Consider the following 44305-nt stretch of genomic DNA (forward strand, 5'->3'; position numbering starts at 1 on the left):
TAGCCGCCAAAGTAACCGGTTAAGCGGCTAAAGGGAATGGTTAAGCCGCTCAACCAACTACTTCTGCGGCCAACGTATTTGGTTAAGCGGTCAAAGTAATCGGTTAAGCGGCTAAAGGGAATGGTTAAGCCGCTCAACGAACTACTTCCGCGGTTAACGTATTTGGTTAAGCGGTCCACCTAACTGGTTAAGCGGCTAAAGGGAATGGTTTAACCGCTCAACCAACTACTTCCGGTGTCAAAGGGATTGCTTTAATGGCCATTTTCAGGGGCTTAACAGGGAAACATTTAGGGTTGTGAACGTCCCGGGCTTCGCAGCGCCGGTCTACTGGTAGTTGTGTTGTGGGAGAGGCTAAGTATGAAGCACGAAGTATGAAGTACGAAGCATGAAATAAGAAGCAGGAAATAAGAAGCAGGAAGTATGGTGTCGTTGAGTTAGTGTTATAGACGTCTTAAAAGAGATATGCTTTGTATTTATTGGTTTCCATCGTGAAATCTCAGGGCACAGGAAATTACAAAAGTTGGGATATAACCATGATTTGTGCCTGGCGAGACTCTTCTTTCCGCGAGTGGAACACTACTCCGGGCAGGTTCGTCTCAAAATCTGCGCGAGCCTTTTGTCTTATCCGTTATTCACGTTTAGTAATGACATTTATGTCCGGATATCCTGTTGAATGGTAAGCACTTTAAAGAGATAATATTTCGAATAAGTATATTTTCCGGTATCGTATATTTAAAAAAAATCACCGGGATTAATTTTATATATCCCGGTGACAATAATTTATTTGAACTTTCGCACGTTTATGATTTAGGTCCGGCCCCGTATTCCGGGTTTTCCAGATCGAACCATATCCTTTCCGAGTTTAAGGTGTTCGGATTATTTGTTCCCGTAGTAAAGCCCTGCTCTTGTGCGGCTTTGACCTGGTTTTCGTAGTTTTTATTGTCTTCCGTAGGGGTGCCGATGACAAAACGCCGGGGTACGGTAAGCTCGGCTCCCGATGAAAGGAAGGGATCTCTGGGTAAATAGGAACTGCCTGTTTTCGGTATTCCCGAACGGCGGACCAGTGCCCACAGATCTCCGGGGGTGCCTGCGAAATTAATATATTGCTGAATATATACTTTTTCAAGGGCATCCGTAGCCAGGTCGTATGCCGGTTGTTCCAGCAGATCGGCTATTTCTCCTTCTTTTAACCGGGTGGATGCCTCGGCTGCTTCTGTCTCATTGGTGTAAACCGGGTCTTTCTCATAATAAGGCATGCCGTTATTTTGGGACAAGGCATCCAGTCTTCTTACGGATAGCTCCACACCTCTATCGAAATATTCCTGTGCAGATTTCGGGAGGCTGGCCCCAAGTAACTTGAATTCGGCCAGATAAAGGTTGGTTTCCGCGGAAGATCCCAATATTACATTCAGTCCGGGGTAGTTGTCTCTTTGTTCAATGACTCTTCCCCCGGGTTTGGTCGGATAGGTATGATTGAACCCGGTACGGGTTATTCTTTCGGAATAGCTGGAGGTGGAGGTATACGTTTTTTCAACTCCATCCAAGCTTATTCTGTTTAATTCGTTTTGTTTGAAGTACGGATCGTTTGAAGACTCGAATACGGCATCCGGAGAAAGAGGGGCACCGAAATACCTTACCCAGGGTTCCCCGGGTGCCTTCCAGGAATTAAAATCACCATTTTCATCCTTTTCCACATATTGTTCGACATAAGGAGGAAGCTCTTTTCCCGTATCTATGAATGCCTGGACAACTTCCGCATTAAAATGGTTTTTGGTGAACAGAAAACGCACACGGGGATCTTTATTGGTCACCATGAAATCTATAATATTCTTTCCTGCGGTTCCCGGTTGGGTACCATTGCCGGTACCATAATATTGCACGCCACGTCTGTATATGAAGTCATCACTGAGATCGTCCATATAACCTGCAGGTGAGTTTACCACCTCTTCTGCTATCTGCAGCGCTTTCTCCCTGTCTTTGTTGATGAGCCTTGCTGCTATTTTTAATTTAAGCAGATTGCAGAATTTTGCCCATTTGATATAATTTCCCCCGTAAATGATATCCTGATCGTCCATATTATATTGATCGGAGGCCATGAGTTCCGGAATAGCATTATCCAGTTCTTCCAGCCAGATATCAAACAGGTGTTCCTGGTGGTCATAGACCGGTGTGAGCAGGCGGGGATTGGTATACCCGGCCAGTGCGGCTTCGGTGTAAATACGGGATCCCAAATTGTCGGTTTCTGTTAATGCCGGTTGTATGAGTATGGGATAAGTCATGGCTCTCATTGATCTTCTCACGGCTTTGTTCTCCGCGTCCATCGAATCGATCCTGGCCCGGATATCCCTTATATTCGGAAAAAGGGAGGCATAAATGTTATGCCCTCCGGAAGGCCCCATTTCTACGAATTGTTCCTCATTTCCAAGCCCTGCACCGGTGAGCTGGCTCCAGGGGAATACATAATCGAAGTTATTGTAAAACCATAGCGTATAGTCGTCCTGGTACATTTGCTCTATGGATTTGGTAATGGAAAAGCGGAGCTCAGGTTCTACAACGGTCGACGGGTCCGTGTTCAAATCGGCAAAGTCATCCTTGCTGCACCCTGCCATTGCTAGCAAAAACAGGGATAGTGATATATGCATTAATTTTTTCATTGTCATGTCTGTTTACAAATTAAAAATCGATAGCTATGGTCATGGTATACGAAGCGGTATAGGGTATAAAACCTCGTTCCCTGTAGGAATCACTACTGCTGGTACCCCTGAAACTCTCCGGGTTTAAATGGTTGGGCAAATTGTTATAGATATACCCGAGGTTCCTGGCATTTAGCGCGATATAAAAATTCCGGGCACCCAGTTTATCGGAAATTTTTTTGGGAAAATTATAACCCAGGGAAATATTTCGGAGTGCAATATATTTTACTTCGCTGAACCAGTCGTTATTGACCACCCCGTTACCCCAGGAATTTTTGAAGTAATGGTAAAAGCTGGCATGGGTAGGTTCTATGTATCCCTGGTCAAAGGCTTCCTGGTATGTCATTCCTCCGACATCCACGGAAGTCCCGTTGGGAGCTGTTACCATTTGTCCGGGAGCGAATACCCCTTCCGGAATGACACCGTCATTGAATTGCTGCCCTTGTGTGTCTCCGTACTGGGATGTCCAGCTTAAGCCCCCGTATTCCGGGCTTCGTCCTTTCAAAGAGGTCTCGAGCCAGCCATATGCCGTCCCGTAGCGATTGGAGTACGAAGCAATATGTCCTCCAAACCGGGCGTCCAGGAGTACGGACAGGGATATTCCCTTGTAGGTAAAAGAGTTGTTCAGGGAACCTTCGAAATCGGGTTGTATTTTACCTATCCGTTCGGGTTCATAACTTCTTTCATAAAGCGCTCCCCGGCGGGAATCATTCCAGATTAAAAGGTTCATGCCGTTTCTGGGATCGTTCGGGTCATCGGACTGCCATTTCTTAGGATTGCTGTCTGTCATCAAAACCCCGTATTCTCCTCCTTCAAAGGCTACGGAACCGATTCGGAAATTACCGTACGCCACATCACCTCCAAGGGCTTTATAGGCACCGTAGTCTTCGTGCAGGTCCTTTATCTTGGTCGTGTTCTTCCAGTAATTAAAAGTAGCATTCCATTCGAAATCTTTTGTTCTTACGGGGGTTCCGGTAAGGCTGATTTCCACACCGTAATTGCTTAGCGTACCGATATTGGTGAATAAAGAGTTGTATCCCGATTCCTGGGGGAGCGGAACTTCACCGATCTGATTTTTAATGGTTTCGTTATAATACGCTACGTCAAGTCCCAGCCTGCTATTGAAAAACCTTACATCGGCCCCTATCTCATAGGAATTTTTCCTTTCGGGCTGGATGCTTCTGTCTACAAGAGTGGTTGTGATATTGTTCAGATATACGAATTTGTCCCCATCCAGTTGATATCTTCCTATATCATATCCTTTATTAATGGCATAGGGATCAGTATCACTACCTACCTGTGCCCAGGATGCCCGGAGTTTTCCGAAGGTAAACCAGTTAGATGTATTCAATGTCTCGGAAAAGAGCCATGAAGTACTTACGGACGGGTAGAAATAAGAGTAATTGCCTTCTCCGCTCGAATATACGAGTGAAGAGGACCAGTCGTTCCTGCCGGTTATATCCAGGAAAAGCTGGTCTTTATATGCAAAGCTGGAAAGGAAGTACAGAGAGCTGATCTGTTTGGTACCGTAGACCTTTCCGCTGGATACAGGAACCCGTTTGGAGTTCTCGAGGAAGAACTGTCCCGGTACTATAAGCCCTCCGTCCGTGCGGATATCGGTTTCCGATTTTTCCTGTTTCCATAACTCTCCGCCCAGGAGCAGTTGTGCGGAAAGGTCGGGAGTCAGGTTTTTCCGGAAGTTAGCGGTGAGTTTACCTGTATAACTCTTGTCCGTATTATTTCTTAACTGGTATTCTCCCCCGTCGTTCAGGAATCCGCTTCCCAGGTTTTTCTTTTCGTATTTGGTGGTATAATAATTCATGTTCCCTTCGGCAGTAACCGTAACCCAGTCGGTGAGTTCCGCCGTTAGCCGGACTACGGGACGGGTTACCTGTTCGTCGTTTTCCGCGCTGTTCATATAATAGTCAAACCAGGTCCCGGGACTCGGAATAAAAGCGTATTCATCCCCGTAGGCATTGGAAGGGATACCGCCATGGGGGGCTTGCCAGTATTGCCGTTGTTTGTACTTTTCCGGATTATACCAGTTAGACCATCCTACTGTACTTATGAATAACTGGGAAATATCATTTCTCGCATTCCTGGCTTTGGAGGTTGTAAAGGAGATCGAGGCATCCGCTTTTAACCAGTTGGCGAGATTGTAAGATCCGGAGAACAGTAAGGCATCTCTTTTAAAACTGTTGTTAGGTAATGTTCCTGTTCTGTCATTATGAGAAAGGGACAGGTAAAAATTTCCCTTTTCGTTTCCTCCTGTAAGGGAAAGGGAAGTGTTGGTGTTCCATCCGGTGTCATAGGCCTTTAAAAGATTGTCCTTTACCGGGCTGTACGTTGTCATCTCTCCGTCATATCCGATAATTGGACGTCCGTCAAATCTGGGTCCGAAGCCCATATCTCCCCAGGGGTGGTTTATTTTGGTGGGGATACCCTCATCATTGGTATAGAATTGATTTGTGGAAAAGCGGTAGTAATTGCCGTTAGGATCTCTTTCTCCGTAATCCGTGTATCCTGCTAATGCCCCGGGACCAAATGCATATTGTATATCCGGCTGACGGTACACATGGTCGACCCCTACGGATTGTTTTACGGAAATTCCCAATCCTCTGGCCCTGGAACCATCCTTGGTTTTTATAAGGACTACACCGTTTAATCCTCTGGAACCATACAAGGCTGTGGCAGCGGCCCCCTTCAGTACAGAAACACTCTCATAGTCATCCGGATTCAGGTTTTTGAGGATATTACCATAGTCATTGGCATTTCCGTCCCAGTCGGCACTGGCGTTGGATACCTCATTTTCCAGGATCACACCGTCAATTACAAATATGGGCTGGTTATTTTTGGAGTTAAGTGCGGACACCCCTCTGATCTGTATTTTGGAGTTTCCGAAAAGCCCGCCGTCGGAAGTTCCGATACTAACCCCGGCAGCCTTTCCCTGTAGGGCCTGGATGGGGTTTACGGTATTTACTTTGGCCAGCTCATCTCCTTTTACCTCGGTCATGGCATAGCCCAGCTTTTTGGTTTCTCTTTTAATACCCAGAGCGGTAACGACTACTCCTTCCAGTTCCTGGGTGTCGGCAGATAATGATACGTTTATAACCGATTGTCCGGCAACCGGAATCTCCTGCGAGGTATAACCGATATTGGAAAAGACCAGTACGGCATTATCCGGTACGTCGATGGTATAATTGCCATCGAAATCTGTCGAGACCCCGATAGAGGTTCCCTTAATTACAATGTTTACTCCCGGCAGGGGTATACCATCGTCTGCATCGGTTACCACACCGGTAACGGACCTTTCCTGTGCCAATACAAATTGGCACCAGAAGAAAATTGCAGAAAGCACATAAGCTGATTTTCTTTTGTTCATCATAGTTTTCATTAGTTAGTTAATTAAATGGTTTTAACATTTGTGTTATCGAAAACATACAAATCGATAAAATCCCCTAAAACGTTTTAGAATTGCATGTAAATGTTATGAAAAAGTTAAAATTTAACAATTAAAATCGACGAATGACAATTCCAAAAAGCTAAATAACGTTTGTGTAGCGGTAGGGGATGTGAAAAATATAATATGGTCATTGTGACCTTTTTCTATTGTGTTTTTAACATTTCTTTTGCATCTTTACGCACTTAATTAATGCTATTATATGTCGGCAAAAAGGATTTTATGGGGGTTGCTGCTTTTGGTTATTGTATCTGCAGGGATAATAAGTTGTTCCGGTGATGACGGTAACGAAGGGATGGTCCCCAAGGAAACAGAGAAAGCTTTAAATCGCGAACAACCGGGAGATGCTGCACACGATTTGCTTTCGGCGCAGAATTATTCCAGGATTGTTTTAGAATTTATATACATAGAAGGATATGAGCCTTCTTCCCAGTCCGTAGAAAACCTTAAGTCTTTTATCGAAGCGCGGATGCACAAACCGGGCGGGATTGTTATCGAAGAAAGGTGGATAGACTCCCCGGGACTTTCCGAATACAGTGTGGATGCCGTGTTTGAACTGGAAAAGGAGGAGCGGATGCGATATACGGATAAGGAAGACGGAGAGATCACCGTTTTTGCATTTTTTGCAGATAAAGGATCGGACAAGAATGAAGGAAACCAGGTAGTCCTCGGAGCTGCGTACCTGAATACTTCTTTTGTGATCTATGAATCTACCATACGCGAAATATCAGGCAGGACAGGGGCTCCCAGCAGGGTAACTATGGAAAGTACCGTCTTGCAGCACGAATTCGGACATCTGCTCGGACTGGTTGACCTGGGAACGGAAATGCAGGAAGATCATCTCGATGAAGCAAACGGCCACCACTGTGATGTGGAAGAATGCCTGATGTTCCACCAGGCAGAATCGGGCGGAAACATTTCCGATCTCATAAGCGGGGGAGAAATACCCGGACTGGATGCACAATGCCTGGCTGATCTCAGGGCGAACGGTGGAAAATAAAGGTCCATATACATGATATTCCAATGATTTTGTGCTGAATAAGAGAGAATAGTGCCCGGTACATAGTACAAGTTTGTTCCGTAATTGATAATTTTGCCGGAGAATCACAATTCAGTATCTATGCACAAAGCAGGTTTTGTAAATATTATAGGGAATCCCAATGTCGGGAAGTCTACCCTGATGAATGCCCTTGTAGGCGAAAAACTATCTATTATTACATCCAAAGCGCAAACCACACGGCACCGGATATTCGGTATTGTGAACGGAGAGGATTTTCAGGTGGTTTTTTCGGATACTCCGGGCGTCATAAAGCCTGCGTATAAGTTGCAGGAATCCATGATGGACTTCGTAAAATCGGCTTTTGAAGATGCGGATGTACTTGTTTACATGGTAGAAATAGGCGAGAAGAAACTGAAAGACGAGGCCTTTTTTGCAAAACTCAGTAAAACAAAAATTCCCGTACTGCTATTGCTGAACAAGATAGATACTTCTTCACAAGAGGAGCTGGAAACACAGGTAACCTACTGGAAAGAAGAACTTCCCGGCGCTGAGATATATCCTATTTCGGCCTTGAAGAATTTTAATGTACGGGAAGTGTTCGAACGGATACTGGAATTGCTGCCGGAATCCCCCGCATTTTATCCCAAGGATATGATAACGGATAAACCGGAACGCTTTTTCGTCAACGAGGCCATTCGTGAAAAAATACTGCTTTTCTATAAAAAGGAGATCCCCTATTCGGTTGAAGTGGAGACTGAGGAATTCCTGGAAGAGGAAGAAATCATCCGGATACGTTCCGTGATCATGGTGGAACGGGATTCGCAGAAAGGGATTATCATAGGCCATAAGGGCAGCGCCCTGAAAAAAGTGGGGGTTGAGGCCCGTAAAGACCTCGAAGCCTTTTTTGGCAAGCAGGTACACCTGGAGCTCTTTGTGAAGGTAAACAAGGACTGGAGAAGCAATGACAGGCAGTTGCGCCGGTTCGGATACAATCAGAAGTAAGACCGGGAAACCGGGAATCAGTTCAGTAAACTGCGATTGTTCAGAAACTCATAATAACCGTAAATAAGGGTTTTTCCCTTCGATTTTTTTGACTTCCGGATGGTATATAATGTCCCCCAGCAGGTGAGCATCAGTATAGACAGTATCAGAAGAAGTGTATATCCCGCCCCGGTATACCAGTTCAGAAAAGTCCGGATAATTAACACCATGAAAGCTATACCCGTTGCAAGTTGCAGGTAGAGCAATATGTTCCATAAGGAAGACCTGGGAGCAAACCATCCGGAAAGGACACTCCGGGATTCATCGATCCTGTTTACTTCCAGATGCAGTTGCGGAGACCACCATTCCTCTTCCTCTTCGGACATAACGATAAGGGTATGTTCATTGGAACGGGTTACCCTGTAAAGTGGGTTGGAAGTCTGCAAAAAAGTAGAGACAATGAAGTTTTTGTTCTTTGGAAGTTCGACTGAAAACTGCGGATCAAGGGCAATTTTGTCACCTAGGCTTTTCATTACCTGTTTTTTAGAATGCTAAATGTAATTCTTTTTTAATAAAAAACATAATTTTTTATCTTGCTTCCGAAGTTTCGATCCACTCTTAAAAAAGGAAGTATTACCTTTGCCCCTTTAAAACTTTTTGCATGAGCAATATAGTAGCAATAGTAGGAAGGCCGAATGTAGGGAAATCAACGCTTTTTAACCGTTTGATCCAGCGCAGGGAGGCTATTGTAGACGCCGTTAGCGGGGTAACCAGGGACAGGCATTATGGAAAGGCGGACTGGAACGGAAAAGAATTTTCCCTGATAGATACCGGTGGTTATGTCATGGGAAGTGACGACATCTTTGAACAGGAGATCGACAAGCAGGTAGAACTTGCCATAGAGGAAGCGGATGCCATTATATTCGTAGTAGATGTGGAGACGGGAGTTACCGGCATGGACGAAGATGTGGCCCAGTTGCTCCGGCAAACCGACAAACCCGTATTGCTGGCTGTCAATAAAGTGGATAACGCCCAGCGCGAAGCAGATGCCGTAGAGTTTTATTCGCTGGGACTGGGAGCATATTTTACCATTTCCGGTATCAATGGAAGCGGAACAGGAGAATTACTGGATGCCCTGGTTGAGGTATTGCCCGAAAAAGAAGAAAAGGAAGAAGAAGAGTTGCCAAGGTTTGCCGTAGTAGGAAGGCCGAATGCGGGAAAATCTTCATTTATTAATGCCCTTATAGGAGAAGAAAGGTATATCGTCACCGATATAGCAGGTACGACCCGCGATAGCAGCGATACCCGCTATAACCGTTTCGGTTTTGAGTTCAGTCTTGTAGATACCGCAGGGATACGACGAAAGGCCAGGGTAAAGGAAGACCTGGAATTCTATTCGGTAATGCGCTCGGTCCGGGCCATAGAGTACAGCGATGTTTGTCTCCTGCTTATCGATGCTACCCGTGGTTTTGAAGGCCAGGACCAGAATATTTTCTGGCTGGCTGAACGCAATAAAAAAGGAATTGTTATCCTGGTGAATAAATGGGACCTGGTAGAGAAAGATACATCCACAACCAAAGAATTTGAGAAGCAAATACGCAAAACGATAGAACCGTTTACCGATGTGCCTATCATATTCATTTCAGCACTTACCAAACAGCGTATATTCAAAGCGATAGAAACTGCCGTAGAAGTATACCAAAACCGAAGCAAGAGGATACCTACGAGTAAACTCAACGAAGTTATGCTTCCTGTAATAGAGCATACCCCCCCGCCTTCAAATAAAGGGAAATACATAAAAGTCAAATTTTGCACCCAGCTTCCGACAGCGATGCCGCAGTTTGTTTTCTTCGCAAATCTGCCGCAATACATCAAGGACCCGTACCGTCGTTTTGTAGAAAACAAGCTCAGGGAAAATTTTGGTTTTCACGGTGTCCCCATAGATATATATTTCAGGAAAAAATAAATGCTAAGCCCCGTAGGTGCCTGTCCGTCTGGCGGACAGGTGTCGGGTATAAAAATTTTACCTTCCTTATCCGGAGATTTAAAATCCTGCTCCCGGACACCTGGATTTGCGGTTGCTCTTTATCTTGAGCGAAAAAATCCGAGGTATTCCCTTTCAATATATAATAAAGCAGTAATTTCAACAGGTTTTTATCAATACTTACCCCGGAACGAAATCGGCAGACTTTATTTTTGTCCGGTCTGTTTCCAGGTCCCGAAAAGGATGATCTGTTCCTTCAGTAACTACCGGCACTGCGGTTGTAAATAAACACCTCTTCCCGAAGATTATTTCTTAATATTTTTTGAGGTATGGATAAAAAATAATCATATTATTAATGAATTATCATTATATTGGGTGGTTTAATGAGATTATGTGATCTTTGCGGGGCTTAAAAATAAGTTAATATCAAATTAACAGAAGCTTAAACCCCGATTTTTTGCGTGTTTTGATTATTTCAATTCATTTGCTCATCCGGTATATCAATAAAAATGAATAGAAAAACCCCCGAACCATCTGACAGAGAATTATTGGCTGAACTCAAGAAAGGGAACAAGTCCGCATTTGAAGAAATATTCAACAGATACTGGAAGCGTTTGTTTTCTTATGCCTATAAAATCTATGAAGACGAGGTGGTATGTGAGGATATGGTACAGGAGATTTTTATACGCCTGTGGGAAAGATCGGCAGAGTTGTCGGTGAACAACCTGGAAGGCTATCTTTTCAGGGCTGTAAAATACAAACTTGCCAATTCCATACGGGATTTGAAATTTACCGTACAGCATACCGAGGCCCTTTCCGGTCTCCCTGTAATACCCCCGGCATACCGGCAACTGGAATACCAGGAACTCGAAAAGGAGGTCTTTGTTCTGGTAGACCGGCTTCCGCACCGTTGTAAACAGGTGTTTTGCCTGAGCAGGGTAGATAGCCTTACCAATTCGGAAATCGCAGAGAGGCTGGACATTTCCGTCCGTACCGTAGAGACCCATATCAGCAATGCCTTGAAATACCTGAAAATGAACCTCCATATAGCTCACTTACATCTTATCGCTGTTTTTTTCCTCTTTTGATTTCCAATTTCCCATACTTTAGTTTCTACACATTTTAGCCGCGAATACACGGATATATTTTAGTATATGACATCCGGATTTAGCTAGAAAATCAGGTTTACCCTGGGGAAGGATGGATAGGAGATCGGTCCGGCTACGCCGGAAGATTGTCCTTCGGCTTTAGTTTATACTGAGTTTATCGAAGTGCTCAGGAACCGGAGATTGAACCAGCCTTAAAATCAATCTTCCATCAATCTCCTGTTAATCTTTTTAATCCTGCTCAATCTCTTGAAAATACTTTCAAATTATATTTTGTCATATACTAAACAGATACATGGTAATAGTTACTTTGCAATGGAATATCTCTTGACGGGACGAACCGTGGCAAAACTGACTTTCGGCCTTTGAGTCCAAAACTAAAAAACGACCGGCGACAACCTCTTTGTATTTTCAGATTTTTCCGTGGGAGATGCCCTGTAAAAAACTTTGATCCGGCTTTGTGTTTTGTTATGGAAAACTCAGTGTTAGGAAAGTGTTAACCGCCCTTCTTCCTTATTACCAGAATGTTAAATACCTGTTTTTTTCCTTTTTACTTACGTGTCTGTTGCTGTTTTTGTGACTTGCAGTAAAAGTGGGTCTTGGAAAAACAGGAATTTATAAAACTGGCGGAAAAATATGCCGATGGCCGTTGTACCCCTGAAGAAAGGCATATAGTAGAAACGTTTTTCGATAAGTTTCAGGAGAAAAAAACGGAATGGGAATGGAGTGAGGATGAAGAAAGACGCCTCCGGATGCTGGCCCGGATACGAAACCGGATACACGGGGATGGTGACAACAGGAGAGTTGTCGGAAACAAGATGCGATGGTACAGGATTACGGGGATCGCAGCATCTCTTGTGCTCTTTATAGGAGTGGCCTTATACTATAATTCTAGCCTGGGAGAAACATACAGGGAAGAGATGGCTATGCGCGGAGAAAAGAAAGAAATTACACTGGAGGACGGAACTATAGTCTACCTGAATGCAGAGAGTTCTATCCGGTATCCCCGGCATTTCTCCGGTACAAGAGAGATCACTCTGAAAGGGGAGGCTTTTTTTGAAGTGGCAAAAGACCCGAAAAGGCCTTTTATAGTAAAATCCGGCGATGTGGAAACCCGGGTTTTGGGGACGTCTTTTAATATAAATGCATATTCCGGAAAACAGGTTCGGATTAGTGTAAACACAGGAAAAGTGCAGGTAACCGATACCAGGGCGGAAGGGAAAAAGGCTTTTCTGAAGAGAAACCAGCAGGTATTGTTCCGCGAAGGAACGGGGGAGTTGGAAGTCTCCGGTACGGATGCCGAGAAATACAGGGCCTGGACAGACAATGTCATAGTGATGGAAAACAATACCCTCAGGGAAGTTGCGGATATACTGGAAAGATGGTATGACGTGGAAATCGTTTTTGTGGATAAAGGTCTGGAAAACAAAATAATTACGGGTAAATATAAAACCAATGACATCCGCGAAGTACTGGAGAGTATCAAGTTTCTGAAACAGGTGGAGTACGATTTTACCGCTCCAGGAAAAATACAGATAAGAAATATGTCTAACCAACAAAAACCAAAGCCCATGTAACAGTTCCGACTGAAAACACAAAACCCATTCCTGTTACAGCAGAAATGGGTGTCCCCGACATTCGGTTGCAGCCGAAGAACGGAGATTGGACTAATCAAGTAATCACTCCTTAGATGAATTCTGTTTACAGACAGAATTCATAATGAAAACCCTTTTAGCCGAAAAATGAATACGAAACTACAAAAATTATTATTGAACGCGATAAATATCTGTATTTGCTCCCTGATATCTGTTTTATCCTGTGTTCAATTATATGCATTTGCTTCGGACACACAGAACCCGAAAGCGGTAAATGTTACCATAAAACTGGAGAACGCCACGCTAAAACAGCTGTTTTTCGAAATTGAGAACCAAACCGAATTCACTTTTGTCTATGATGAAAAAGTGTTGAACACTACCCGGAAATATACCTTTTTTTACCCGGATAAGAATGTGTCGGAAATACTGGAAGATCTGAAATCGAGAGAGGACCTCGCATTCAGGCAAATAAACAATACGATTACCGTTACGGTAATATCCGCCCAACAAAAAGGTATAGGCGGGGTCGTAAAAGATTCTGACGGAACACCTCTTCCCGGGGCCACCGTAGTGGTAAAGGGAACCACAAAAGGGACAATTTCCGACTTTGACGGTAACTTTCATGTCGATGTCCCGGATGGGGCCGAAAGTGTTTTTGTATCTTTTATCGGGTACAAAACGAAAGAAGTGCCTATCGGGGGACGTACATTTCTCGAAATAACACTGGAAGAAGATGTAAGTTCTCTGGATGAAGTAGTTGTTACCGCATTGGGAATTAAACGGGAAGAGAAGCAGCTGGGATATGCACAACAAACCGTCTCTTCCGATCAATTGACCGATGCCAGGCCGAATAACTGGTCTGAGGCCCTGAGAGGGAAAGTACCGGGATTGTCCATAAACGGATTGGGCGGCCCTATAAGTTCGCAGCAGATAAAACTCCGGGGGGATAATTCCCTGGACCCTAGTAATAACGGGGCACTTATTGTTATCGACGGAGTGGTTGTGCAAAACGAATTTCCCGGCTCCGGGGCGTCCAACGGATATATGGGGGGAGATGCCTCTAACGATACCCCGGTGGATTTCGGAAATGCCGTTTCCGATCTTAACCCCGAAGATATTGAAAGTATATCCGTACTGAAGGGGGCAGGTGCCGCCGCACTTTATGGGTATCAGGCAGCTAACGGTGCTATCATTATTACTACCAAATCCGGTAAAAAACAAAAAGGACTGGGAGTTACTATCAGTTCCAACACTAAATTTGATGTGATCACCCGCTGGCCGGACTGGCAATACGAATACGGACAGGGAAGCGGTAAAGGCGGATATGTAAAACCCGCTACGGATGAAAATGGTAATCCCGTGCCCTATAACGACCGCCTTTATTATACCTACGGGGCATCGGAAGACGGTAACAGTACTGCCGGGAGCAGCAGTGCCTTTGGTCCTCGTTTCGACGGACAGTATTATTATCAATATGATCCGGAAGTAGAAGGGCAATCCCCGGAACGACGGCTCTGGCGACCGTATAAAGACAACAGGAAAGCTTTCTGGCGGACAGGAGTTACCAATACACAGAATATCTCTATCCAGGGAGGTGGGGAAAAAGGCTCTATACGAAGTTCCATTACCCATACAAAGAACGAATGGATCATGCCCAATACCGGATTTGAGCAGTTGTCGCTTTCAGTCAATGCCAATTACCAGGTATCCGATCGCATAAAACTCAGCTCGGTGGTGAATTACAGAGATAAAGAAAGCGATAACCTGCCGGGACAGGGATATAATAACCATTCTATCGCCTATTTTATGATCTTCCAGAATCCCAATGTTGACCTGGACTGGTACCGCCCTATCTGGAAAGAAGGGCAGGAACAGGTAGATATGATCCGTCCCTACAGCAGTTATATCGATAACCCTTACGCTATGGCCTATGAGATGATCAATACCCTGGACCAGAATGCGGTGACGGGTAACCTGAGAATGGATATCGAGCTTTCCCCGAAACTCAACCTGATGCTTCGCGGGGGGCTCAATATGTACCACAAGCGCACAGAACAGCGGCGTCCGTATGATATCAATCGCTATAAAAAAGGGTATTACAGGAAAACCGGAATCTTTAAGAAAGAAACCAATCTCGATTTCCTGCTGACCTATACCGATACCTTCGGAGAAAACTTCGACATTAGTGTCAATGCCGGGGGAAACACCATGGACTACCAGTATAACCGTCAGGACGGATGGGCCGTGGGATTGGAAATCCCGGGTACCTATAACCTTGCCAACGGTTCGGAGACTTTTACCAGTGAATTCGACGGGTATAATAAGGCAAACAGTCTTTACGGAATGATGACACTGGGCTGGAAAGACAAAATATACCTCGATCTTACGGCGCGAAATGACTGGAACAGTGTGCTCCCCAAAAATAACTGGTCATTTTTCTATCCTTCGGCCAGTACAGGTATTATTCTCAGTGAAATATTCCGGATGCCCGAAGCCATCAGTTTTGCCAAGTTGAGGGCTTCTGTCGCAGATGTTGGGGGAGCCGGGCAGTATGGCAACCGGTACGGTACCAGAAAATATTACGGTAGAAGTGATTTCGGCGGATCGGCAGTGGCACCTACTTCCCTGTACAATATAGACCTTAAGCCAGAGCGTACCACCAGTATGGAAATCGGCCTGGACCTCAGGCTCTTTAAAAAACGCCTTTCGCTGGATGCAGCCGTTTACCAGACCAATAGCCGGAACCAGATCCTCGATATTCCGCTTCCCGAATCTTCGGGATACAGCAGTGCCACCATCAACGCGGGAGAAGTTCGCAACCAGGGAGTGGAACTGATGCTGAACGCTATTCCGGTGAAATCGTCGAACTGGGAGTGGAACACTACCCTCACCTGGTCCAAGAACGAAAGCAAAGTACTGTCCCTTCACGAAAAAATAGAAGGAGGAGAAATGCAGTTGCTGAGTTCTTCCGGTGCGCGGCTGATGGCCGTGAAAGGAGGACCGGTAGGGGCACTTTACGGAAGGGGATTCGAACGTTCACCTGACGGAGAGGTCATCTATGACGACAGCGGTTACCCCGTACTCACAGAAGGCCTCATATACATAGGGAATACCCAGCCCAAGTGGGTAGCCGGTTTTATGAACAGCGTCCGCTTCAAGAATTTCAGGCTCAGTGCTGTCATTGACGGTAAATACGGGGGAACCATCTATTCGCATACGCATCACAAACTTACCCAGCAGGGGAAACTTAAACACACCCTGAGAGGAAGGGAAGAAGGCGAACTCGTAGGGAAAGGGGTAGTGGATAACGGTAACGGAACATACTCTCCCAATACCAAGGCTATACCTATCGCAGAATATTACGACACCCATTACCTGCTGGCGAATACCGAAGCCAATTCCTTTGACGCTTCCTTCATAAAGTTGAGAGAAGTAACCGTGGAATACAACTTCCCGGCAAAGCTGCTGGAAGGGACATTTTTAAATAAGTTCAGCCTTTCCCTGTATGGCAGGAACCTGGCCGTGATCTCCGATTTTCCTATATACGATCCGGAAGTTGCCGGACTGGCCGGGGGTACCAATATGCATCCGGGAGTGGAAGTAGGACAAATGCCCGTACCCACCGAATTCGGAATGAACATTCAACTAGGATTTTAATTTGAAAAAAAATAGTATATGAAAATCTTTAAACCTTTTGCATTGCTAAGTCTGCTCTTCCTGTGGATGAGTTCCTGTACAGGGGATTTTGAAGAGACCAATACCCACCCCAATAACCTGGAGAGTATTACTGCCGGAAGTGTCCTGAACCCGGTATTGTATGAACTGGCCAGCCGGAATGGTGTACAGATGCGTAGTGTAGGTGCTCCCTTGACACAAATGTTCTGGGTAACGGACGATTATATCAATTCTCCCTTTTTGTACGATTTCGACGTTAACATAGGAGGAACCACCTGGCGGGACTACTATCGATGGCTGAATAATATCAAGGAAATGGAAACCGCTGCCATTCGCGATGAGATGCACAACTATGAAGCCATTGCTCTTACCCTGAAAGCGTATGCTTTTTCCATGCTTACCGATTGCTTTGGTGATGTACCCATGGAAGGGGCCTTACAGGCAGAAGAAGGTATATGGTATGCGGAATTTACTCCCCAGGAAAGGATATACGAAATCATACTGGATGATTTGGAAAGGGCCAATACACTCTACACACCGGATGAAGGGATGATCTATGTAAGCGATATCCTGTTTAATAATAATGTGGATAAATGGCGCAGGTTTACAAACTCATTGCACCTGAGGCTTTTGCTCAGGATCTCCGGTCGCGCGGAAACGGACGCTTTCACAAAAATGACTGCCATGATCAACAACCCGGCACAATACCCGGTATTTGAGAGCAATGAAGAGGGCGCTGTGCTGCATATAGAAGGTATCCCCCCGTTATTGTCACCCTGGGACCGTCCGCAGGATTTCGGTACGTTCCGGTATTATAGCGATTTCTTTATTGATAATCTCAATAATTTTAAAGATCCCCGTTTACCTCTCTATGCTTCCGAGGCCAAAAACCAGAATACCGGCAATATAGGGTTTATAGGACAACCGGTGGACTTTGAGTCGCCCCTGCCTGATAGTATAGCCACACCTTCCGGGGTGCGTAATGCCCTGGCTACCGAACCGCTGATCATTCCCTTTATGAGTTACGCGGAAGTAGAATTTATCAAGGCCGAACTGGCACAACGCGGGTATATATCCGGTGCTGAAGAGCATTATAAAAAAGGGGTGACTGCCGCCATAGAAATGTGGGGACTGGAGATGCCCGTAGAGCGCAACCAGGCAGGGGAGATTACCAGCACCGATGCTTATTTTGATAATGAACATACCAAATATGACGGTACCCTGGAGATTATTATGCTGCAAAAATACTATGCGCTGTTTTTTACAGACTACCAGGCATGGTTTGAACACCGCAGGACGGGGCTGCCCGTGCTGGGGGTGAACTCCCAGATGAGGAACGGCGGAGAAATGCCGTCCCGTTTGTATTACCCGCTGAATGAAATAGACAGGAACAACGAGAACTATAAAAAAGCAGTGGAACGAATGGGCGGTGATAAGATCAATGTGAAAGTTTGGTGGGATGTGGATTAAAGTATGAAGTTAGAAATAAGAGGTACGAAGTAAATGAGTTGATGAAATCATGTGCTAATTCGATAATGAGTTAAAGAATGAGATTTAAAAGATAACTTTCTCCCCTAAGGGGGACTACCGGAGACAGAGGGTGATCGCCCCTAAAAGCACTAATCACCAAACTACTGACAATAAAACATAAACAACATATCACAACCATGCAAAACAGAAGAGATTTTCTTAAAAAAGTGGGACTCGCCACAGGAGGGATTTCTGCTCTTGGTCTTTTTCCCGCGGGGGCATATGGCAACTTGCCGGACCTCGATCTTTACAGGCCGGTAAAGGTAAAAGGCAGGGTAGCTTCCGGGAGCAAAGGCCTGGCCCGTGTAACGGTAACCGATGGTCTCAATGTCGTACAGACCGATTCAGGAGGATATTTTGAATTTACGAGTAATAACGGCAGAAACTTTATATACATCAGCCTGCCCTCCGGTTATGTCATAGACCGGCTGGAAAACGGTTCGGCCGATTATTTTAAACCACTTGTAAAGAATAAGGATAACCAGGAATTCCATTTTCAGCTCCGGAAATCGGAGGTTTCGGACGAAAATCACCATTTCCTTGTTCTGGCCGATACCCAGATACAAAACGAATATGAAGCAGAACAGTTACTCACCGTAGCTACCCCCGACCTGGTAAAGACCGTAAAGGACATTAATGATCCCAACCTGTTCGGCATAGGCTGTGGCGACCTTGTTTTTGACAACCTGTCGTTGTTCAAGGACTATAATGCCATGGTAAAACAGACGGATATCCCTTTCTTCCAGGTGATCGGTAATCACGATATGGACCTGGGAGGGCGAAGTGACGAAAGCACAACCGGTACTTTTAACAGTCATTTCGGGCCAACCTATTATTCGTTCAACCGTGGAGAAATTCACTATGTGGTGCTGGATGATGTGTTTTTCATAGGCAGGAACAAAAAATATATCGGTTATATCACCGAAGAACAACTGGCCTGGCTCGAAAAAGATCTGAGTTTTATAGAGCCCGGAACAACTGTGGTAGTATCGCTGCACATACCTACCTACACAGGTTCGGTAAAGCGTTACCCGGACCAGGATCACATAGGTGGTATAGTGAACAACAGAAAACACCTCTACAAGATCCTGGAGCCGTTTACGGCGCATATTATGTCCGGGCATACCCATTTCAACGATAATATGAAACTCGCCGATAACCTTTACGAACACTGTCACGGAACCGTATGCGGAGCCTGGTGGAGCGGACCGATATGCCATGACGGTACACCGAGCGGATACGGAGTATATCAGGTAAAAGGTTCCGGTCTGTCCTGGCACTATAAATCGACAGGGATGGAGAAAGATCATCAGTTCCGGGTATATAAGAAAGGAGAACATCCCGATCATCCGCAAAAATGCGCTGCCAATGTATGGAACTGGGATGAAGACTGGAAGGTGGTCTGGTATGAAGACGGAATGCGAAAGGGTGAACCGGAAAGGGTGGTGGCCAGAGACCCGCTTAGCATCAGACTTCACGAAGGGCCGGATTTGCCGGAAAGAAGAAAATGGGTGGAGCCCCAACTCAATGACCACATGTTTTTCTTTGAACCCGGTGCCTCGGCCTCGAATGTGGTCGTTGAGGTAACGGACCGGTTCGGAAATGTATTTAAAGAAACTGTAAGATAATAAACAAATCAAAAAAAAGATACATGAAACCTACTTATCTTATTTCCGCCTTTTTTGCCCTTTCATGCTTATCCTGTTCCGACCATGATATTACGGAAACGGAAGAAGCTCCCTTAAACGAGGTCTTTTCTGTCAGTGTACCTACTGATGATGTTACGTTTTCCCATACGGATGAAAGCAGTTTCGTCTCCGGACTGTCCTCTTACGGTTTTAAAACACCGGTACAGCTGAATCTCAACCGGACGGCAACCAAAAGCGGTTACAATTCTGTATATGGATTTAACATTCCCGCAGACCGCCAGGTAACAGGCTTTAAGTGGAACAGCGGAGACCAGCAGACCGAAGACTGGAGGCCGCAAGGCATTACCGGTTTTCAGTGGGGCGGGAGAAGATTCCTGTTGACCACCTGGTACGGGGTAGGGCCGTCGCAAATACCCGGTGTGGAGAACCAGCATAAAGGTGCCCGGGTGTCGCTGGTGGATATTACGGATATGAACAATATTACATACCGGCATATCCTATTGGTGCAGGATAAAAACAACCGGTTTTATAAAGAATCTGATAAATATACTCAGCTAGGTGAATTCGGTCCGGTGCGTATCCACGCCGGGGGAGTGGCTTACCACAACCAGAAGATCTATGTTGCTTCCAGTGGTCTGGGAATTCGTGTCTTCGATCTTAACAAGATCATCCAGGTGTCCGGCGATGCTTCAAAAAGCAGATTGGGCAAAGAGACGGATGGCACTCTCAGAGCCTTTAATTACGGATATGTTTTGCCGCAAACCGGGTTTTATGATATCGATGGTGCCTCTCCGTATTCCTGCATCGCACTGGGAGAAGGTACTTCTTCCGAAAGGCGCTTCTGGACAGGACAGTATATTACATCTTCGGATGGCAGGACTCCGAAGATTTTCGGTTTTCCGGTAAATTCGCAGGGCGAAATAACCCAAAGCCCTTTGCCTGAGGTTATAGAACCGAAGGATAACGTAACCGGAAATAACGGCCCGGTATTTAATATGCAAGGTGTATACAGAAAAGGGACAACCACTTTAATGGCGGTTACCGGTAAGGGTAAATACGAAGGATCTACCGCCAGGCTGGTGCGTTATCGCGATGGAGATACCTCAGGTGCACGATATCGCTGGCCCCATGGTGCAGAAGACCTTTATTATGAGCAAAGTACGGGTTACCTCTGGAACCTCACGGAATATGAAACATCAAAGTACGGCAGTGATAACCGGTGTGTTTTCGCTGTCCGGTATTCCGACTACGATTAATTTAATTTTTCTGTGTTTTTTGAATGGCCCCGTAGGTATTTTAATATGCTTTCGGGGCTTTTTTCCGGATGTTTAAAATTGCGGAAAGTCTCAGAAAGAAAATAACCCTGCCCTGAATTCCCACATCTTTACGATAAACAAAACGAGAAGGACCACGGTCACCACAAACTTCATAAAAGTCCCGGTAAGAAACCCCAGGAAAGAACCAAAGGCAGCTCTTAAAGCTGTTTTGCTGTCTGCCTTATTGAACAATTCCCCGATGAACGCCCCGAGAAAGGGACCGATAAGGATACCCAGGGGAATGGGAGCAATAATGCCCACGACCAGCCCTATGGTAGTTCCCCACATTCCGGCCTTGCTTCCCCCGAATTTTTTTGTTCCCATAGCAGGGATGAAATAATCCAGGACAGTGATCCCCACAGCTATCACCAGGGTAATGCCGAGAAACCACCAGCTGAGTGTTACGGCTTTGGTGAGGTGAAGCAGTAAAAGCCCTACCCAGCTTATGGGAGGACCGGGAAGCACGGGTAATACGCTGCCTGCGATACCTGTCAGCATACATATAAGGCCAAGAATAGTCAAAGTAAGGTCCATATGATTTCTTTTATAGGCTAATGTAATAAAAAAACGCTATTGTACGGATTTCCGGATCCTTCCATAAAATTTTTAACTAAAAAATTAGTTTAAACTAAAACTTTAGTTATATTTGTATTCATAAACTATAAAATTAGTTCAATAACATGTCAAAGATGAAGCAGTTAACCAAGGCCGAAGAAGAGGTCATGCAAATATTATGGGAATTGGAAAGGGCGAATGTTGCTGCCGTTATAGAAAAATACGAAGGTACCAAACCGGCTTATAATACGGTATCTACCATTATAAGGATATTGGAAAGCAAAGGGTTCGTAGGACATGAAAAAGAAGGAAAGGGGTACATCTACTTTCCGCTGCTGAAAAAATCGGAATACAGTAATCAGTCCATCAATAAGCTGGTGAACAATTATTTTCAGGGTTCTTTTAAAAGCATGGTTTCCTTTTTTATGAAAAAGAATGACATCAGCATGGAAGAACTCGAAGAGATATTAAAGGAAGTTAACGATAAAGAGTCGGAAAAATGATACATTATTTACTACAGACCATTGCGTTTCAATTATTTTTTCTGATCGTATACGATCTGTTCCTGAAAAAAGAGACATTTTTCAACTGGAACCGGTTATACTTAGGGGTTACACCATTGCTGTCCTGTATTATCCCCCTCATTAAAATAGAGAGACTGGGAAAAGTAATGCCCCGGGAGTATGTCGTAATGCTTCCGGAGGTCATCGTAGGCCCGGGAGCAGATCAGCCCCGGGAGGTTGAAGTAGCGGCCACTGTCCCTCTCTGGCAGTGGGTAATGTTTGCCGGGATCGTGTTGAGCCTGGTATTGTTTATCGTGAAAATTACCAGGGTTTACCGGTTGCGGCATAAAGGAAAAATTATAAGAAAACAGACCCATGAAGAGGTAGTGCTCCCGGACAGTAATACGGCGTTTTCCTTTTTCAGTAGTATTTATCTCGGAGATAAGGTATATCGTAAAGATCATAAACATATCATAGCCCATGAGTTGGTGCATATCCGGGAAAAACATACCGTAGACCTTTTGTTCTTTGAATTACTGCGTGTCCTGTTCTGGTTTAACCCGCTGGTGTATATTTTTCAGGGCCGTATGGCCGAACTGCATGAGTTTATCGCCGATGCCAAAACTGCAGGTCCGGATAAAAAGGAAAGCTACCGGTTGCTTTTACAGGAGGTCTTTAAGACAGAAAAAATATCATTCATCAATCCATTTTTTAAATCATCATTAATCAAAAAACGAATAGTTATGTTACAAAAAGCAAAATCGAGAAAAATCTGGCAGTTCAAATATCTCGTAATGGTCCCCCTGGTGCTCGGTATGCTGGTGTACAGCTCTTGTGAAAATGAAGAAACTGTAATCTCCGAAGACGGATCTTCTATTTCTTCGCAAGTAGAGCAATTAAAAGCGACAATTGCAAAAAAAGAAAATATCACCGAACAAGAAAAAGAGGAAATTTTAATGTTGAATGAAGTTGTAATTGTAGCTTTGGGTGAAGGAAAAGCTATGGAAAATGGAGAACTTAAATCTCGGGAATTTCAACATTCTTCATCTAAACCTAAAGAATATATTCCTTTTGCTTCAGTAGAAGAAGTTCCTGTATTTCCCGGTTGTGAGAGTTCTGCCGATCCCAGGGCGTGTTTCCAGGAAAGTATACAAAAACACATCCGGAAGTATTTCCGGTATCCGGAAGAAGCCCAGGCCCAGGGTATCCAGGGAAGGGTCGCTATACTATTTACCATAGATAAAGAAGGGAACATAGTGAATATCAGGAAAAGAGGCCCTTCACCTATACTGGAACAGGAAGCGGTGCGGATCATAGAGAAACTTCCGAAAATGACTCCCGGAAAACACAGGGGTGAGGCCGTTAATGTTCCGTTCTCCATCCCGATAACCTTCAGGTTGCAGTCAGATTCCGTTGAAGATAAGAGGTACTCCGCTGTTGGTAAAAGCCCGGATAATGGTAAGGTTTTGGCTTCCGGTGATATGGCGAAAGGTGACGGGTATGTCTACGGGACCGTGGTAAACAGTTCCATGAATCTTCCCGGGGTCAATGTAGCTGTCAAAGGTACCGGCAGGGGAACGATAACCGATTTTGACGGAAATTTTAAAATCAAAGCGGCAAAAGGAGATGTTTTGCATATGAGTTACATCGGCCTGACCGATGTGGAGTTTGCCGTAAACGACCACAACCGTTATAAGGTAATGATGTAATGGTATAGATCCGGATAGTACAATAACATACATAAGACGGATAGTAAATTATGAGCATAAAGCGGCTTAAACAATTATTTTTGCTGATTTTAGGTTTTTTAGTTAGCACTTTAACGGCCGGGGCACAGTCCCCGGCCTTGCATGTGGCGGACAGCCTGTATGCCCTGGGCAATTACACCGGGGCTATAACCGTATACGCAAAAGAACCTTCGGCCAAAAGCAGCCTGCAGATCGCCCGGGCCTATAATGCCATTGGCAATTACGATAAAGCAGAACTGCAATATAAAAACCTGCTTGAAGAACACCCGGATATGCTGCTGGCACGGAACGAACTCGGAAAGTTATACCTCCGGACAAAGCAGTTTGAGAAAGCCAAAACAGAGTTTGGTGAACTCACGGAAAAAGACGCGGAAAACGCCGATAATTTTTATCAGCTGGGCAAAAGCTGTCAGGGGATAGTACCGGAAATGGAGAACGCCCTTCCGAATTTTAAAAAAGCATTCCGGAGAGATGAAACCCATTTGAAAAGCATCTATGAGATCGGGAAATATTATCTGAAACACAGGGAGAAAGATTCTGTTTTGAAATATGTGGATAAAGGACTGGAGTTCTATCCCAATTCCGTGGAGCTGATCAACCTGAAGGCACTTGTGCTTTTTAATCATGGCAATCACAGGGAAGCAGTCCCGTGGTTTGAACGTCTTACGGAACTCGGAGAAGAAAAAGCCTATATCTATGAAAGGCTGGGCGATTGCTATGTCCGTAAGATCGAATACGAAAAAGCCATAATGGCATACGAAAGTGCCCTGAAGCTGGACGGGGTAAACCCGAACCCGAAAACCTTGCTGTCGTTAAGTAAATCATATCTCAAACTAAAGGATTACACAAAAGCGGATGCTTTTGCCAAAGAGGCCATTGCGGTACAGCAGGTTACCTTCGAAGATGAATATGAAGTCCTGGCCAATATAGCGCTCGAACAGAAAGACGTGAAAACCGGACTGGGATATTTAAAACAAGCCTATGAAGAAGACCCCTCCAGTACCCACCTAAACTACAGGATATGCCTGGTAGCCGATAATTATTATGCCGATCCGGAAGTGAAACTTAAGTATTATGAAGACTTTCTCAATAAGATCGGTAATTCCGGTTCCGGTATGGATGGGATATACAGGGACTATGTTACAAAGCGGATATCTGCCATTAAAAAGGAAATACATATGAATGCCGATGGGGAATAACCGCGTGGATGCTCTTCAAAAAAGACAGAAACTACAATAAATTTGCCTGTTTTTCTCAAAAAGTCGTAATTTTCAGCATTCAACGGGTGTTTTATGCGAAGATCAGAAGGATTTTTCTTTTGTAAGTTTCAAACCGGGTTTAAAATCGCTGTGTTTCTGCGCATTTTGAGCGCGATAGTACTGTTTGCCGGAATGTTAGCCTGTAATAACAGGGGACAGAGAGAGAAACCTTCTACGGATAAGCTTGTGGAGGATGAGATCAGGAACATCAATTGGAATGAAGTAGACCAGTATCCTTTGTTTGGGACCTGTGACGAAACGGCGGCAAAAGTACAACAGAAAGCGTGTTTCGAAGAGACGTTTGTCCGTTACCTGTATGCGGGGATAGAGGACCAGCAGGTGGTTATGCACGGTAGTGTGGATGATACCATTTATGTGCGGTTTCTCATTTCCGGGACGGGGAAAATCTCTGTTGCCGAAATAGAACAAAAGGAAAAATGGGAAAAACACGTTCCCGCCCTGGACAGTATTGTAGAGACCAGTTTACAAAAAATGCCGCCACTACATCCCGCATTGAAACGGAATATTCCCGTAGCCACCAAATACCGGTTACCTGTAGTACTTCAGTCGGCGGCAGTTTCTTCCCCGGGACAGATGCATTAAAAAATTATAAGTAGTTCGCGGTTACAGGTTCCAAGTTGCAGGTTCCGCGTCAATCCTCTCATTTCCCAAGCCCCTTATCATATTCTCACACTCTCACATTCGCAGATATTGGTGCCGTGATGCGTTTACCCTGGCTTCTTCCCCTGGTACCTCATAAAACCCGTTCTATCTTCGTACCTTTGTCCGGGAAAGCCTTGTAACTTTTATATTTTGGCAGAAGAGAGAATAATATTGGGCATAGACCCGGGAACCACCATCATGGGGTTCGGGCTGATCCGGGTGACCGGAAAGCAGATGCGTTTTATGCAACTGAACGAATTGCAATTGCAGAAGTACCACGATCATTACCTTAAGCTCAAGCTTATTTTTGAACGTACGGTAGAACTGATAGATACGTACCATCCGGATGAAATAGCCATAGAGGCCCCTTTTTTCGGTAAAAACGTACAATCCATGCTCAAACTGGGCAGGGCACAGGGAGTGGCAATGGCGGCCGGGTTGTCCAGGGAGATTCCTATAACGGAATACTCTCCGAAAAAGATAAAAATGGCCATCACAGGAAACGGAAATGCCAGTAAAGAACAGGTGGCCGGCATGTTACAGAGCCTTCTGAAACTTAAGGAACTCCCCAAAAATCTCGATTCTACAGACGGGCTGGCAGCAGCAGTCTGCCATTTTTTTAATTCGGGAAAAACTCCCGGTGAAAAAACATACGGCAGTTGGAGTGCTTTCGTAAAACAGAACGAAGGGCGTATAAAAAAATAAGTACTTACCTCCTTTTACCGGAGAGATACCAAAAACAGGACAACAGAAGATCTTGGGAGCCATATATATTCACATACCGTTTTGCAAGCAAGCCTGCCATTATTGCGATTTTCACTTCTCCACTTCCATGGGAAAGAAGGCGGAGATGATCCTGGCATTACAAAAGGAGTTGCAACTCCGCAAAGGAGAATTCCGGGACGAAGTGGTGGAGACCATTTACTTTGGCGGAGGTACCCCTTCCTTGCTATCCGTAGATGAATTAACCCATATCATCCGGGCCGTATATACCCATTATAAAGTAGGTGAAAATCCCGAGATTACGATAGAGGCCAATCCGGATGACCTTTCCCGGGACAAGATCATCGGCCTGGGCAGTTCGCCGGTAAGCCGGCTCAGTATAGGCATACAGTCATTCTTTGACCGGGACCTGAAATGGATGAACCGGGCACATACCGGAGAGGAAGCCCGCAAATGCCTGTCCGTTGCAAGGGAATATTTCGATAACATTACCATAGATCTCATTTACGGTATACCGGGCATGGATCACAAACGCTGGAGGGAAAACCTGGATATGGTACTGGAGTATAACATTCCCCATATCTCCGCATATGCCCTGACCGTAGAACCAAAGACGGCACTGGATAAGTTTATCCGCAGCGGGAAAGCACCTGCCCCGGACGAAACACATGCAGGAGAACAGTTCACTATCCTTACTGATGTTCTCCGGCATAAGGGATTTGTGCACTATGAACTTTCCAATTTCGGGAAGGAAGGTTATTTTTCCAGGAATAATAGTTCTTATTGGCTGGGTAAAAAATATCTCGGGATAGGGCCGTCGGCACATAGTTATGACGGGAGGAACAGGAGCTGGAATGTAGCCAATAATGCCATCTACCTGAAATCCCTGAACAAGGGGGAATTACCGCAGGAAACAGAGGTACTTACGACAACAGACCGTTATAACGAGTATATTATGACCGGCCTCCGCACCATATGGGGAGTTTCACTCAAACGACTAGAAGAGGATTTCGGAACAGGGTATTACCGTTACCTGTTAAAAGAAACGAAAAAATACCTGGATAATGGTCTGCTGGATATCCGGGGAGAGGTATTGCGGACCACAGTCAAGGGTAAATTCCTGACCGACGGTATCGCTTCCGATCTTTTTTACGTAGACTAATTTCTTGCCCTTATGGGATGATTGTACATATATAGTGAGGTGAAGGTAAGTCACCCACCCTGTGGGGCACCTTGATCCGCCCTGTATCTTGGTTTCGTACCGCTTATATGAAGATGTTGAATGTCATCAATATGAAGGAGTTGTATATAGTAAGGAAATAGATTCACAATCGCAATTCCTGGAATTTTGTTTTTTGAACGGAAACCGGGTCTCCCGCGGTTTTCCTTTTGGAGTTAAGAATGAAAAGTGAGGGAAGCCAATCCGGGTTGAATTGTGTCATCAGCCTTTCACTTCTGTGAACGGAAGTTTTTCCTTTTTCATGGCATTTTCTATGATCTGTATTTCCAGGTCAATGATTTTTGCCTCCGCTTCGGCATTTATCTTGTCGGCATCATCCGACGGCATATGATAGTCCGGATGTCCGCCGGTATGAAAAAACAGTACGGGGACCTGCTTGGCATAAAATGAACCGTGATCGGAGCCTCCGCTTCCGGCATCGTCGGTAAAGAATTTTACCCCGGCCTGTACATCCTCAAAAACAGAAGGCCAGTCACTGCTGGTGCCGTACCCGCCAATACCTATACCGCGTTGGGGATCATAACGACCTATCATGTCCATATTCAACATAAAATGGATATTTTCCACAGGCAATACAGAATGTTCCACAAAATATTTGGATCCCAATAAACCAAGTTCTTCCGCAGAAAAAGCAATGAACAGGAAGTTATACGGTTCGGTCTCCCCGTTCCCGGAAAAGTAACGGGCCAGTTCCAGCAGGCCGGCCACGCCGGAGGCGTTGTCGTCTGCTCCGTTGTGAATATGCCCTTCGGGTTCCGGATGTTTGGAACTTCCTTGTTGTCCTGTGCCCAGGTGATCGTAATGTGCTCCGATAACAATGGTATAAGGAGCTCTGTTATCAAGAAGTCCGATAATATTGTTTGCTTTACGCAAACTGTCCTTAACCGTCACTTTCCTTACCCTGGCAATAAACGGCTGTTTATATTTCCGGGTACCCGCAGGCGATAGTCCGTATTTCCTGTATTGGCGTTCAATATATCTTGCTGCTTTTTTCAGCCCTTTACTACCGGTGCCCCTCCCTTTCATTTTGTCTGCGGCCAGTATGTTTATATGCTGTTGTATGATTGTGGCATCGGGCCGGACGGAAACATCCTGGGCGAGTACCTGGAAACCGCCGGTAAGGAAGAATAGAACAGGGCTGATCAGTGCTATGGTACGTGTGGTCATCGGGATAAAAATTTACGAAAGGCAAATCTATACGTTTTGCAGGTAAGCTACAAAAAAATAACCTCGAAACCCGAAACCCGGGGCTTCGGTACATCCCGAACGGAGTTCGGGACACTCAGCCGCCTTCGCTTTGGTTTATGACTGACTGAAACCTGTAACTTTAAACCATTATTCCTAAATTGCAGTATGCAAACGACAATACAACACCGGGGAGTTACATACCATACCGACCTGAACGAACCGATAGATATTTCCATTCCCTTACGGGCCTCGGAAGACAATCCTGTGGCATGGTACCTCGGGGCTCCCGAAATAAAGCCTGTACAATCCGGTGACTGGACAGGGAGTGTGGAACAGGGGGCATCTACCAACTTTAACAATGTGTTATTCAATCCGCATGCCCATGGCACCCATACGGAGTGTGCCGGGCATATTACCAGGGAATTTTACAGTGTTAACGATGTGCTGCAAAAGTTTTTTTTTATTGCGGAACTGATTTCCCTACAACCGGAAGCGGAGGACGAAGACAGGGTTATTTCGCGGGAGCAGATAGAGGATGTACTTTCCGGAAAAAATCCGGAAGCCGTCATTATCCGAACCCTGCCCAACGATAAAGGCAAGCTCACGCGGAAATATTCGCATACCAATCCGCCTTACCTCAAGGAGGAGGTGGCTATATACCTTCGGGAAACGGGAGTAAAACATCTTTTAACAGATCTTCCTTCCGTTGATAAAGAAAAGGATGGTGGTAAATTGCTGGTCCATAAGGCATTCTGGAATACCGATGACCGTACGAGACTGGATGCTACCATCACAGAATTTATTTTTGTGCCCGATTTTGTACCGGATGGAACATATTTGTTAAATTTACAGATAGCATCTTTTGAAAATGATGCTTCCCCGAGTAAACCGGTCCTCTATAAAATACGGTAATATGAAATGCCCGTAAGTAGGATTGTCATACCTCCCGATCCCGATAGTTGTCGGGATCATAGGGATATCGTATGAAAAACAATTGCGGAGCGTCCTGATGGACACCGGCGGGAAATAAACAATAAGTGAATTAAATGAAAATAAGCATATGAAACGGACAATACAGGCAGAAGAGTTATTCATGTTCATTCTGGGAGTGTACCTGTTCCGGCAGACCGGTTATTCCTGGTGGTGGTTTTTTGGGTTGTTTCTGGTACCTGATATCGGAATGACAGGATATTTGTGGGGTAGCAGGACAGGAGCGGTAACTTATAACCTTTTGCACCACAAAGGAATTGCCATAGGGTTATTTTTGCTGGGCGTCTTTTTACGGTCACAGCCCTTGCAGATGGCCGGGGCCATATGTTTTGCCCATTCCGGCTTTGACCGCATGCTGGGATACGGCCTGAAATACGGGAATTCTTTTAATAATACGCACCTGGATAGGAAAGGAGAAAAATTCAAATAGTTTATGAACGATATTTTTACCTTGCTGGTAGGCCTGGTATTGGGGGTTATTGCCACCTACTGGCTGTATACCTACCTCAAGAGAAGACAAAGCAGGCAACTCACGCAAAAACAGTCGGTAGTACTACTGGAAAAAATCCGGAGAGTATGTAAACTGACTACTGTAGAGGGGGATTTCGCAGAGATCTATCATTATGAGAATACCAGGCAACATCTTTTGAGCCTTATCTCCAGCAGAAAAAAGGCGCTGATCATTATCAATGCCAAAGTGCATATAGGTTTTGACCTCCGTAAGGTGAAGATGAGGGCCGATAACAACCGCAAGCATATAGTACTGACTGACTTTCCTCAGCCGCAGGTAATGTCCATAGAGCCCGATCTCAAGTATTACGATGTAAAGAACGGCCTGTTCAACAGGTTTGCTTCTACGGACCTTACCGAGCTCAACAAGGAAGCAAAACAGCATATTCTGGACAAGATACCGGAGAGCGGGCTTATGGAAACGGCCAGAAAGGAGGTTCTGGAAGCCGTTTTGCTCATAGAAACCATCGTACAGACCATAGGATGGAAGCTTGATTACTCCGCATTGGAAGTAACAGCAGGAGAAAAGGAAATGATCGAAGAGGAAACACGGAAGTCATTGAGAAGCGAAGATGCCTGACCGACCGTAAAACAAATGGCACCATACCCCGGGTAACAGCGGAAACACTAACATAACACCGACATATGACTATAGACAGATTGAGGAATTATTGTTTAAATAAGAAAGGAGCTACCGAAGATACTCCCTTCGGCGAAGATACCATAGTTTTTAAAGTAATGGGGAAAATGTTCGCCCTGACTTCCCTCGACAAATGGGAAGCGGGAGACCATTCGGTTAACCTGAAGTGCGATCCGGACCGGACCGAAGAACTGAGAGCGGAATACGAAAGCATACAGCCCGGGTACCACATGAATAAAAGACATTGGAATACGGTTGACCTGGGTAACGGTGAACTTTCCGAAGAACTAATCCGGGAGCTTATCGATATTTCCTATAACCTGGTGGTAAAGGGGCTTACCAAAAGACAACGCGAAAACCTCGATTCTCTCTGAAGATACCTGTGCAGGAGAAGAGGGAAAACCACAGGAATATTTCTCTGTATCTGTCGTTAAAAAAGGCAGGGAGTTAACGGAAAATCAATTAAGACTGTCATTCCGGACGGAGTTGTGGAATACACCGGGCTGGAAAATAAGTCTTTTTGGCTTCGCCCGGAATGACAGGAAGAAAGGGTTGACTTTTATGCGGTTGAGGTCTCGCTATACATTTCCTTCGGATTTATATAATTCCGTAAAATATTTGTAAAACAGGGGGATGGTTTCTATCCCCTTCAGGTAATTAAAAATACCGAAGTGCTCGTTGGGCGAATGTATGGCATCCGTATCCAGCCCGAAACCCATTAATATGGTTTTGCTGTGCAGCTTTTTTTCGAATAGGGATACGATGGGGATGCTCCCCCCACTTCGTTGCGGAATGGGAGTTATGCCGAAAGTATCGCTGTAGGCTTTGCTTGCAGCCTGGTAACCGATACTGTCAATGGGGGTTACATAAGCCTGTCCGCCATGATGGGGTTTTACGAGCACTTTTACCCCCTTCGGGGCAATATTCTCGAAATGTTTTTTAAACAATGCTGAGATCTCGGTCCAGTCCTGGTCCGGGACCAGTCGCATGGATATTTTGGCATAGGCTTTTGCAGGTATCACGGTTTTGGCCCCTTCACCGGTATATCCGCCCCATATTCCGTTAACGTCAAGTGTGGGACGGATGGAATTCCGTTCATTGGTCGAATATCCTTTTTCGCCGTAAACATCATCTATATCAAGGGCATTTTTATATTTTTCCAGGGAAAAAGGGGCTTTGGCCATTTCCGCCCGTTCCTCCGGCGAAATCTCCTCTACCTTATCGTAAAAACCGGGAATGGTAATGTGATTGTTTTCATCGTGGAGGGAGGCGATCATCTGTGCCAGGATATTGATAGGGTTGGCCACTGCACCGCCATATAAGCCCGAATGCAGGTCGCGATTAGGTCCTGTAATTTCCACTTCCACATAACTCAGCCCTCTTAAGCCGGTGGTAATGGAAGGCTGTTCGTTACTTATCATGCCCGTATCGGAAATGAGTATGACATCGTTTTTCAGCTTTTCCCGGTTGCGTTCGATAAACCAGCCCAGGCTTTCCGAACCTACTTCTTCCTCACCTTCTATCATGAACTTTACATTGCAGGGAAGCGCATGTTGGGTTACCATATATTCCAGGGCTTTTACATGCATGTACATCTGCCCCTTGTCATCACAGGCACCTCTTGCAAAAATGGCACCTTCCGGATGGATATTCGTCTTCCTGATCACCGGTTCGAACGGGCCGCTTTCCCAAAGCTCCACCGGGTCGGGCGGTTGCACATCATAATGGCCATAAACCAATACGGTGGGCAATTCCGGATCAATGGTTTTTTCCCCATAAACAATAGGGTAACCGGGGGTATCACAGATTTCTGCATGATCGCAACCGGCTTTTATAAGGCTTTCTTTTACGGCTTCGGCAGTATTAAGGACATCCTGGGAAAAGGCGGGATCGGCACTTACGGAGGGAATTCTGAGGAGCTCTGTAAGCTCTTCGATAAATCGTTCTTTATTTTTTTGAACGTATGATGAAATATCTTCCATGAAGCAGAATAACTTTTATAATCTGATCAAAAGTACAAAAAAGATATTTTTTGAAGGCCTGTCGGTTTTTATTCGAAAAATAAATTATATTTGCACCCCGATACCATAACAGTATGATTTTGCGGGTGTGGTGGAATTGGTAGACACGCCAGACTTAGGATCTGGTGCCGAAAGGTGTGAAGGTTCGAGTCCTTTCACCCGCACAAAAAGCCGAGGAGAGATCTTCGGCTTTTTTTGTTATGCCATTAAAAAAATGCTTTATCCCGCTGTTTAATAACCTCATAGTTTTCGTGTATCTTAATTCATGAATATGGGCATAAAAAAAACACGACAAATTGAGAAATATTTGTTAGCTTAGCTTTGTAAATATCTCAATTGGCGATATTTTGTATGGTAACATATTTTTGAATATATTTTGTTTTTCACATTAAACCTACCCCCAAAAGAATGAAAATTTTACTTGTAGACGATCACTTTGTGGTAAGGCAGGGTGTATTCATTATTTTGAATAAGATATTGAGTAATATCTCTATTTTTCAGGCCGAAACTATTTCGAAGGCGTTTAACTATATCAACAATGAATTCTTTGACTTATTGATCCTGGATGTGCATTTCCCGAAAGGAAGTAGTCTGGAATTACTGGGATATACTAAAATTAAAACCCCGAAAACCAAGGTGCTGATTTTTTCGGGACTTAATGAAAACAAGTTCGCATTGAGGTATATACACGCCGGGGCCGATGGGTACCTGAACAAATTGAGTTCGGAAGAGGAACTGCATACCGCCATACGTACCATTATAAAAAATAAAAAGTATATCAGCAGTTCGATAAGGGATCAGATCACGGATTCTATCCTTAATAAAACCCCGTTTAATAAACTGGATGCGCTGTCTGACCGGGAGATGGAAGTGGCAAGATTGCTTGTAAAAGGTGAAGGCAATATAGAAATAGCAGATTGTCTGAATTTAAGCCCTACAACGGTAAGCACCTATAAATACCGGCTTTTTGAAAAGCTCCAGGTTAATAATATAGCTTCCCTTATTTCGATGTTTAATACCTATGAAAAGTCGCTGTAAACATCCTTATGGAAGACAAGTCTGATATGGGTACCTTTGCCCGGCTGACTGTCAATTTCCAGGGTCCCCTGCATGATAGCCAATAATTCCGATATTATTTTTATCCCCATCCCTTTATATTTCTTTTTATACATTTCATCATCAATATTGGATTGATAAGACCGGTAATAGTTGAGGACTTCTGGAGGCATCCCTTTTCCGGAATCCCGTACTGAAATGATTATGTGTTGGTCCAGGACCATACATCCTATTGTTATGATACCATTGGAAGTGTTTTTTATAGCATTATCTATCAAATTATGGATAATGATAGAAATGAATTCCTTGTTAAGAATAATATTCATAAATGGAGGAATAGCATTTATTATTTTGGTCCGTTGTGATTCCGCCAGGTTCCGGAAAAGCGCTATTTTTTGTTCTGCCAAGAGGTGTATATTAAAAACGCGAGGCTTGTTATTGGCCGAATTATCATATATTTTGGTATAATCTAGTAAGTTGGTAATTAATTCGGATAGTTGATGAGAAGACGTATAGATAGATTTCAGGTGATCCTTCATGATCCGGTCCTTTCCGTCGAATTGTCGATAGGCTTCATGGCTTACATAAGCGATGTACCCCAAAGGATTTTTTATATCGTGGGTCAGGGTGGCAATCAATTTCTTTTGACTCTCATTCTGTTTGCCGAGATTATTTTCGGTTTTTCTCAATGCGGTTATGGTATCGTTCAGTTGCTGTGTGTGCTCATTGATTTTGTCACTTAGCAACACGTTTTTGTTTTTAATGTATTGCAACCGTAGTCTTACCCCTAAATGAATAAGCAGGAGTAAAAAAAGCCCGGCGCTGATCTTAAACCAGTATGCCTGGTAAAAAGGAAATGGGATATAAAAAATAAACTGTTTATAGGTGTATCCGGAATTGAATCCTGATTTCTTCCGGGCTGTAAAAATGTATTCTCCCGGATTCAGGTTTGTATATGAAATAGCCATATCTCTGCCGAGAAGTGTCCAGTTTTGTTCTTTTGCCCCGTTGGCTTCCAGTTTTACTTCTACCTGATTGTTGGCCTGATTTCCATAATGAGGACTGGAAGTATAAAATGTGATTCTTTTGAAATCCTGTTTAATATTAAAGGTATCCCGCACCCGAAAGCTTTGATTGTCTATTTCAAGTTCGTCGATATATAAATGATTACCAGGTAGAATGGGTTTAATATTCCGGGAATTGAAATAAACAAGACCGGCCAGTGAGGGAAGGTAGAGATCACCATTGGGGAGCATGGCGCTGTTGGGCTTCCCGCCCCCATTAAATTCATTACTAGTAAACCCGCAACTTTTATCATAAAAATGGTAATAGGGTATCGTTTTTTTATTTTTAACATATTGGTCAATGCTTTGCCTGGAAACCTGGAAGAGACCTTTATTCGTCGTTATCCACAAAAATCCGTTTTTATCATCGATCACCGTATGCGATGTAGAAAGAGCGCTGTTGTGATCGAGTGGAAATGAGGTTATCTCGTTGTCGTGATACAAAAAATAACCTTTATTGTAAGTGGTGATCCAGGTGCCATCACCGATAGTTTGTATTTCCCTGATATTGGCAGTCCCTGCGCATTCTATTTTTTCTACTTCTGCATTTTCCTTTTCGGGATAGTACCGGTACAGGCCCATTTCAGTACCAAGGAGAAGCGTAGCGTCACTTTGTTTCTCCAGACAGGTGATCTTAAAAGGAAATCTTTCTTTTTTCAATGGTTCCCGAACATCGGACAGTACATTCAGGTAAAAAAGGTCGCTTGATCGGTCTGTTTCTGAACAAGTGCTTATCCAAAGTTTCTGATCTTTATCCAGGTAAAGCGCGGTGATATGTGAATCAAAAAGCCATTGGTTGTATGTGTTATAAGAATCCTCCTTTTTAAATCGATATAACACCGAACCTCTTTTCATCCACAGGTTCATATTCCTGTCCGGACAGATAAAATATTTGTTGGCCCAGGCCATCTGTTTGTGGTGCCCCGTAAGTTGTCCGTCTTTGATCAATGCCCCGGAACCTGTTAAAATAACAGAATCATTGAGTTTGCTCACAGCATATTCAACATCGTCGTTATTCCCGTATCCTGTAGAAATATTCCTGAAATACCGTTTTTTGACGATACATAGCCCCTGGGCCGAGCTACCCAGGTATAGAATGTCGTTATTCGCATCAAAATAGATGGATTTGATGGCCTCTTTTTGCAGGTTGAAATCGGATAGGATATGTTTTGTGATCAGGCTATCCGATAGCTGTTCAGCATAAAATAAATTATGCGTGTCCTGACTGTAGAGAAAAACCTGGTTTGAAATATCATTTGTGTAAACAATCGGGGTTTTTCCCGGTCCAATTTTGTATAATGTAAGACAATTTCCTTCGGAGCACAGTACAAGCTTGTTCTCGCCGGTAAGAATATATAATTGATCATTATACATAAAAGCCTGGTCCCGATGTTCCAGAGGGTAGTGATATATGCACGGAGTCTCGTGCCGGCCATTATATTCTGATATTTTATCAATCTCAATAAGGTAATATTTATTCCCGGTTTGTTGCAGGATGGCACTTTTTCTTCTCCCTATAAAGTGATTGTCGTTCGATATATTCCCGAATTTAAATCGATTTTCGGCAATGATGCTTTTGGCCCTGTTATCGAAAGAATCGAAGGAAGTGATGTGTTGAACGACACGGTCATGGATCAGAAATGTTTGGTTATGTGAATTGGAAATGAATATACTATCCAAACTGGAAGAACCATAGAAAAATCGCATGCGGTTTGATGTGCTTCCCGGAATATTGGTATTGTCAAAGTTTTTAAAACGGCTTCCGTCAAACCGGGACACCCCGTTTTCCGTAGAAAGCCATAAATAACCGTGGACATCAAAAAAAATGTCCTTAATGCTGTTCTGGGGAAGTCCTTCGCTGTCCGTATACCACTCGAAAATATAATCCTGATCCTGAAACGATTTAGCAGTAGCAATTGAAAAAAAGACAAAAGGCAACACTACCAGCAATCTGGTAAAATATTTTTCCATAGGGGGGTCTGGAATACTTAATACTATTTAAAAACCATTTTTTCCGAGGTAAAATTACTCATTTTTGTGATGGAGATGTCTACGTAACATCTAATTAAACTCCGGAGAAGCCTTTAAATAAAAACAAATCCTACATGTCTGTACCATGTAAAATCGTTTTTTTGAACTGATTTATTCAGCTAGTTATCAGGTATTTAAATTCTTGTTGTTTTGGCTTTACTATCCTCTATTTTGTAAGATAATTCTGTAGTTTTAATTCTACAGTAGAAGTTATATATAACTATAATCCTAACAGATTTAATATACTAAAATTGCTATAAAAGTTTCTTTCTCTTCATTCCCGGACATCATCAGAAAGGATTTTTCCTAATAAATTCCGGATGCTGTATACGGTGAACCAGGAGGAAAGACAAAAATGCCGGCAAGGCATTGTGTAGTGCCCATATACCCCAAATGGACAAAACCTGATGATTAATCAACTTAAAAATGTACGATTATGGTAGTAAAATTACCTCTGCTTAAAATGAAATTCAAATACTTCGATATTTCTCCGGTTCCAGAAACCGGATTTCACCCTATTGCCTGAAAGTAAAAATACTTGGGGGTAACCCTTATTCATTTCCGAAGTCCTGATGAAAATCGTATCCGGATCTAAGCTTCCCAAAAGATAGGTGCCGGTTTGTGAGAGATTTAGTTTGGTTTATAAAATAATAAAATATCATTTATTGATGAGTTCTGTCATATCCAACGAAAAAAAGAGGAATTCGTTTTCCTGCATGCTCCTTTTATTGGTGCTTTTGCTAACACCAGCTTTCGTAGACAAAGTAACGGCGCAAACCACCGTTACTTTCGACCGGGAATATTGGTTAGCGCTGCCTACAACTTCCACCTTGTACAGAGCGGGTTCCGTATTTCGGGTCTCCACGTTTGATGCTCCGGCTACCGTGACTTTAAGTTCACCCCTGACAACAAGCTTTGTGCCTAAAACCATTACGATAGCGGCAAACAGCACAGGCGATATTCCTTTAACGGACGCTGAAGTGGAATTGCTTACGAATAGTACGGGGAACAGTATTGCCGGGACAGGCGTTCTGGTGGAGACGAACGCACGCATATCCATCTATTATGAACCGGGATCTGCAAGTGCAAGTCCTGACCTGATCCCTTTAAAAGGCAGTCAGGCTCTGGGTACAGATTTTTTGGTGCCTATGCAACAGGAATCGCCCGTTGAGACTGCACATGGTTACTTAATATTGGCTACGGAAGATAATACCACGGTAACGATTACTCCTAAAGACGATATTATCGGACATACAGCTGGTACGCCTTTTACCGTGACCCTTCAAAGAGGGCAAATCTATTATGCAGAGAAAATAGGAGTGGAACCAGGTACTTCGGGAAGTAAAGTTATCTCGGATAAACCCGTGGTCATTACCATTTTTTCAGAATTGATGGGTTATGTATCTTCTACCGGAGGTGCGGCTGATTTGGGTGCAGAACAAATTGTACCAATTAAGAATATCGGGACGGAGTATTTAATTGTCAGAGGATATCGGAATCCGACAGATATCGTTTATTTTACGGCTGTTGAAGATGATACGCAATTGATGGTTAATGGCTCCTTAGTAGCAACCTTAAATGCAACTGAGACCTATACCCTGAATACAGGAACTACTGATGCTTTCCATGTGCAAAGTACTAAAAAAGTGACAGCACTGCAATTATCGGCCGTTGACGCCGAACAAGGACTTGCTATGCTACCTGCGCAATTGGGTTGCAATGGATCGAATCGGGTACAGGTAGTAAGGGCTAACAATAACGCTTTTTATATCAGTATTGCAGCGCCAACCAATACAGGATTTACCGTTAATGGTGATGCGACCTTACTTGCGCCCGGTGCCTTTCAACCCATAGAGAATACGGGCTGGTATTATGCTCGAGTTGAAGTGCCTTTGTCTTTGGTTGCAGCTGGAGATGCGGTTGTAGTTACAAACACTTCACCAGCGGCAAAATTTCATATGGGTGTTTTCCATGGGGGTTTCGGGGCGGCCCGTTATGGCTATTTTTCCAGTTACACTAGTGTATCAATGAACTTCCCGGAACCTGAAAAGGAAGCCTGTGCAGGACAATCAGTCAGTTTTACACCCCAAATTCTTTCTTCTGATCCGATTGTTTCTTATACCTGGACGGGACCTGGCGGGAGTGTAGTATCCAACGACGAGATACTGACATTAGATGATGTTACGGATAGCGATACTGGATCATATACACTTACCGCGCAAACGCAGACTGATTGTACCGTGGAAGAAAGTGTGCAATTAACGGTTCTCACATTAACGGAAATTCCTGACGTTGGATTTCAAAGTCCGTTAGTTGTCTGTATTCCGGATGCAGTACTGGAGGTAAAGAATCCTGACCCCTCCTGGGTGAGTTATCAGTGGTATATGGATGGCATTTTAATCTCTGATGCAACGGGTATAACCTATCGACCAACAACAGGACAAAGAGGCATATTTACGGTCAGTGCAATAGTGGAAAGTGGTTGTGAGACACCGGTTTCACAAGGGATTACAATGGACAGCAATTGTCCGGTGCCGTTTGAATGCGACGGTTCAGCCTATTTGATAAGCTCACCGAGCGGTACCGTTCCGTCCTCACTGTATGTTGTGCAAGCGAACAACCCCACCATTGTGCACGCTACGATTACACCCTCTATTCCCGATCGCTATAACGGTATCGGCTATAATTTTGAGGACAACTTAATATATGGTTTTGCACAGGGAGACCCGCCTTCGCTTAACCCGGCCGACGTGGTTCGGATAGATGGCGAAGGTACGGTGACACGGCTCGGCGTACCGCAACCCACACCGGGACAAGTGCCGGGGATGGCGACATGGGCCGCTAATGCCAATGTCAATGCCAATGGCGGACGGGTTGGCTATGCCGCAGGGGTAGTGGGGCTCGATCACAAACTCTATACACTTGCAGTTACCAATAACAATACGGCGTTTCTGGTAACGGTGGATTTAACAACAATGACATATACGACGGTAAGGTTAAGCCTGGATATCAGCAATATTGTAGATCTGGCATTTTCTCCATATAACGGTTTTTTGTATGGGATTTCAAGCGGAAGGCTCATCCGTATTAATCCTAATAATGGAAATCAGGCTATTATCAATCCGAGTTCCGGAACTATTCCTGCTAATCTTGCAGCAGGTGGTGCCTGGAATGATGTACAGGGGAGGATCTATTTTTATGCCAATGGTACAACCCCCAACAGGCTATACCGTTATAACCCTGCAAATAATGCTTTCGTTAACGTCAGTGCGGCGGATCCTTACCCTACTTTCGATGCTACGGCATGTTTCCCCACCCGAATGGAAAAACAGGTCAGTATACCTGCTGAAGGCCTGGTGCCCGGAGATGAAGTGGAGTTCGAGTTCAGTATCTACAATAGCCAGATGCTGCCCATGACGTATGATTTTGAGGATGTGCTGGCATCAGCTGACCTGAGCTGGATTTCGGGTTCGGTAGAACCGGCCGCACCGGGTGGAGGTACCGTGAGCATTTCAGGACAGACGTTGACCATCAGTGGAGTTACCGTACAGCCGTCGGCTGCCACCGGGGAACCGCTGACATTCCGGGTCTCCGTTAAAGTTGCCGATAATGCTTCGTACGGCAGTTGCTATTCCAACCAGGCCACCATTTCTCAGGGAGGTACCATGGTTGTCAGTGATAATCCGGATACAGAAGAACTTAACGACCCGACCTTATTTTGCCTGAACGAATGTGACCTTCAGGCACCCACCAGCGGGGGTAATATACAGGAATGCGCAAATGATCCCATACAGAAAATAACAGCCACAGCTACCGTACCGGACGGCGTTCAGCTGATCTGGTATGATGCCCCTGCGGGAGGAAATGTAGTGACTGACCCGAGCCTGGAAACCGTGGGCACTGTTACCTATTATGCTGCTGCGGACGACGGTACCTGCATAAGCCAGAACCGGACACCGGTAACGCTGAATATTCTGCCTACACCGTTGCTGGATGAGATTGAGGATGTGGAAGAATGCGTGTCCTATGAGCTCCCCGTGATCTCGGGAAGCAACCTTACAGGCAATGAGGCCTACTATACGGAACCGAATGGAGGAGGAATAAAATATCTTCCGGGTGATGTTATTGAAGATATCGGCAGTACAACGCTTTATGTCTATGACGAGATGGCAGCTATGGATAACTGTGAAGGAGTTCTCACTGTAGCATCCAATACAAACTATATCATTGATGATCTGTTTGAAGATGGCACCCATCACCAATATCCGGGAGCGACTAATTCCGGTTTCTGGCAGGGTACTGCAAACCAACAGATACTTTACAACAGCCCGGGGACGCCTGTGGGTGACCAGATCTATCTGGGGCTTGTCGGGGATGTGTCAATAGACGATACGTCCGCTTGTTTCGGTACTGAGGTCAATATAAATGCACAGGTTACCATTACCAATCAGGGGCCCGGGAACGGGGCGGGATATTCCGGAAGGCTGGCAATTATCAATAAAAGTACTGATGAAATACTGTATCAGACTCAGTTGACTGCTAATTTCCCTGCAACTACAACGATGACCCCTACAGTGACGGGCACAGTTCCCGCAGCGGATGTGCTTGCAGGAAATATAGCCATTATGGTTGCTGTGGAAACGTACCAGGGAACCTTTAAAAACTGGCAGGTTTCCGGTTTCAATGCAGATTACCAGTTCCAGCCGGAGAATACACAGGCCTGTTCGGATGAACAAAGTTTTGAGCTGACCATTAACGACCTTCCGGAACTGGTGATTACGGATCCCGGTCCGGAGTGTTTGCCCGGTACGGTGGACCTGACCGATGCAGCAGTGACTGCCGGGAGTACTGCCGGTTTAATATACAATTATTTCGAAGATGCGGAAGGTACCGTAGAATTAAGCGGTCCGGAGTCCGTTTCGGAAACAGGTACATATTACATTCGCGGGGAAGACCCGGCAACAGGTTGTAGTACCATCATGCCTGTGGAAGTCATATTGATTGATGCTCCTGAAGTAAGTATCGGGCAACCGGTTTGTATAGATGGTGAAGGAAGTATTGAAGTGATCTCTCCGTTGGGTGCGCAATTCGAGTATTCCATTAACGGGGCGGATTATCAATCTGCCGCAGTCTTCGAATCCGTAGCGCCGGGAACGTATATGGTAACAGTGAGAAATACAACAAACGGTTGTGTGAGTCTGGAAACAGAGGCGGTAGTCGATAATGCCCCGACAGCCCCGGTACCCGTTGTCACACAACCGGATTGCGAATCGCCAACCGGGACTATTCATGTACCGAGATATGAGAATGCGTCATACTCCATCGACGGGGGAGCAAGTTTCTCAGGACTCAATACTTTCAGTGAACTGGAACCAGGGGACTATTCAGTGGTGGTAAGGGCAGACGGATGCGACAGCGATCCGGTGACCGTTACCATTGAAGAAGCACCTCTTGTTCCCGCATCTCCTGTAAGCGGAGGAGATCAGGTCGTTTGTGCGGAAGATCCGGTACAGACCATGACAGCCACAGCGTCTGTGGAAGCAGGCGAAACACTTGTGTGGTATGATGCCCCTATTGGCGGGAATGTGGTGGCCGATCCGTCATTGAACGCTGTAGGTGTGGTAACGTATTATGCCGAAGCCAATAACGGTACATGTCCCAGCCTGAACCGCACGGCAGTGACCCTGATGATCCAGGAAGCGCCGTACCTGGATCCTATGGAAGACCAGGAAGCGTGCGAGGAATATGTGCTTCCGGAGATCGAGGGAACCGGCCTTTCGGGCAACGAAGCTTATTATACGGAAGCGAATGGCGGAGGTACACGGCTGGAACCGGGCGATACCATCAATACGGTGGGAACAACCACGCTATACATTTTTGACGAAATAGAGGGGGAGTTTAATTGTTCCGGAACCCTTTCTGCGGTAAGTACCACCAAAGTAACGCAATCCGGTTTAGAGGAAATGTGGTTTCAAAGCCTATATCTGACAGATGATTATGATTCCGCGATTTGGAATGGGACTTCAACAGCAATAAGTTATGATACCACTGATCCGGTTATAAATAGCCAAACTTATAAGACCATTGTCGCGGATGTTGTATTTTCAGGTGACCCCGGCTGTTTCGGTTCTGCTATACGCATCAACCCGAGGATGCAGATCACCAACACCGGTCCCGATACGGGGAGAGCGTATTCAGGTGAAGTAGCTGTGGTCAATAATGTCACGAATGAGATCATTGCAAGGTCACAGCAGTTGCTGAACACCCCGGTCAATGATCCGGTAGACATTGATTTCACTACCGGAGTATCGATTGAAGATCTGACGGAAGGGAACATCAGCATAGTGATTATCGTAGAAACCTATCATGGAGATGACTATATTAAAGACTGGACAATAGAGAATTTTTCGGTTGATTACCAATACCTCCCCGAATTTACCCCGAGCTGCCCTGATGAGGAAAGTTTTGATGTGACCATTTATGAGATGCCGGTGGCAGATGCAGGGGAAGAACAAACACAGTATAACGATGGGATATTTACCCTGGATGCAGCTACTCCGGCTTTCGGGACCGGTGAATGGAGTGTTGTCGACGGCATATTGGCCGAGGCGATTTCAGATGTAAACGAACCGGGAGCAACCGTCACGCTTGATCCGAATACTTCGGTGACATTGCGCTGGACGGTGACCAATGGTACGTGTAGTTCTTTTGATGATGTGGTATTGAATTATGTTTCACAAGCGGATATTGTTGCGGTAAAAGTGACAGGTGAGGCGGGACAGACAGAATACGTGCCCGGTGAGACTGTTGAATACACCATAACTATAACGAACAACGGTCCGAGTGCTGCCGAACAGGTAAATATTGTAGACGTAGATCCTGCCGGGGCCGAAATTGCCGGTTGGACGGCGGAAGTCGTAGCCGGTACCGTAACCTTACCGAATACATCGGGAACGGGTAGTATTGATGAAATTATTGACTTACTGCCTGCCGGCGCCGAAGTGAGGTATAACGTTACTGTTCAAACCTTCCCCCATAGCGTGGAAGAATTGGTGAACGCGGTACAGGTAACCAGCCCGACAGAGGACCCCGACCCGGATTGCCCGGATTGTGAGACGCCACCGC

At 44.9% G+C, this 44305-nt stretch carries 28 protein-coding genes and 1 tRNA gene; 22 read left to right on the forward strand and 7 right to left on the reverse strand.

Features of this window, described 5'->3' with window-relative positions; all coding sequences use genetic code 11:
- Nucleotides 1–800: 800 nt before the first annotated feature.
- Both ED312_RS21025 and ED312_RS21030 read right to left on the reverse strand, forming a co-directional pair.
- Nucleotides 801–2654 (reverse strand): SusD/RagB family nutrient-binding outer membrane lipoprotein, encoded by a 1854-nt coding sequence (locus ED312_RS21025; RefSeq protein ID WP_123217993.1) that lies wholly within the window; start codon nt 2652–2654, stop codon nt 801–803.
- Nucleotides 2655–2673: 19 nt separating this feature from the next.
- On the reverse strand, nt 2674–6078 hold the full coding sequence (locus ED312_RS21030) for a SusC/RagA family TonB-linked outer membrane protein (protein WP_240643166.1): 3405 nt from the start codon (nt 6076–6078) through the stop codon (nt 2674–2676).
- 277 nt (nt 6079–6355) lie between these two features.
- Between ED312_RS21030 and ED312_RS21035 the strand changes: the two genes are divergently transcribed.
- Nucleotides 6356–7153 carry a membrane metalloprotease gene (locus tag ED312_RS21035; protein ID WP_123217994.1) on the forward strand — a complete coding sequence of 266 codons (798 nt, stop codon included), beginning with the start codon at nt 6356–6358 and terminating at the stop codon, nt 7151–7153.
- Between the two features lie 120 nt (nt 7154–7273).
- Nucleotides 7274–8155 carry a GTPase Era gene (era, locus tag ED312_RS21040; RefSeq protein ID WP_123217995.1) on the forward strand — a complete coding sequence of 294 codons (882 nt, stop codon included), beginning with the start codon at nt 7274–7276 and terminating at the stop codon, nt 8153–8155.
- 17 nt (nt 8156–8172) lie between these two features.
- On the opposite strand, the gene ED312_RS21045 is transcribed toward era, so the two are convergent.
- Nucleotides 8173–8667 (reverse strand): hypothetical protein, encoded by a 495-nt coding sequence (locus tag ED312_RS21045; RefSeq protein WP_123217996.1) that lies wholly within the window; start codon nt 8665–8667, stop codon nt 8173–8175.
- Between the two features lie 128 nt (nt 8668–8795).
- Between ED312_RS21045 and der the strand changes: the two genes are divergently transcribed.
- From der to ED312_RS21085, 7 genes are all read left to right on the forward strand, one after another.
- A complete protein-coding gene (gene der / locus ED312_RS21050; RefSeq protein WP_123217997.1) occupies nt 8796–10100 on the forward strand; it encodes a ribosome biogenesis GTPase Der in 1305 nt (434 codons plus the stop codon).
- Nucleotides 10101–10627: 527 nt separating this feature from the next.
- Nucleotides 10628–11206 (forward strand): RNA polymerase sigma factor, encoded by a 579-nt coding sequence (locus tag ED312_RS21060; protein WP_123217999.1) that lies wholly within the window; start codon nt 10628–10630, stop codon nt 11204–11206.
- Between the two features lie 617 nt (nt 11207–11823).
- Complete coding sequence (locus ED312_RS21065; protein WP_123218000.1) at nt 11824–12801, forward strand: FecR family protein; 978 nt, start codon at nt 11824–11826, stop codon at nt 12799–12801.
- A gap of 165 nt (nt 12802–12966) precedes the next feature.
- Nucleotides 12967–16476 carry a SusC/RagA family TonB-linked outer membrane protein gene (locus tag ED312_RS21070; protein WP_123218001.1) on the forward strand — a complete coding sequence of 1170 codons (3510 nt, stop codon included), beginning with the start codon at nt 12967–12969 and terminating at the stop codon, nt 16474–16476.
- Between the two features lie 18 nt (nt 16477–16494).
- The gene (locus tag ED312_RS21075; protein WP_123218002.1) at nt 16495–17964 is read left to right on the forward strand and encodes a SusD/RagB family nutrient-binding outer membrane lipoprotein; all 1470 of its coding nucleotides are present in this window, start codon (nt 16495–16497) and stop codon (nt 17962–17964) included.
- Between the two features lie 197 nt (nt 17965–18161).
- On the forward strand, nt 18162–19652 hold the full coding sequence (locus ED312_RS21080; RefSeq protein ID WP_123218003.1) for a calcineurin-like phosphoesterase C-terminal domain-containing protein: 1491 nt from the start codon (nt 18162–18164) through the stop codon (nt 19650–19652).
- Between the two features lie 23 nt (nt 19653–19675).
- Entirely contained in the window at nt 19676–20929 is a 1254-nt protein-coding gene (locus tag ED312_RS21085; protein WP_123218004.1) for a hypothetical protein, read from the forward strand.
- Nucleotides 20930–21019: 90 nt separating this feature from the next.
- On the opposite strand, the gene ED312_RS21090 is transcribed toward ED312_RS21085, so the two are convergent.
- Entirely contained in the window at nt 21020–21523 is a 504-nt protein-coding gene (locus ED312_RS21090) for a DUF456 domain-containing protein (RefSeq protein WP_123218005.1), read from the reverse strand.
- Between the two features lie 155 nt (nt 21524–21678).
- Between ED312_RS21090 and ED312_RS21095 the strand changes: the two genes are divergently transcribed.
- The 6 genes from ED312_RS21095 to hemW all read left to right on the forward strand — a co-directional run bounded on the left by ED312_RS21095 (nt 21679) and on the right by hemW (nt 27602).
- Complete coding sequence (locus tag ED312_RS21095; RefSeq protein ID WP_123218006.1) at nt 21679–22047, forward strand: BlaI/MecI/CopY family transcriptional regulator; 369 nt, start codon at nt 21679–21681, stop codon at nt 22045–22047.
- Nucleotides 22044–23756: a M56 family metallopeptidase gene (locus ED312_RS21100; RefSeq protein WP_206363298.1), complete on the forward strand. Its 1713-nt coding sequence runs from the start codon at nt 22044–22046 to the stop codon at nt 23754–23756. The genes ED312_RS21095 and ED312_RS21100 overlap by 4 nt, the downstream gene beginning before the upstream one ends.
- 80 nt (nt 23757–23836) lie before the next feature.
- Nucleotides 23837–24994 (forward strand): tetratricopeptide repeat protein, encoded by a 1158-nt coding sequence (locus ED312_RS21105; protein WP_170164585.1) that lies wholly within the window; start codon nt 23837–23839, stop codon nt 24992–24994.
- A 93-nt stretch (nt 24995–25087) separates the two neighbouring features.
- Nucleotides 25088–25657 (forward strand): hypothetical protein, encoded by a 570-nt coding sequence (locus ED312_RS21110; RefSeq protein WP_123218008.1) that lies wholly within the window; start codon nt 25088–25090, stop codon nt 25655–25657.
- 210 nt (nt 25658–25867) lie between these two features.
- Nucleotides 25868–26422: a crossover junction endodeoxyribonuclease RuvC gene (gene ruvC, locus ED312_RS21115; RefSeq protein WP_123218009.1), complete on the forward strand. Its 555-nt coding sequence runs from the start codon at nt 25868–25870 to the stop codon at nt 26420–26422.
- Between the two features lie 52 nt (nt 26423–26474).
- Complete coding sequence (hemW, locus tag ED312_RS21120) at nt 26475–27602, forward strand: radical SAM family heme chaperone HemW (RefSeq protein WP_123218010.1); 1128 nt, start codon at nt 26475–26477, stop codon at nt 27600–27602.
- Nucleotides 27603–27881: 279 nt separating this feature from the next.
- Here the strand turns inward: hemW and ED312_RS21125 are convergent, their stop codons facing one another.
- The gene (locus ED312_RS21125) at nt 27882–28847 is read right to left on the reverse strand and encodes a M20/M25/M40 family metallo-hydrolase (RefSeq protein ID WP_123218011.1); all 966 of its coding nucleotides are present in this window, start codon (nt 28845–28847) and stop codon (nt 27882–27884) included.
- Between the two features lie 186 nt (nt 28848–29033).
- Between ED312_RS21125 and ED312_RS21130 the strand changes: the two genes are divergently transcribed.
- The 4 genes from ED312_RS21130 (at nt 29034) to ED312_RS21145 (ending at nt 31382) form a co-directional block, all read left to right on the forward strand.
- Nucleotides 29034–29780: a cyclase family protein gene (locus ED312_RS21130; protein ID WP_123218012.1), complete on the forward strand. Its 747-nt coding sequence runs from the start codon at nt 29034–29036 to the stop codon at nt 29778–29780.
- Nucleotides 29781–29928: 148 nt separating this feature from the next.
- Nucleotides 29929–30288 carry a DUF4260 domain-containing protein gene (locus ED312_RS21135; protein ID WP_123218013.1) on the forward strand — a complete coding sequence of 120 codons (360 nt, stop codon included), beginning with the start codon at nt 29929–29931 and terminating at the stop codon, nt 30286–30288.
- A gap of 3 nt (nt 30289–30291) precedes the next feature.
- Nucleotides 30292–30948, forward strand: coding sequence for a DUF4230 domain-containing protein (locus ED312_RS21140; RefSeq protein ID WP_123218014.1), 657 nt, complete (start codon nt 30292–30294; stop codon nt 30946–30948).
- A gap of 65 nt (nt 30949–31013) precedes the next feature.
- Nucleotides 31014–31382 carry an MmcQ/YjbR family DNA-binding protein gene (locus ED312_RS21145; protein WP_123218015.1) on the forward strand — a complete coding sequence of 123 codons (369 nt, stop codon included), beginning with the start codon at nt 31014–31016 and terminating at the stop codon, nt 31380–31382.
- A 204-nt stretch (nt 31383–31586) separates the two neighbouring features.
- Here the strand turns inward: ED312_RS21145 and ED312_RS21150 are convergent, their stop codons facing one another.
- Entirely contained in the window at nt 31587–32990 is a 1404-nt protein-coding gene (locus ED312_RS21150) for a dipeptidase (protein ID WP_123218016.1), read from the reverse strand.
- A gap of 121 nt (nt 32991–33111) precedes the next feature.
- On the opposite strand from ED312_RS21150, the gene ED312_RS21155 reads away from it, so the two are divergent.
- Together ED312_RS21155 and ED312_RS21160 are read left to right on the forward strand one after the other, a co-directional pair.
- Nucleotides 33112–33193: transfer RNA gene (locus ED312_RS21155), tRNA-Leu, on the forward strand.
- A 244-nt stretch (nt 33194–33437) separates the two neighbouring features.
- Entirely contained in the window at nt 33438–34067 is a 630-nt protein-coding gene (locus tag ED312_RS21160; protein ID WP_123218017.1) for a LuxR C-terminal-related transcriptional regulator, read from the forward strand.
- Here ED312_RS21160 and ED312_RS21165 read toward each other — a convergent pair.
- Complete coding sequence (locus ED312_RS21165; RefSeq protein ID WP_123218019.1) at nt 34049–37120, reverse strand: sensor histidine kinase; 3072 nt, start codon at nt 37118–37120, stop codon at nt 34049–34051. The two genes, ED312_RS21160 and ED312_RS21165, sit on opposite strands and share 19 nt — an antisense overlap.
- Before the next feature lie 728 nt (nt 37121–37848).
- On the opposite strand from ED312_RS21165, the gene ED312_RS21170 reads away from it, so the two are divergent.
- Nucleotides 37849–44305: Ig-like domain-containing protein (locus tag ED312_RS21170; RefSeq protein WP_123218020.1), on the forward strand; the 6457-nt coding region annotated here is incomplete at its 3' end.

This window comes from Sinomicrobium pectinilyticum (assembly GCF_003725735.1).
GTDB lineage: Bacteria > Bacteroidota > Bacteroidia > Flavobacteriales > Flavobacteriaceae > Sinomicrobium > Sinomicrobium pectinilyticum.

What these genes read in the sequence shown, in the direction of transcription:
- ED312_RS21145 (WP_123218015.1), top strand. Translation starts at nt 31,014, where the DNA reads ATGACTATAGACAGATTGAGGAATTATTGTTTAAATAAGAAAGGAGCT.
- ED312_RS21035 (WP_123217994.1), top strand. Translation starts at nt 6,356, where the DNA reads ATGTCGGCAAAAAGGATTTTATGGGGGTTGCTGCTTTTGGTTATTGTA.
- ED312_RS21150 (WP_123218016.1), bottom strand. Translation starts at nt 32,990, where the DNA reads ATGGAAGATATTTCATCATACGTTCAAAAAAATAAAGAACGATTTATC.
- ED312_RS21080 (WP_123218003.1), top strand. Translation starts at nt 18,162, where the DNA reads ATGCAAAACAGAAGAGATTTTCTTAAAAAAGTGGGACTCGCCACAGGA.
- der (WP_123217997.1), top strand. Translation starts at nt 8,796, where the DNA reads ATGAGCAATATAGTAGCAATAGTAGGAAGGCCGAATGTAGGGAAATCA.
- ED312_RS21140 (WP_123218014.1), top strand. Translation starts at nt 30,292, where the DNA reads ATGAACGATATTTTTACCTTGCTGGTAGGCCTGGTATTGGGGGTTATT.
- ED312_RS21095 (WP_123218006.1), top strand. Translation starts at nt 21,679, where the DNA reads ATGAAGCAGTTAACCAAGGCCGAAGAAGAGGTCATGCAAATATTATGG.
- ED312_RS21100 (WP_206363298.1), top strand. Translation starts at nt 22,044, where the DNA reads ATGATACATTATTTACTACAGACCATTGCGTTTCAATTATTTTTTCTG.
- ED312_RS21085 (WP_123218004.1), top strand. Translation starts at nt 19,676, where the DNA reads ATGAAACCTACTTATCTTATTTCCGCCTTTTTTGCCCTTTCATGCTTA.
- ED312_RS21135 (WP_123218013.1), top strand. Translation starts at nt 29,929, where the DNA reads ATGAAACGGACAATACAGGCAGAAGAGTTATTCATGTTCATTCTGGGA.
- ED312_RS21160 (WP_123218017.1), top strand. Translation starts at nt 33,438, where the DNA reads ATGAAAATTTTACTTGTAGACGATCACTTTGTGGTAAGGCAGGGTGTA.
- ED312_RS21090 (WP_123218005.1), bottom strand. Translation starts at nt 21,523, where the DNA reads ATGGACCTTACTTTGACTATTCTTGGCCTTATATGTATGCTGACAGGT.
- ED312_RS21130 (WP_123218012.1), top strand. Translation starts at nt 29,034, where the DNA reads ATGCAAACGACAATACAACACCGGGGAGTTACATACCATACCGACCTG.
- ED312_RS21110 (WP_123218008.1), top strand. Translation starts at nt 25,088, where the DNA reads ATGCGAAGATCAGAAGGATTTTTCTTTTGTAAGTTTCAAACCGGGTTT.
- ED312_RS21165 (WP_123218019.1), bottom strand. Translation starts at nt 37,120, where the DNA reads ATGGAAAAATATTTTACCAGATTGCTGGTAGTGTTGCCTTTTGTCTTT.
- ED312_RS21045 (WP_123217996.1), bottom strand. Translation starts at nt 8,667, where the DNA reads ATGAAAAGCCTAGGTGACAAAATTGCCCTTGATCCGCAGTTTTCAGTC.
- ED312_RS21070 (WP_123218001.1), top strand. Translation starts at nt 12,967, where the DNA reads ATGAATACGAAACTACAAAAATTATTATTGAACGCGATAAATATCTGT.
- ED312_RS21030 (WP_240643166.1), bottom strand. Translation starts at nt 6,078, where the DNA reads ATGATGAACAAAAGAAAATCAGCTTATGTGCTTTCTGCAATTTTCTTC.
- ED312_RS21025 (WP_123217993.1), bottom strand. Translation starts at nt 2,654, where the DNA reads ATGAAAAAATTAATGCATATATCACTATCCCTGTTTTTGCTAGCAATG.
- ED312_RS21075 (WP_123218002.1), top strand. Translation starts at nt 16,495, where the DNA reads ATGAAAATCTTTAAACCTTTTGCATTGCTAAGTCTGCTCTTCCTGTGG.
- ED312_RS21060 (WP_123217999.1), top strand. Translation starts at nt 10,628, where the DNA reads ATGAATAGAAAAACCCCCGAACCATCTGACAGAGAATTATTGGCTGAA.
- era (WP_123217995.1), top strand. Translation starts at nt 7,274, where the DNA reads ATGCACAAAGCAGGTTTTGTAAATATTATAGGGAATCCCAATGTCGGG.
- ED312_RS21125 (WP_123218011.1), bottom strand. Translation starts at nt 28,847, where the DNA reads ATGACCACACGTACCATAGCACTGATCAGCCCTGTTCTATTCTTCCTT.